Origin of the sequence: Ligilactobacillus equi DSM 15833 = JCM 10991, assembly GCF_001435735.1 — a bacterium.
Lineage (GTDB): Bacteria > Bacillota > Bacilli > Lactobacillales > Lactobacillaceae > Ligilactobacillus > Ligilactobacillus equi.
In genome coordinates this window covers 1-57,671 of record NZ_AZFH01000022.1, presented here as the reverse complement: position 1 = coordinate 57,671, position 57,671 = coordinate 1, and the positions used below count along the sequence as shown (strand labels likewise).

Below are 57,671 nucleotides of genomic sequence, written 5' to 3'. Positions count from 1 at the left end.
AGCATCATTTTTCAAATCTAATCTTGGTAAACCAACCGTCAAAATTGCAACTCCTTCTAGCTTACGTCCTTTCAAATCAATTCCTTCTGCAAAAATCCCCCCTAAGACTGCAAAAGCAACGAGCGAACTTGTTGGCTGATCCTTGAAAGCCGCTAAAAATTCCTGCCTTTCCTGAGATGACATGTCACTTGTTTGCACCAAAGTTTTAATCGTTGGATAAGCTTGATTGAAAGCTTGCACCACTTCATCTAACAATTTAAAGGATGGACAAAAAACAAGGTAATTGCCTGGATGACTTGCCTGCATAGCGCCGACCATCTTCACCACACGACTAAGATTTTGTTGACGATAACGATAAGTCATTTTTAAATTTGGCGCCACTAGCACCCTAAGATTCTCCGCCGGAAACGGTGAAGCTAAGCGATAAGCTAGACTATTTTCCTGACCACCTAAAAGTTCTTGATAGTATGGTAAAGGTGAAAGAGTGGCTGAAAAGAGAACCGCGCCACCACCCAGTGCCAAAGATTGGTCTAAGAGTGCACTCGGATTGAGGCAAAAAACTTCAACCTGACAACTCCCCTCTTGTAAAGCAAGCCGGGTTCGGAAGGTAGCATCATAGAAGTCAGAAATTTTTAAAAAAGTGTATGCCTGAAAAAAGGTCTCCATAATTTCGTCCTTGTGATTATAGCCTTGGTGCTTTTTCAGCCAAATCAACATATAATCGATAAACTTTTGTAAGCTTTTAGTCAAAGAAGGCAGTTTCTCATCCAACAATAATTCTTCTTGTTGATATTCTAACATCGGCTCCTTCACACTAGTAAACTGGCTAATTACTTTGTTTAATTGCTTTTTTAAGCCAGTAAAAGTAGTATCTTTCAACAAATCAACCAAGTTCTCAAAAACTTTTTCCGTGACCGTCGCTGTATACATCTCCCGCGCCCGATTGACCAGGTTGTGCGCTTCATCAATCAAAAAAAAGTTACCTTGATCTTGACTAGAAAAGAAACGTTGCAAGTAAACCCGTGGGTCAAAGAGATAATTATAATCACAAATCACCAAGTCGCAAAACAAGCTAATATCCAAAGAAAACTCAAAGGGATCGATGGTGTACTTTTGAGCATACTGGCGAATCACTTCCTTATCCATAAGGCTTTCATGTTCTAAAATATCCTTCAAGGCTGGCCGTAAACGATCATAATACCCTAACATATAAGGATTCTCGTCATCTTCTAAATCCTTTTCCTCGGGAAAAATCATTTGCTCCTTGGCATTCAAAACAACCGCCCGTATATCAACTTGTAAAATCTCCAGAGCTTGAACGGCCACTTGCCGGGTACTTTGCTTAGCCGTCAGATAGAATACACGTTGCGTCTTGGCTTCCCCCATGGCTTTCAAGGCCGGAAAAAGCGTCGACATGGTTTTACCGGTTCCAGTCGGGGCTTCCACAAAAAGACGTTTCTTTAAAGCAATGGCTTTGTAGACGGCTACTGCCAGTTCCCGTTGATTCTGACGATAGGCCGAAAAGGGAAATTTCAAGGCCTTCAAAGAACTCAACTTAGCTGCGGTTAATTCTTGCTTTAAGGTTACCCAAGCAGCAAATTCTTGCGTGACTTTCTCAAATAAAATCTCAGCTTCTGCTAACGTAAGAGTTTTAGTTACCTTTTCTATCGCTTCCGTCACAGTTGAGACATATAGTAACTCAATTTCCATTTGCACTAAGTCATACTCTCGCATCAAGAAATAAGCATACAATGTGGCCTGTCCAAAGTAGAGATCCAAGGTACTTTCTTTCAAGTCAGCATAATCTGCCGTTGAGGTTTTAATTTCGATAATCTTAACAGGTTCATCCTGGTCATTATAGGTAATTCCGTCGGCACGCCCTTGAATAATCCAGGTTTGTCCTCCTAGTTCTAGTTCGTACTTGAGACTAACTTCATTACGACTATTTGCTGGAAACTTACTTTGCAGTCGCTTGTGGATAACCACTCCATCTTGAGCTGCTAAAGGATTGGTGGCAGATTGACTACTACCTCCTAAATCCCCACGTTTTAAAATAAATTCTACTAACTGTCTGACCCCAATAACTTGTTTTAAAAACACCTTTTCACCCCCACTTATCCACCTGTGGATAACTTTCCTTCTCTATTATAGCTCACTTTTCCACAATAAATGCAAAAAAATACTCGCACTCAAACGAGTACGAGCATCCTTTTTGAAGTGGACAAGATTATTTAAGAGTAACCTTTGCGCCAACTTCTTCAAGCTTAGCTTGGATTTCTTCGGCTTCTTCCTTAGAAACGCCTTCCTTGATAACAGAAGGAGCGTTGTCAACAAGACCCTTAGCATCCTTCAAGCCAAGGCCAGTAATGTCCTTAACTACCTTGATAGCCTTAACCTTACCTGCACCGGCGTCAGTTAATTCTACATCAAATTCAGTCTTTTCAGCAGCGTCGCCACCAGCAGCACCTGCTACAGCAACTGGAGCAGCTGCAGAAACACCAAATTCTTCTTCGATTGCTTTAACTAAGTCGTTTAATTCAAGGATAGTTGCTTCTTTTAAATCAGCAACAATCTTTTCTGTATCTAATGCCATTATGATTTTCCTCCATTAGGTAATTTATTAATTGTTAATTAGTTTAGTGCAAGAAAGCCTTGCATTGACGCATTAAGCTGCGCCTTCTTCTTTGCTGTCAGCAACTGCGTTAACTGCATAAGCGAAGTTGCGAACAGGAGCTTGAAGTACGGAAAGAAGCATTGAAAGCATACCTTCCTTGTTTGGTAACTTGGAAAGAGCGTTGATTTCATCAACAGAAACAACTTCACCGTCAATCAAACCACCCTTAATTTCCAAAGCTTCGATGTCCTTAGCATAATTAGCCAAGATACGTGCTGGAGCAACAACATCTTCGTTTGAAAATGCAACGGCTGTAGGACCAACAAATACGTCTTCCAAACCTTCGTAGCCAAGCTTTTCAGCAGCGCGACGTAAGAATGAGTTCTTGATAACACGCATTTCAACGCCAGCTTCACGTAAGTCTTTACGTAAGTTAGTTACTTGTTCAACAGTTAAACCACGGTAGTCAACTACGACTGCAGAAGCAGCGTTTTGGAATTTTTCCACTGTTTCTTCAACAATCGCAGCTTTCTTTGCGATAATTTGTTCACTCACTTTTGATTCACCTCCTAGTCATTGTGTCAAAAGGTTTTGAAGTAATAAAAAAACCCTATGTTCACGAAGACATAGAGAGAGAATTAATTAAAAATCTCCTCGGCAGGATATTAAGGCTTACGCCACCTGAGTCTTCGGTAGAATCATATAAAATTGACCTTTATTAGAATAACATACCTAATATCGCAACGTCAACATTTTTTACAACTTTTTTTAAAAACCTGACACCCCTCGATTGTAGTAGACTACATGCTGATCTCCATTTTCAGGATCGACCAAAATTTTAGTTACGGAACAGTTATCTGGTTCAAGGATGGTTGTCCCGGATGACTTGGTTGCATTAATCGCAAAAGAACGGACTGTAAAGCCATGCGTTACCACGGCAATCTTGCCTTGTGGGTGCTTTTGGGTCACTGCTACTACAAAATCTGCCACCCGTTGTTCCACATCGGTAAAACTTTCACCTTTAGTAGCCACTTCAATATAACGTTCATTAACATCCTTAGTTAAATCCGAGAAATATTCGGGGTATTGATCCATTAATTCTTGGTTGTAGTGACCATCCCACTGCCCATAGGAAATTTCTAAAATACGTTCATCTTCATAAACTGGTATTTGAGCCTGCGTATTTAAAATGGCTGCTGTATCCCGTGTTCTTTGTAAAGGCGAAACATAAATAGCATCAAAACCTGTCAAATCAAAGTTAGCCGCTAAGTTTTGCGCTTGTTGTTTTCCCATATCATTTAAGTAAGTATTTTCTCCATTAATTTGCCCTTGCTTCAAACCAGCTTCATTTGCAAAGGTCCGACCGTGGCGAATAATGTATAATTCAGTCATTTCTAAACCCCCGTAAAAGTGTAATTTTTTTTATTATATCAGATAAATCAACTTTTAGGATTCGTGCAACTAACTTTTTAGTCCCTATTTTAAAAATCTCCTTGCTTTTTAATATAAGCGTGCTTATAATGTGGTTATGAACTAAATGAGGAGGAAAAAATATATGCTTAACTTAATCAAACACACAGCTACTTCCTCTTCTCGGTCTTCTCGTCTTTAGAAGGCCAACTTTGTCATGGCCTTCACCAATCAAAGTGAGGCCCTTAATAAAATTAGACTTTCAGCGGCACTCACTTTACCAAGTGAGTGCCTTTTCATTTAGAATTGGAGGAAAAATGCTATGCCTACATATAATTTTGCTGCCGGTCCCGCTACCTTACCACAGCCGGTCTTAGAGAAAGTCCAAGCCGAACTTTTGAATTTCGAAAATTCTCACATGAGTATCTTGGAAATTTCACACCGTTCCCCCCTCTACACTCATGTCTACCAAGCTGCTAAACAAAATCTTTTGAACTTAATGCACCTAGACGCTACAGTTTATGACGTTTTATTCCTCGGCGGAGGGGCCAGCCTACAATTTACCATGCTTCCCCTCAACTTAGCCCACAAACACCACCGAGTTGCCTATATTAATACTGGTCACTGGTCACAACGTGCCATCCAGGAAGCACAAAAGATCCCCGGCCTGACAGTGGATGTCCTAGCTTCTTCAGAAAATACGGATGGGACTTTCACCACAATTCCTGAAATTCCTGAAATCCCGACTGACACCTATGATTACCTACATATCACCACTAATAACACTATCATGGGGAATGCCTATTATGAACTGCCTGATACCAGTACACCTTTAGTTGCTGATATTTCTTCGAATTTTTTAGGACAAGAGTACCCCTTTGAAAAGTTCGACCTCATGTACGCCGGGGCCCAAAAGAATCTCGCACCTGCAGGTCTAACCATTGTGGTTTTAAAAAAATCCCTTTTAGACCAAGTTGCTAATCTACCTTCGATGCTTGACTACACGGCGCAAAGTCAAAAAGAGTCAGCTCTTAATACTCCACCAGTTTTCCAAGTCTACGTCGCCAATCTCGTTTTGGAATGGCTCAAGAACCTAGGTGGTATTGAAGCCATTGCACAAGAAAATCAACGTAAAGCGCAACTGCTCTATAACTGCTTAGATAATTCTCAACTTTTCCATAACAAAGTTGCAAAAGCTTACCGCTCCTTGATGAATATTCCTTTTGTCACAGATTCTAAGGAATTAGACGCAGAATTTATCCACGCTGCTAGCCAAGCTGGCCTCTTAAATCTTAAGGGGCACCGCTTAGTCGGCGGTATGCGCGCTAGTCTCTACAATGCCATGCCGTATGCCGGGGTCGAAGCCCTGTGTCACTTTATTGAAGAATTCGAACGTAACCATACCAACTAGGGAGGAAAAATAATATGTATCAAATTAAAACTTACAATGCTATCGCCAAGGAAGGTTTAGCCGAATTTGGTCGTAACTATGCCATCAATAAAACTGATAACCCAGATGCTTACCTGGTACGTTCAATCGACCTTCATGAACACGAATTTCCTTCATCCTTAAAGGCCATTGCTCGTTGTGGCGCAGGTTTCAACAACATTCCCTTGGATAGAGCCTTAGAAAACGGGACCATTGTCTTTAATACCCCAGGTGGGAATGCTAATGCCGTGAAGGAATTAATTGTAGCCTCCATGATTATGGCCAGTCGTAATATTATCGCCGCTGCAGAATGGTCCGCTAATGCGCAACCCGGAGCTGATATTACCTTGCGTACCGAAAAAGAAAAGACCAACTTTAATGGAACTGAATTGGCCGGCAAAACCTTAGCCGTCATCGGATTAGGCCACATCGGGTCTTTAGTTGCTAATATCGGGATTGACCTCGGTATGCAGGTTATTGGTTATGATCCTTACCTATCAGTTGAATCTGCTTGGAACCTTTCTGGCAATATTCAAAGAGCCGAAACGATTGAAGACGCTGTGCAAAACGCTGACTTTGTTACCGTCCACGTTCCTAAGGACCATGAAACCACCAATTTAATTTCTTATGAAGAATTTGCCTACTTCAAGCCAAACACTGTTCTCTTGAACTTCGCTCGCCTTGGTATTGTCGATAACCAAGCTGTCCTTTCTGCTATTGAAGATGGCACCGTGCGAAAGTACTATACCGACTTCTCCGACGAATTAATTTTGAACAATGACGATGTGGTAATTATGCCACATATCGGTGGTTCAACCATTGAAGCTGAAATCGGCTGTGCCAAAATTGCCGCCCAAGAAACTAAAGAATTCTTAGAAACCGGTAATATCCGCAACTCCGTTAACATGGCTAATGTCCACGCACCATTTAAGAGTGCTCACCGCATCACCGTCTTACACCAAAATATTCCTAACATGTTAGGGCAAATTTCTACTGTCATTGCCCAAGAAGGCATCAATATTGAAAATTTGGTCAACTCAGCCAAGGATAACTATGCCTACACCATGGTTGACATCGATGCTTTGGAAGGTCATGAAGCCCAAGAAATCGTCGCTCTTCTCGAAGCAATTCCAGCTGTCACCCGCGTGCGCCTCTTAAACAACCCATACAAGCGCTAATACCTTATAAAGTAATAAAAAATCGCTAGAAATTATCGTCTACCTAAAAACGATAAATTTTCTAGCGATTTTTTCTGAGCCTAAAATCTTGCTTCGTTTGGCACTTCTTTAAGGTTGATAATCATTAATTAACTTTTGTTTCTCATGCCACCAAAATACCCACACTGTCCCAAGAATCTTATCTCGTGGGACATAGCCATAGTAGCGGCTATCATTAGACACTTGACGATTATCCCCCAAAACAAAATATTTGTTTTTAGGCACCCTAAATTTCCTTCCGGTACCTAATGATACATCCTTGGCTTCCGGTTTAACCAAGTGAAATGTCCCTACTTTCTGCTGTGCTCTTGATATGTAGCTTTGACTTTGTTTTTTCCCATTTACAAATAAACTACCATCATTATGGTAAGAAATCACATCACCTGGTAAACCGATTACACGCTTAACATACAAAGTCTTAAGAGTAGCCCCTTTATCGACACCATGAGCTTTAAAAACAATAACCTTTCCTCTTTTTAGCTGTCCTTGCCTAACTAAGACAACCTTCTCACGATTATATAAATTAGGATCCATTGAATTTCCGCTAACAGAAACCAAAGAAAACAAAAAGGTTCTAATAATCAAGGCAATAGCCAACCCCACGACAACGGGAATTAGATATTCTAAACTTTTTTTCATTAATTTTTCTCCCTTTGAATGCAAGCTTTTCATAAAATCCTTCAGGCTACATTATTCTTAAAATTTTGAAAATTGATAATATCATCAAAAACGATGTTGATAATTGGAAAAAGCCACGGATTAACCTCTCCTTGGTAGTAAGTTGTCGTTTAGCCTGCAAGTTTTGTCTTCGTACAAAATTTAAAGGTAAAATCACAAAGAAAACATATACCAACAAGCTACTTGCATAACTCAAATATTCAAATAATTTTAAATCTTGCCACCACGTTATTCCAAGGATTGCGATTATCAAAATTAATATTTGACACACCATATATTGCAAGGTAATTTTAGCATGATACTTTAGTATTTTGTCCACTGATACTTTATCTGTTTTATGCATACCATAAATGACATACAATATTTTTTCCATAAAACTCACCCCTATTACTTTCATCCTTATCTTAACACACATCTCCTCGGTTTTAAAAAGAGCTTGTATTGAATTTTTAGTCATAATAGTCCGAAAGTAGAATGATATCATCCCAAAAATAATTACTTAATCCTAATAATTAGGTTACATTTATAGTAAAAAAGGCACCCTCAAATAAATGAGAGTGCCTTTTACAATAACTGTATTCTTTAGATTATAAAGAAGCTAAGTCAAGTGTAACACTTGGTCCGAAAGTTGAAGCAAGTGATACGTGCTTGATGTATTGACCCTTAACAGCGGCTGGACGAGCCTTAGCAACTACATCGTAGATAGTTTGGAAGTTGCCTGCAAGAGCAGCATCATCGAATGATACTTTACCCAATGGTACGTGCACGTTACCGTCACGATCAGTCCGGTAAGTAACCTTACCAGCTTTTGATTCTGAAACAGCCTTAGCTACGTCCATAGTAACTGTACCAGTCTTAGGGTTAGGCATTAAACCTTTAGGACCTAAAACACGACCTAAACGACCAACTTGGGCCATCATGTCTGGTGTTGCGATAGCAACATCAAAGTCCAACCAACCATCTTGGATTTGTGCAACTAAGTCATCGTCACCAACAACGTCTGCACCAGCTTCTTTAGCTTCGGCAGCCTTGGCACCCTTAGCAAACACAACAACCTTTTGGTCTTTACCAGTACCGTTTGGTAAAACAACGGCACCACGTAATTGTTGGTCAGCTTGCTTAGTGTCAACGTTCAAGTTGAAGGCAACTTCAACTGTTGCGTCGAACTTAGCAAAGTCCATTTCCTTAACTAATGCAATAGCTTCGTTAGCAGTGTATTCCTTACCTGCTTCAACAAGCTTTGCAGCTTCTAAATACTTTTTGCTCTTCTTTTTAGCCATTAGTGTAATTTCCTCCTTGCAATATGTGGTCTATCGGATATACCTCCCACTTGACGTCACTACTTTCATAGTGCGTCCGACTGAGAAGCATGGCCGTAGAAAGATTTAAATTAGCCTTCTACAACGAAGCCCATGCTACGTGCAGTACCTTCAATCATGCGCATTGCAGCTTCTACGTCTGCAGCGTTTAGATCTTGCATTTTTGTTTCAGCGATTTCTTGCACTTGTGCCTTTGTCACTGTAGCAACCTTGTTTGTGTTAGGTTCACCAGAACCCTTTTCAACACCAGCAGCCTTCTTCAATAATACGGCAGCAGGTGGTGTCTTAGTAACGAAGTCGAATGAACGGTCTTCGTAAACAGAAATCACAACAGGAATGATCATACCAGCTTGGTCAGCAGTACGAGCGTTGAATTCCTTTGTGAATCCCATGATATTGATACCAGCTTGACCCAAGGCAGGACCAACTGGAGGAGCAGGAGTTGCCTTCCCTGCAGGAATTTGTAATTTAACAACGTTAATAACGTTTTTTGCCACGGTAAAAACCTCCTTGTATTTGTGGTACGGATGGCCAATCAGTTTTCGGCCTCCCACGCGTATACCATAAGCATACTAGAATAATATAGCATTAAACTCGGCTATTTGCAAGCCTCACCAGCGAGTATTTTCAGCAAATTCTTAAAACCACATTTCTGAAATGTATCACTATGTTATTTTCCAATTAAGTTTGTAATAACTTTCCCTGATGATTGCTATTTAACCAATTTTTTGCTATACTTTGGTTGTCGCAAGCTTACCGTTTTTGGAAGCTTTTTTATTTTGAATTAATTTTTTAGGAGGAAATATCATGGCAGAATCATTTGCAAAACAATGGTATGTTCTACATACTTACGCTGGTTACGAAAACAAAGTTAAAGAAAACCTTGAATCTCGGGCAACATCCATGGGAATGGAAAATAACATCTTCCGCGTTGTTGTACCTGAACAAGAACACACTGAAATTACTAAGACAGGTAAGGAAAAAACTGTTAAAACTAACGACTTCCCTGGTTACGTTTTAGTAGAAATGGTAATGACCGACGAATCATGGTTCGTTGTGCGTAACACTCCCGGAGTTACTGGTTTCGTTGGTTCCCACGGTTCTGGTTCTAAACCAGCACCACTTTTAGACGAAGAAATCAACCACATCTTACATGGTTTAAATATGAGTTCACAGCACCCTGATATGGATCTTGAAGTTGGCGAAAACATTACCATCATTTCCGGACCATTCAAAGATCAAGTTGGTCGCATTACAGAAATTGACAAGGATAAGATGAAGTTGACTGTTGCCATCGATATGTTCGGACGTGAAACTTCAACAGAAATCGACTACGACCAAGTTAAAGAATTAGTTTAATATATTTAAAAAGCTCCATTCACAGATTTTGTGAACGGAGCTTTTTATTTGACTAGTTAATAAAGGTTGATAAACCTAATTGAACTAAGTAATCCACGACAGCAAAGAAAACAACAAAAGCAATCGACATTGCAATTACGGTTGTAGTGTCACGCCGGGTTTCTTTAGCATTTAACCAGGTTGTATCGCGCATTGTTTGAAAAACACTTTTAATAAACTTCATTGAGCTCACCTCGCTACTTAGTTTCACGGTGAAGGGTGTGTTGCCCGCAATACTTACAGAACTTCTTTACTTCTAAACGTTGTTGGCGTTGAGGGTTTTCTGTGATTGTGTAATTACGTGAACCACATTGTGCACACGCCAAGGCAATTTTTTTGTTAGCCATAGTTTCCTCCGTATCTTTTCTTCAACCTACTTTAGCATGAAATTTCAATAAGTGTCAATGGTTAACATTTTATCATACCGTGATACGACTAACACAAAATAACTACAAAAAGTCCGCGCCAGTATCTTACTTTTCTGGTTTCGGACTTTTATTTCCCAGCCTCTTACGCCCCTTTTTCATAAAAATTAGAGAACTATGCAACTATTTTCCCATTAATTCATCACGGAGCTTACCAAGTTTGTCTAATTGATCATCACCCCAAGGATTCTGACGCACAGAAGCTTGGTCTTGGTAGACCTTAGCAGCCACGGAGTTTTCCTTATTAGCACGCTTGATGTCTTGGTATAACTCCCAAGCTGGCTTTCTTAAGGCTCCTTGCGAGAAAATCACCCATTGTTCTGCTTGATCACTAGTCGCAACTGTGACTAGTGTTAAAGGATTCATCAATCGACCTGCTAAAGATTCAATATACGTATCTGCCGTTTGTCCTTCATCAGTCCAAACGACTTCTAAATTATATTGTTTGTAAGACCTGGTCATTCCCGGTACAAACATAGCATCAAAAACCACGATAATTTCATCGTAAGCTTGTTTGTGGTAGCGGGACAAAATTTGCAATAACTCATCTCGCGCTAAGGCTAATTCGTCTTTTTTCTTGAGCTTTTCTAATTCTGGCCAATGACCAATCATATTATAGGCATCAACAATTAATACCTGATGTTTCATTTTAGTTACCTCGTGAGGTAAAACCTTGGCAGATTAAGAGACTGGCTGCGACACTAGCATTGAGACTTTGAACATGCCCAACCATTGGAATAGTTAACATGTCATCACAGACTTTCTTGAGTAAAGGTGAAATCCCTTTACCCTCATTACCAATAACGACAGCAGTTGGACCTTTAGCTGACCATTTTCTAAAGTCAGTTCCCTGCATATCCGTTCCAAAAATCCACACGCCCCGCTTTTGAAGTTCTTTGGCGGTTTGCACCAAGTTAGTTACCCGCGCTACCGGTACGTATTCAATGGCTCCCGTAGAAGTCTTCGCTACCGTGGAAGTCAACTGTACGGCTCGACGCTTTGGAATAATAATTCCGTGTACTCCAAAAGCATCAGCAGTCCGCATAATAGAACCCAAATTGTGAGGATCTTCAATTCCATCCAAAATCATGATAAAGGGGTCTTCCCCCTTCACTTCTGCAGCCGCAAAGATGTCATCCACACTAGCATAGGCATACGCTGCCACTGCCAAGACCACCCCTTGGTGATTTTGGTTGTCCGATAACAAGTCCAGTTTTGACTTAGGGACTTGGGAAACAATGATATTTTTCTTTTGGGCTAATTTAACAATGTCATGAATCGCATCAGCTTTAAGGCCGGATTGCACAAAAACCTTGTTAATTTCTTGACCACTCTTTAAAGCCGCTTGGGCTGGATGACGCCCAATGATAAAGTCTTGGTCAGTATTCGGAGTATTTTTCTTATCCACGTGTTTTACCTTTACTTTCTACTGTTTTTATACACCAGTCCGCTAACCAGGCCACACGTTCGGCTTGACCACTTAAGTGTAGGTAGCCAAAGACTGCTTCAAAACCGGTTGAAATCCGATAAGTCACCACATTAGTATTTTTAGCCGAGGTATGACTCTTCGCATTGCGCCCCCGGCGGAAGAATTCTTCTTCTTCTGCGGTCAAAATACCTTGAGCTTGCCATTGTTCGACTAAAAAGGCTTGAGCCTTGGCAGAGACATAACGAGTCGCGATGTGGTGAAGCTTTGTGGGCTTGGTTAAACCATTTTCTAAAAGATGTTGGCGGACATATACTTCATAAATCGCATCGCCCATATAAGCGAGGGCAATCCCATTTAATTGACGATAATCTAATTTCATTTATTTTTCTCTTACTTTCGTTTCCAACGTGTCCCTTGGGGGGTGTCTTCCAAAATAATTCCCATTGCTTGGAGTTCATCACGTAAGGCATCACTGGTTTGGAAATCTTTATTTTTCCGGGCTAAGTCACGGTCTTTGACCATTTGGTCAATTTTCGCATCATCATCACCGGCTTGCGTTGTAAATTCTAAACCTAACACGGCTGTCATTTCTAAGAAGACTGTTTCTAAGAGCTGTAAATCCGCTAAACTCACTTGGGCTTGTTCGCTGTAAATGTTCATGAACTTAGCTAGTTCGTAAATCACCGCTAAACCATTTTGGACATTAATATCATCATCCATCGCTTCAATATAAGCTTGCTTAAAGTCAGTAACTTTTTGACTTACTTCAGCACTTAAAGCTTGTTCCAAAGCATCGACTTGGCGGAAGCGTAAGTTATCAATCGCATTACGTAACTTGTCGAGATTGGTCCGAGCTTCCGCTAAACTCATTTGACTGTAACGAATTGGTCGACGATATTGGGTCGTAGCCATCAAGAAACGAATTACTTGCGGGTCTTCTTGGCGTACTAAATCATGGACGGTAACAAAGTTCCCTAAAGACTTGCTCATTTTCTCATCTTGTTCGCCGACCGTCACAAAACCATTGTGCAGCCAGTAGTTAGCAAATTTCTTACCTGTCTTGGCTTCGCTTTGAGCGATTTCATTTTCGTGATGGGGAAATTCTAAGTCTTGGCCCCCAGCGTGAATATCAATCGTGTCACCCAGGTATTTAGTCGACATTACAGAACATTCAATGTGCCAACCAGGCCGCCCAGCCCCCCAAGGAGAATCCCAAGAAATTTCATTTTCCTTGGCCTTTTTCCACAAGGCAAAATCTAACGGATCTTCTTTTTTACCTTGGTCAAGGTTATCCACCCGTTGACTAGCACCTAATTCCAAGTCATCCACAGCTTGACCGGAAAGTTTACCATAATCCGTAAATTTACGGGCTCGGTAATAAACATCACCTTGAGCTTCATAGGCGTAGCCTTTTTCAATAAGCTCTCCAACAAAAGCAATAATATCAGCCATATTATCCATAACCCGGGGATTTAAGGTTGCTTTTTTAACATTTAAAGCTGTGATATCTTCGTAAAAGGCTGCGATATATTTATCCGTTACTGCTTGGACGCTTAGACCACTTTCTTGGCTAACTCGAATAATCTTGTCGTCTACGTCGGTAAAATTAGAGACATAATTAACTTCAAAACCCCGATATTCCAAATAGCGACGCACGGTATCAAAAGCCACCGCGGAACGAGCATTACCAATGTGGATATAATTATAGACGGTTGGTCCACAGACATACATCGTGACCCGACCTTCATTTAGTGGTTTAAAAACCTCTTTTTGGTTACTTAAGGTGTTATAAAATTGAAGCATCTTTTTTGGACCTTCCTTTCTAAAAAAAGCCCGGTTATCTGAAATAGCCGGACTTTTTGGCTTTTTCACATTAGTTTAAAAGCCCATTTCTGTCATTGTTTGTTCTAAATGGCTTAAGACCTTCTTACGTCCCAGTAATTCAATGGCTGGTCCTAACTCAGGGCCGTGCATTTCACGCGTAGTGGCAATTCGCACTGGCATGAATAACTTACGCCCCTTAATCTTAGTTTCCTTTTGGATTTCCTTGATAGCCGCCATGACAGAAACAGCATCAAAAATTTCCATATTCGCTACTTTCTTAGCAAATTCCGTTAAAACCGTCTTGGCACTTTCTTCAGCTAATTCAGCCTTAGCTTCGTCAGTTAGGGCAGGTGGTTCTTCGAAGAAGATTTCCGCCATATCAACGATTTGACCTGTGTAAGACATTCCTTGCTTGTAAACAGAAATTAACTTACGAGCCCATTCAATCTCTTGAGCAGATGGGTCTTGAGCGATTTTGCCAGCTTTGATTAATTGTAGTAAAGCAGAGTGTACGATTTGGTCATCGTTAGCAGACTTCACATATTGGTTGTTGATCCATTCTAATTTCTTACCATCAAAGGCAGCTGGTGACTTACTCAAGCGTTTTTCATCAAACATCTTGATAAATTCTTGGCGAGAGAAGATTTCATCTTCCCCAACTGGTGACCAACCAAGTAAGGCGATGAAGTTAAACATCGCTTCTGGTAAGTAACCTAAGGAACGATATTGTTCAATGAATTGTAAGACGGATTCATCCCGCTTGGATAACTTCTTACCTGTTTCTGTGTTGATAATTAAGGACATGTGGCCAAAGACTGGTATATCCCAACCGAAGGCTTGATAAACTGCCATTTGCTTAGGTGTGTTAGCTACGTGGTCATCCCCCCGTAAAACGTGAGTAATTTCCATTAAGTGATCATCAACTACCACGGCAAAGTTGTAAGTTGGCATACCATCACGCTTCTTAATGACGAAGTCGCCCCCGATTGTATCAGAATTGAAGCTAATCTTACCTTTAACCATGTCATCCCATTCGTAAACAACATTGTGAGGTACGCGAATCCGAACAACTGGCTTAATACCCTTAGCCTTAGCTGCTTCTTGGGAAGCTTTAATTTCTTCAGCAGACATTCCTTCGTATTCGTAGATGTAACGAGGTGGTTCCCCATTAGCCTTTTGTTCTTCACGTTGGGCCGCTAATTCTTCTTCGGTCATGTAAGATTCGTAAGCTAAATCCTTATCCAATAATTCTTGAATTAATGGTTCGTAGATATCTTTACGTTCTGATTGCCGATATGGGCCCACCTTACCTGGCTTATCAGGACCTTCATCCCAGTCAATTCCTAACCAAGTTAAGTTTTCTAATTGACTCTTTTCACCATCAGCAATATTTCTCTTTTGGTCGGTATCTTCAATCCGAATCACAAAAGTCCCTTTGTTCTTACGTGCAAACAAGTAGTTAAATAATGCTGTCCGCGCGTTACCAATGTGTAAGTGTCCCGTTGGACTTGGAGCGTAACGTACACGAATCTTTTTCTTTGCCAATTTTGACGCCTCTTTCTTGCTATTTATTTTTATTCAATTGCTTCTGCTTATGCAGATGTTCTCCCTAATTTTACACTTATTAGCCGGAAAAATAAACCTGCTACTTCAATTTTCTTTGAGAATGCGTTGGTTTCGCAAAAATCATGCGTCCAGCATCTGTTTGCAAGGCAGAAGTCACTTCGACTTCAATATTTTTATTCATGAAGTAGCGCCCATCTTCAACCACAATCATGGTCCCATCATCCAGGTAAGCAACCCCTTGTTGGCGTTCAGTTCCCTTCTTAATCACCATGACCGTCAGCTTCTCACCTGGAATAACCCGTGCTTTCAAAGCTTTAGCTAAAGCATTCACATTTAAGACCTGAACATTTTGAAACTCACTCACCTTATTGAGGTTGTAGTCATTAGTAACAATCACCGCATCCATAATTTTAGCCAACTTGATTAATTTACTATCAACTTCACTAATATCCTCAAAGTCACCCTCATACATTTCAATGGGAACAATCTTTTCAGAACGAAGCTTGTTCAAAATATCTAACCCGCGACGTCCCCGCACCCGTTTAATACTATCACCCGAATCGGCAATATATTGCAACTCATACAAGACAAAGTTAGGGATTACTAAAGTCCCTTCAATAAAGCCGGTCTTCACTAAATCGTAAATGCGACCATCAATTAAAATGTTGGTATCAAGTAACTTATACTTGTAAAAGTTATCGTCAGCCTTTCTCTCAAGCACTTCATGTTGGGCTTGCGGTTCTTCTTTAACCACTGGCTGGGCTTCTTGACGACGTTTAGCCCAGAGTTTAGGTAGATCAATAAAGCGCGTCCGCCCCACGACCCAGCCTAAATAAGCAAAGACAATCATCAAGACTACCGGCATTATGGTATTGAAAAAGAATAATTGCGAATGCGTAAATAAAGTAGAAATCAATACTGCTAAAACTAAACCAATAATCACTGAGAGTCCCTCAGTTAGTAAAACTTCCGGCTTTTGTTGAGTCAAACTCATTTCTAAGCGCTTAATGACCCTTTCCACCGGCCTTGCCAAAATAAAGGCCAGCATCAAAAAGAGGATAATCCCTAAAGCCAAGTTCATAACAGGGTTAACCCCCCACTCAACATTTGCAGCTTCCCAAATCATCGGGAAGAAAGAATAGCCGATTCCCGCCCCTAAGAGCGCTGCAACTAAAATAATCAATCGTCTCCGCATTAAATCTCCTACCTTTCACCAAATGCTAATTTTAAAGCCTGATTTAAGGTCTTTACGCCAACTACTTCGATATTGGTGGGAACTTGCCAGTCCCCTAAGTTATTTTGCGGCACAAAGACCCGCTTAAAACCAATCTTAGCCGCTTCCATGACTCGTTGTTCAATGTGGGTTACTGAACGCACTTCACCAGTCAGGCCAAGTTCACCGATGAAACAGTCACTTTGGCGAGTTTCCTGGTCACGGTAACTCGAAACCAAACTAACCGCTAACGCTAAATCAATTGCTGGTTCATCTAATTTTACGCCACCTGCTGCCTTGAGGTAGGCATCTTGATTTTGCAAAAGCAGACCTGCTCTTTTTTCCAAAACCGCCATAATCAATGAAACCCGGTTGTGGTCAAGCCCCGTGGTTGTCCGCTTAGCATTCCCGAAAGAAGTTGGCGTCACTAAAGCCTGTAATTCAACTAAAATAGGTCGTGTTCCTTCCAGCGAAACCACCACGGCTGAGCCGGTGGCACCTTGTAATCTTTCTTCCAAAAAAAGTTCCGAAGGATTAGTTACTTCCGTTAACCCACTAGTTCGCATTTCAAAAATCCCAATTTCGTTAGTGGAACCAAAACGATTCTTCACCGCCCGTAAAATGCGGTAGGTTCTTTGTTGATCTCCCTCAAAATAGAGCACCGTATCCACCATGTGTTCCAGGATTTTTGGTCCGGCAATAGCCCCACCCTTGGTCACATGACCAACCACAAAGACAGTGATACCGTTAGTTTTAGCAAGTTGCATTAAGTCTGCCGTTACTTCTCGAATTTGGGCCACCGATCCCACGGCTGAAGACATTTCCGGTTCTTGCATAGTTTGTACCGAATCAATAATGACATAATCCGGCTTTAATTGACTAATGTTTTCCTTAATGGCCGTCATGTCCGTTTCTGGATAAAGGTAAAATTCATCTCCACCGACGTCTAGCCGATCTGCCCGCATTTTAATTTGAGTAGCACTTTCTTCCCCTGAAACATAAAGAACTCGCCCATGCTTATGCGCTAATTGTCCTGAAACTTGCAATAATAAGGTAGACTTCCCAATTCCTGGATCTCCCCCGATTAAAACTAGCGAACCTGGTACAATACCACCACCCAAGACACGGTTCAGCTCTAAAAGCTCCGTCTTCACCCGGGGTGTTTCATGTACCGCTACCTTATCCAAAAGTTCTGGTTGAATCCGACTCCCTCCCAAAGTGATCCGAGGTTGGGTCGCCACTTTACTAGTAGACGTTTCTTTTTTTTGAATTTCTTCAACTAGAGTATTCCAGTTGCCACAATTAGGGCAACGTCCAAGATAACGAGGTGAGTTATAGCCACAGTTTTGACATACATATTGTGTTTTAACCTTTGCCACATCTTCACCTTCCTATTTTACGCCAGAGGAGCCAAAGCCCCCAGTTCTTTCTTTTTTCGGACCTAAATCATTGTCCGCCAAGAGATAAGGCATAAAAATCCCCTGACCTATGCGCTCACCCTTTTTAATGGTGATATCTTTAAGACCAAAATTAATCAGCTGGAAAAAGATTTCACCTTCATTACTTTCATTGTTGTAATAATCCGCATCTACAATTCCAACTCCGTTAGGTAAAATCAAATTACGCTTAAGCGGATTAGAGGAGCGATTTGCCAACATGAGAAACTCATTTTCAGCCATATAAGCTTTGATACCCGTAGGCACTAAATACGGCTTGAGGTCTTTTTGACCATTTAAATAATCAATTTCAGTGGGAGCCTTTTTATGGAAAAGCATCCACAAAATTCTAATAAAGTTGCGCTTCCAAATACTTGGTAACACAAAGTCTTCACGAGCACAAAAATCATAGCCCGCGGCTTTTTTGGTTGCCCGACCAGGTAAAGTTAAACCATCCTGGGCATACTTTGAAACAATTTCAAATCCTCTTTTCATTGGTCTCCCTCTTTTCTTTACAGCTAAACAAATTATAACATACCTAACTCCATTCGTTAAAAATCTCGTCTCAAATTTTACTTTCTAAAAGACAAAAACGCCCTGCCAGACTGACAGAGCGTTTTTAAACTAATTCTTATTTGTTAACTGGCTTTTTCCAAACAGACATAATCACTGCCGCTACAATTGAACCAACTAAAACAGCGATGATGTAACCTGGAATGTTAGTTGCTAATGGTGTCACCCAGAAACCACCGTGAGGGGCAGGCACACCAACTTTAAGCATCCCAACTAAAGCACCACCGATTGCAGAACCGATGATACATGAAGGAATAACCCGACCTGGGTCGGCTGTGGCAAATGGAATAGCACCTTCTGTGATAAAGGAGAAACCAAGCACCCAGTTAGAAACCCCGGCACGACGTTCGTCTTCCGTGTACTTGTTTTTGAAGAAAGCTGTCCCAATAGCCGTAGCAAATGGAGGAATCATTCCCCCCACCATTACAGACGCCATCAAAATTGCAGAAGTCTTAGAAGTTGGGTCGTTAGCAAAGGCCCCAGAAGCAAAGACGTAAGCTGCTTTGTTGAAAGGACCCCCCATATCAATGGACATCATCCCAGCTAAAATCATGGTAAGTACAACGATATTACCTGTCCCCATCCCGTTCAAGAAGTGGGTAATAGCTAAGTTAATGCCAGAGAAAATTGGGTTGATAATGTAGTACATAATCAAAGCAATGAAGAGCAAGCCAAAGATTGGGTAAATCAACATTGGCTTCATTCCTTCAACGGACTTAGGTAAGTGCGCAGCTACCTTCTTCATACCCAACATTAAGTAACCGGCAATAAAACCGGCGGCTAAACCACCCAAGAAACCAGCTGGTGAAGTTGAGTCCTTCATGAAGTTAACTGGGTATGTCCCGCCTAAGGAAGCATTCGCAATCGAAGCCATGAAACCACCGACAAAACCAGGCATTAAGGCTGGAGTGTCACCGATTGATTCAGCAATGTAGGCCGCTAAAACAGGAACCATGAAGGCAAAGGCTAAGTTACCAGCACCATTTAAGAAAATAAAGGCAGGGTTCTTAGCACCACCGGCCATGTATTGTTCTACGATGAAGGAAAGAGCCATTAAAATCCCACCACCGATAACAAATGGCAACATGTGGGAAATTCCGTTCATCAATTGCTTGTAGATGTTTCCCCAAACTGTACCATCTGATTCAGCCGAAGTAGATGCGTCTGCACCTGTAGAGTGGAAAGTTGGTGCATTACCGTCAAGAACCGTTTGAATCAAGTCTTCAGCATTCTTGATAGCAGCTGTAACTGGTTTGTTAACCAATGGCTTACCATCAAAACGAGGCATTTCCACCTTCTTATCAGCAGCCACGATAACCCCAGCGGCACGATTGATTTCATCCGGTGTTAAGCGGTGCTTAATACCTTCAGAACCATTAGTTTCAACTTTGATATCAACGCCCATCTTTTCAGCAGTCTTAATCAAGTTTTCTTCGGCCATGTAAGTGTGGGCAATCCCATTAGGACAAGCGGTAACAGCCACAATGTAAGGACGTTCTTCGTTAGAAGCAGCGGCAGCGGCTTCCTTAGCCTTTTGCGCTTCTTCACGTTGACGTTCTTCTTCTTCTTGAGCCGCAATTGCCTTAGCAAAGACGTCTTGTACGTCATCAGGGGTTTCAGCACCCTTTAATTCTTCTACCACTTCAGGGTTCATTAACACTTTGGATAAAGCTGCTAGAGCTTGTAAGTGAGTGTTGTCGCCACCTTCTGGCGCAGCAATCATGAAGAATAAGTGAGCTGGTTGACCATCGAATGATTCGTAATCAATCCCTGCCTTACTACGCGCGAATAACACCGCTGGCTTCACAACTGCTTCGTCATGAGCGTGAGGAATGGCAATTCCGCCCCCCATCCCAGTTGTGGATTGTTCTTCACGTTTGATAATATCTGCCTTGTATACTTCTTCATCATTAATGATGCCTTTTACGAAGTATTGGTGAACCATTTCGTCGATTACTTCAGATTTAGAAGTTGCCTTCAAATCCATAATCATGATATCTTTCATCAATAAATCACGAATGTCCATTGTTACACTTCCTTTTCTTATTATTTTAGTTTACTTTTTAATATTCAGTAATTTCAATTTGTGGTAAGATTTCGTCAATCTTAGCGCGGTTGGCTAGGTCTTCAGAGAAGGCAGTCGCAGAACCACAAGCTAAACCGTAACGGAAAGCTTCCATAGGATTTTTGGTCTTTGCGTAAGTTCCTACGAAACCACCAATCATGGAGTCACCGGCCCCTACAGAATTAACGACCGTACCCTTAGGTGCTAAGGAGCGGTAAACCTTGTCCTTCGTAATCATTAAACCACCGTCACCAGCCATAGAGATTAAGACATTTTGCGCCCCTAAATCTAATAACTTACGACCGTACTTTACGATATCGTCAATGCCATCAAACTTCACACCGAATAATTCGGCTAACTCGTGATTGTTGGGCTTTACAACTAGTGGTTGTTGTTCTAAAGTCTTCATCAAGCTTTCACCAGTTGTGTCAATCACAAATTGCGCTCCCTTAGAGCGAATTAACTTGATTAAGTCAAAGTAAAAACTTTCATCCAAGCTAGGCACTAAAGAACCCGCAAAAATTACAACGTCATCTTCAGTCAACTTATCAAATTGTGCAGTGAAAGCTGCCACTTCAGCTTCAGAAATCGTAGGCCCTTGACCGTTGATTTCAGTTTCTTCTTGGGCTTTAATTTTCACGTTAATCCGAGTATCCGCGGCAATTTTGGTAAAGTTTGTCTTCAAACCAACCTTTTGCAAAGCTTCATCCACGAATTGACCGGTGAAACCACCTAAAAATCCCCAGGCTTCGCTAGCGACACCAAGTTCACCCAAGATACGGGAAACATTAATTCCCTTTCCCCCAGGCAACATGTTGCTGTAGTCCATGCGATTAACTTCGCCTAAGGTTAATTCTTCTAATTGCACAATGTAGTCAATTGAAGGATTTACAGTAACTGTGTAAATCATTTAAAAACCTCCTGAATAGATGTTTGGTTGTTATATTGGCGCCGGATGTGAGCTGGTAATTTTCCCGTCACTATTTCCACTTGGTCAAGGTTTGCAATTTGCACAAAGGAAACCGCCGAAAACTTACTGGCATCTGCCAGAACAAAAGTTTGTTCACTTTGCTCAATGGCCAAGCGTTTTAAAGCTGCTTCATCAGGATCAGGCGTTGTCAGTCCGTATTGGGGATGAATCCCATTAATGCCAATAATTGCTTTATTAAAGCGATATGAACTTAAAGCTGCTAAAGCCTGACTGCCAACCACTGCCTTAGTGTTGTCTTTGAGACGACCACCTAGGACAATGGTTTGGATGCCCCGGTCAGCTAACTTTGAAGCGTGACTAACGCCATTAGTGACTACGGTAACCTTCATCCCAGGTCGCAAGTAATCAACCACATTCAAAGTAGTCGTCCCCGCATCGAGATAAAGAACATCATTCTCCTGAATCAAGGTCGCCACGTATTTGGCCAAGGCGGCCTTTTCACTTGTATTTTGGACGGATTTTCCAACCACATCAAGCTCTTGTTGCAATGAGTACTTGAGCTTTGCTCCCCCATGCACGCGTGTTAACAAGCCTTGTTCTTCCAAGAGTTGTAAATCACGACGAGCTGAAGATTCTGAGCAGGCAGTTTGATTGCAAATATCTTGAATCTTGACGATATTATCGTTCTTAAGCATTTTCAAGATAATCTCTTGTCTTTTTTCTGCAAGCACTTCCATCACTCCCTACAATATACTATCATCCTCAAACTAAAAAAGCAATCACAAATCATCAAAAACCGTCAGAAACTTCCATGAAAATAAAAGAAAGCGTCATTTTCATCCAGTATTGTGGACAATCAATTTTTCTATTCTTTTAAATTTCACCATTCAAGATGCATTGAAACATGCTATGATGTACTGAGAAAAGAAAGGAGTTTTTTATGCTTTATCAACAAATTTCAGCTAATAAACGTAACACCATCATCGTTCTCTTCTTATTTGCTGTTTTGATGGTATTACTTGCTAGTTTTCTAGGTTACATATTTGGAGTCAAATTTGCTTTGTGGTTCTTTACTGGTTCAGTAATTTACGCCACTATTTCCTACTTCTACGCTGCCAATGTGCTTATGCAAATTAACGATGCAAATGAACTTCACCCTGCCGATTATCCACAATTATTTTCTATGGTTGAAGAACTTTGTATCGCAGCTGCGCTCCCAATGCCACGTGTGTATCTAATTCAAACTGCTTGTCCTAACGCATTTGCTACTGGTCGTAACCCTCAGCACGCTAGCATTGCTGTAACGACGGGTCTACTTCAAATGATGGAAAATGATGAACTTCAAGCTGTCATTGGTCATGAACTAGCTCATATTAAAAATTACGATACACAAGTTACTACAATTATAAGTGTACTAGCTGGGCTTATTTCTTCACTGGGATTAGGCGCCCTTTACTTTGCGTTTAGTTTTTTTCGTACACGCTTCAACAATTTTTATTTTCAAATTATTTTCTACTTAATTGGTGCCGTAATTTTATTTATTGGCCTAGTTATAACTTGCATCGGGATCCCTATCAGTAAAATTCTCTATTTCATGTTGTCACGACAACGTGAATATCTGGCAGATGCTTCATCTGTAAACTTTACCAGAAATCCAGATGGTATGATTCGCGCTTTGCAAAAATTGCGGGGAGATAAACATGTTATGCCACGCGGTGGAGCTTTGGGTCACGAATTATATTTTAACGTTGGCCAAGTCGGCTCCTGGTTCTCTAATCTCTTCTCAACGCATCCGACATTAGATAGCCGTATTTCACGTTTACTAGACAGTTTCTCTGTTAAGCATTAATTTCTTATCTAACAGATTTAAATTCAATTTCGAAGTAATTAATCTTAACGATTGACTATGACGTCAAGAATTTGAAGCAAGGTTATCAAGGAGCTTTAGCCACAGATTACTATGGCCGGGCGTTACCCAAACATGACCACGGAAGCTATAATTTTGAACGCTATACCGACCTACAAAGTCGGTTATTCAAGGGTTTTAAAGAGATTTATCAGCGCCAAGTAAACCTGAAAATGCTAATCCAAAAAATTACCGTGGTGGCCAGCGATGTCATGCCGGCTAAGGAAGCTGATTGGGTGCAAGTCAGCCAACAGTTAGATTTATTTGCTGATTTTACCCAAGCCGAAACGTCCAAATCACGGGCTCACCCCGCCATGCCTCGCGCGGAATGTGCTGCCCAATTCATGCCTTTTGTAGCCTTGACAGGCTATGAGGAGTTATTGGCACAAAAGGCTGAGGTAAGGTCTTCCCAGCAGATTTTAGCCAGTGATGAACAAGAGGTTTTGGCCCAAGCCTTGGTGCAAGTTAAAGAGGACTTGCCAGTTAAAGTATGGGTGAATTACTATGATCAGAAGAAAGAAAAGGAAGTTGAATTGATTGGGACTGCCGAGAAGGTATTAGAGTTGGACAAAACCTTGCTAGTTTCCGAGCAGAAGTTAGATTTTGGTCAGCTTTATCGTGTGGAAATATTGAAATAAGTAGCAATTATCTCGCAATTACTTGCGGGATTTTTTTCTTTTATGTTATTGGCTTTGAGTGGCAAATCTCTGTTTTCCCAACACCTTTGGGCACTTTCTAATAAAATTGCTCAATTCATATCCGACATTTTCATTATATGCGTCCTCTAAAATCAAGATAAATAAAATTACCTCTTTGCACAAAAAACTCCCCGCCCAAACGGACGAGGAGTGCAATGATTTTGTGGGTAGATTCATTGTAACATATCATGCTACGGAATTGCGGTTTTTACCAGCATTGCGCATGGCCAACTCTAAATCTAAGTCCACCACATTTATTTGCCTAATCAGCTTCTAATAATCCCCAATACTTATCATGTGATACATGCCATCGAATCTTTCTTGGTAGCATCACTTTTTCATTCAAGATCAATTCATTTCCTTAATTTTTAAAGGAGTGAATTGGTGCTGGGATGGCACCACCACGGTTAATCATTGCTGCCGACGATTTGTGGTTGTATGACATCACCGGTGCGTGACCTAATAACCCCCCAAATTCTACCGCATCACCGACTTTAGCACCTGGCACTGGAATCACCCGCACCGCAGTGGTCTTATTATTAATCATCCCAATCGCGGCTTCATCCGCAATCATAGCTGAAATAGTTTCCGCTGGTACATCACCTGGAACAGCGATCATATCCAAACCAACAGAACATACTGCAGTCATAGCTTCAAGTTTTTCCAGATTTAAGGAACCAGCATTCACAGCGTCAATCATGCCGGCATCTTCTGAAACGGGAATGAAGGCACCAGACAAGCCTCCGACTCGGTTGCAGGCCATAATCCCACCTTTTTTGACGGCATCATTTAACATAGCCAAGGCTGCTGTCGTCCCATGAGTTCCAACTTGTTCAAGCCCAATTTCTTCAAGAACTTGAGCTACGGAGTCACCAACAGCTGGTGTTGGCGCTAAGGATAAATCAACAATCCCAAAAGGTACGCCTAAACGTTCAGAAGCAACCGTTCCGACTAATTGTCCCATTCGTGTCACCTTGAAGGCTGTTTCCTTAATAGTATTAGCTACCACATCAAAAGATTCGCCTTTTACCTTTTCTAGAGCTGACTTTACTACTCCCGGTCCAGAAACCCCAACATTAATGACGACATCGCGTTCACCAACCCCATGAAAAGCTCCAGCCATGAAAGGATTATCCTCCACAGCATTACAAAAGACCACCATCTTAGCATTGGTCATCACATCCAATTCAGCAGCTTCTTTAATCACGTGACCCATTTGATTAACGGCATCCATGTTAATTCCACTACGAGTAGATCCAACATTGACAGACGCACAAACTAAGTCAGTTTCGGCTAAAACTTGCGGTAAAGAAGCAATCAAAGTTTCGTCTCCCGTTTGGTAACCTTTTTGCACTAAAGCTGAAAAACCACCAATAAAGTTCACCCCCACAGCTTTAGCTGCTCGGTCAAGTGTTTGGGCATATTTCAGGTAATTTTTATCATGGGAAGCCGCCGCAATGATGGAAATTGGAGTGACAGAAATCCGCTTGTTAACAATCGGAATGTTGTATTCCGCTTCAATTTCTTCCCCTACCCGCACTAAATTCTTGGCTTGGGTAGTAATTTTATCGTAGATTTTTTGACAAGCTTTATCACTGTCAGAATCAATACAATCTAAAAGGGAAATCCCCATTGTAATAGTCCGAATGTCCAAATTTTGATCGGAAATCATCCGACTAGTTTCAAGAATATTTTCGATATCCATGGAATCTTCCTTTCTAATTTTAAAGTTTGTGCATAGCTTGATAGAGTTCGGCGTTACGCACGTTGATTTCCACACCTAGCTTTTGGCCTACTTCCTTGAGATCCGCACTAATTTGAGTAAATTCAGGTGCATCGGCTTGGACCTCGATCATCATCATCATAGTGAAAAAATCATCCATAATCGTCTGGGAAACATCTAAAATATTAATGTGGTTTTGCGCTAAATATTGACTGACTCCGGCAATAATTCCGACTTGGTCTTTACCGACGGTTGTTAAGATTGCTTTCATATTTTCACCTTCATTTTCATGTTTTCATTCAAATTATACTTGATTTTCCGCATTTAAGCAAAATTATTCAATTTTTTGTTCGTGATTTTTTCTGAAAATTATTTTACCACTGCTAACATATCCGTGTTAAACTAGATATTGCATTTATTTTGAAATAAGGAGGATTTATTTTTTGTCTGCAATCTATAAAAATATCAAACCTAAGACTCGCTTAATTGTAACTGTTTTATTACTTTTAGCCTGCTTTATTTCGCTCGCTAGTCAAACAATGATGTTAACGGCTTTGCCGGTCATTCAAAAAGCCATGCACGTCAGCTTGAATGCTGCCCAATGGCTCACTGCCGGCTACACCCTCTTAATTGGGGTCATCACACCACTTTCATCTAATTTATACGAAAAATTCCGTAATCGCACTGTTTTTTTAGGCATTATTACTACTTTTGTATTGGGAACCTTATTAGGCTGTCTGGCGCAAAATTTCTTAACCTTACTGCTAGCTCGACTTGTTCAAGCTTTGGCGGGGGGACTTTTAATGTCCTTTCAAATGACCACCATGGTCTCCATCTATCCTCCGCAAAAACGTGGAACTATCCTAGGCCTTTCCGGTTTGGTCGTAGCCTTTGGTCCTGCGATTGGCCCCACACTCTCTGGTTTTATTATGACTACCTTAGGCTGGCGTTACCTCTTTTACCTTGTCTTACCATTAATGTTAGCTATTTTGATTTTAGGGTACATTTTCTTCCCTAACTTTAAAGAACCACAAGACATTAAAATTGACTATCTCTCAGTTTTCATCTCCCTCTTAGGTTCTTCTTTGGCACTCGGTTCACTGACTGTCTTCCAAAATAATTTAGCTGTCGCCACTACCATGTTAATTGGCGGTTTGGTTATCTTGTATCTTTTTGTCCGCCGACAATTGAAACTCGAACAACCAATGTTAAAAGTAACCATCTTTAAAGTACGTTCCTTTAGATTAATGACCTTTGTCGGGATGTTAGCTTTCGTCGCTTTACTGGGAACAGAAGCCATGATTCCGATTTACACTCAAAATGTCTGGGGAGTTTCCAGTATGGTTTCCGGGCTAATCTTACTTCCCGGGGCCCTGTGTAATGCCTTAGCTGCCGCCATCGTGGGCCCACTTTACGATAAACATGGTCCTAAATACTTAATCATTTCTGGGGCAATTCTAATGTTAATTGCCTCCATTCCTTTAGTAACCATCAGTAAGGATACTTCGATTTGGGTCTTAACCATCTTTTATTCCTTCCGTATGATTGGCAATGCCATGGTCTTCTCACCTGCGATGTCCGAAGCCTTTAAAGCTCTCCAATTGCGTGAAATCAGTCATGCTACTGCTTTAAATAATACTTTACGCCAAACTTCCGGAGCGGTAGCTAATACCGTCGTAGTCGTGTTAGCGGGGATTCCAGCCTCCTTTACTGTCGGAACCCGGTTATCTATGTGGGTGATTGTTTTAGCAGTAGTCCTGATGTTAGGGATTTTCTTACAATACTTACGCAAACCAGCGTAAACTTAACGCCGCTTGTCTTAAGATGGACGGTTTTTACTTGGTAAAAGTAAGAAAAGAGGCTTGACAGATAATTTCAGCCGCATTACAATTTGGATGTTATCGCTTACAGGAGGTTTGTGAAATGAAAACATTAAATGTTAAAAAAGGTCCGCAAAATGTTTCTACTATTATTCAAGGATGTATGCGGATGCCAGAGTTATCTGTTGACCGCGCGGCCCAGGTCATTCAAAACGCCGTTGACCACGGAATTAATTACTTTGACAACGCTACTTGTTACACCCAAGGTGAAGCCGAAAAACGCTTCGGAGATGGATGGAAACAAACTGGTATTAGTCGCGACAAAATTATTGTGCAAACAAAGGTAGGGCTAGAATTTCCACGCGATGAATTCGACTGGACGAAAGAAAATATCTTGACGAACGTTGATGAATCTTTAGCACGGATGCACACCGACTACCTTGACGTCCTCCTATTGCATCGACCAGACTTAATCTTCGATCCAGAAGAAGTCGCAGCTGCCTTTGACGAACTGCACCAAAGCGGCAAGGTACGTCACTTTGGGGTCAGCAATGTGCCACCTATGCAATTCGAATTATTAAAGAAGTTTGTCAAACAGCCTTTGGTATTCAATCAATTACAATTATCTTTAGATCAATCACAATTAATTGACCAAGACCTCTATATTAACGACAAAACGACTGAGATGTCAATCAACCGTGATGGTGGCCTACTCAACTATAGTCGCTTAAATGACATCACCATCCAAGCCTGGTCACCATTACAATACGGTAAATTCGAAGGTAGCTTCATTGATAGCCCTAAGTTCCCTGAACTTAATGCTACTCTCGAAGAATTAGGTAATAAATATGGCGTCTCCAAGGCAGCCATTGCTATTGCCTGGATTTTACGTCACCCCGCCCACATGCAAGCCATTGTTGGTACCATGAATCCCGAACATCTAGCAGAGGTGGTCCCAGCTCAAAAAGTCAACTTGACTCATCACGAGTGGTACCAACTTTACTTAGCTGCAGGTAAATTCTTGCCATAAAGAAAAAAGTCCTCAATAAATTTGAGGGCTTTTTTAGGTTAGTGAGTAAATGCTTGGTACCAGGCCTGAGCCAGAACCTGACCACCTAAAAGATTGATATGCAGGCCATCACCAAAGCTATACTCTACCTTAGGTGCCTGGGTCTTAGGGTCTAGGAGTAATGCAGCTCCATCAATCACATTAGGCTGGGTTAGTAACCAAGTATTTAGTTCCTGGCGTAATTTTTCAATTTTTGTCATCTGTATCGCTGTTATTCCCGCTTGCTTTTCAACCTTGGGTAAAGTGGTGAACCAGACATTAGGCCCCTGTAATTGCCTGAAACCCGCTTGTAATTGTGCTAAACTCGGGATATCTTCCCCCGCTAGCGCCGGTAATAGTAAATCATTTTCACCAATTGAAATCAAGGTGATATCTGCTTGAAAATTCTTACCGGCTTCTCTTTGGAGAAGACTTTGACCATAAGTCCGGAAAAGCGGCGGATTTTCTGGTGCGCCCTTTAACAGCCGACTTCCTGAAATTGCAGTGTTGGCAAAAGAATAAGCTTGAGGTGCAGCCAATAATTTTTCAAATAAAGGTTCGGCTACCATTCCCATTTCAGCCAAAGAGTCGCCGGTAATTTCCACCACTTGCGCCTCTTCTTTAGTCCACACTAAGAACTGTTCCAAACAAAACCAAGCCTTGCGTTTTTGATAGTCTGACCGTAACTTAGGCAAGTAAGCCGCCCGACGTGCATAAGTACCATTAATTAATTTAGGTGCATAGGTCACTACATAATCGGCATAACTTTGCATTTGATTAGCTTGCATCCAAACATAAAAAGTTTCTCCAGGTGTTAAAGTTAACTGACAAGGATCCAAATATACCTTTTGGCCTTGAGGAATACGGATTTGTTCCTGATAACGTAAAGTTTGACGCTTACTTACTTGGAAATCCGCTTGTTTCGAGACCAGAATACAATCAAAAACTAAATCTGTGGTCCCATAAAGGTTACTCAAAACCAAGCGAAGCTTATTGCCCGCTAAAGGATTAGTGAATTTCACGACTTGAGATAACTGTTCTAACTTCGTGGGGAAGCTCGAAAAATCATCACATTGTTGTAACCAGCCATTTTGCCATTCAATCATGTCTTACCTTCTTTCATTAAAAAAGGACCAGGCATTACCCCGGTCCTTTTGTCTAAAGTTTAGTGCTGGTTCGCCAAAAGGTCAATCACATCTTTTGGATTTAAACCTGCAAAATACTTATCTAAATCTGCCTTCTCCAGAACTTCAGTAATGGCTTCTGGAGTGTAAAGTACCCCTTTAAGCTGGTCTTCTAACTCAGAAACATCACCCGTTCCGAAGAAATCCCCATAAAACTTGACATTATCAATCTTACCTTTCTTAACTAAAAAACGACCATCGATTGTCCCACCCGTGAAATGCTTGCGCTTTTGGATGGTAAATTCAGGTGATTTACCGTACACCCAATCCCAATTTTTGTAAAGTTTATCTTCGATAGCTCGAATTCCTGCGCGGTCTTCATCCGTTAAGTGGTATTCATATTCCTTGATTTCATCTAACGAATCTACTTGCCAAATTGATTTAATAATTTCATCGCGAAAACCTGCGGTATCTAAATCTTGGTATTCCGCCTTCATGTAAGGCTTCAAATTGGTTACCCGACTCCGCACAGACTTAATCCCTTTCGATTCAATCTTATCAGCGGGAACTCTCAAGGCGTTAGCTACTGTGTCGGTATTTACATTAAACATGAGCGTCCCGTGACTAAAGGTCTTACCGTTGCGCGTGTACATGGCATTACCTGAGAACTTCTTACCATCGACCACAATATCATTGCGCCCATTAACTTCAGCCCTAGTAACCCCTAACTTGTGGAGTGCATCCACGACGGGTTGCACTAAAGTTTTGAAGTCACCAAATTTTTGAGTCGCAGCGGGAACCACAAAGGAAAAACAAAGATTTCCCATATCTTGGTACATCGCACCACCACCAGATAAACGCCGTGTCACGGTCACATTATGGGCTTGGCAATACTCTTGGTTGATTTCTTCTAAAGTATTTTGGTTACGTCCGACAATAATACACGAGTCTTCAATATAAAATAGCATAAAAGGTGGTTTTATTTTATCGCTATTCATCAAGTATTGTTCGGTCGCCAAATTCTCCCGAATATCATTAGACTTCATAATTACATATTGCATTTTCTCGGACATAAGAGCACTTCCTTTATTTTTTAAATATTTGTTGGGAAACCTTCCGCTACATCAGCCACATCACCAACAGCTTCTGCAATTGATGGGTGTGGGTGGATGGTTAAGGCCACATCCTTCACCGTGCTACCGGATTCAATTGCTAAGGTTAATTCACTAATCAAGTCAGAAGAGTGAGGACCAACGATTTGAGCACCCACAATCACATCTGTATCCTTGATGTAAACCAAACGTACAAAACCACTAGTAGCGTCCATGGATACGGCCCGGCCGTTGGCAGCAAATGGGAATTGAGCTTTTCCAACATTTAAGCCTTGTTCCTTGGCTTCGGCAACAGTTAAACCAGTTGTGGCAATTGAAGTATCAGTGTAACATACCGCTGGCATTGCCCGGTAATCAACAATTGTTGACTTCCCGGCGATAGCTTCGGCTGCAACCTTACCTTCATAAGATGCTTTGTGGGCCAGGGCAAAGCCAGGAACCACATCACCGATAGCGTAAATGTTAGGGACGCTTGAACGACTTTGATTGTCAACTTCAATCAAGCCACGTTCGTTAACCTTCACACCAGCTTGTTCTAAGCCCATATTTTTGGTATTTGGACGCCGACCAACAGAAACAATTACGTAGTCAGCATCTAAGGTTTTTTCTTCTCCGTTAACTTCGAAGGTAACCTTAACGCCATCTTCGGTTTCTTCGGCATTCTTGGCCATAGCATTTGTGTAAATATCCACATTTTGTTCGTTGAAGTGTTGTTCGACCACTTTAACTAAGTCTTTTTCATAGTTAGCTAAAATTGAGTTAGAACCTTCAAGGATGGACACGTGAGCACCAAAGTTAGCGTAAGCAGACGCTAATTCAGAACCAATGTAACCCCCACCAACGACAACTAATTCCTTAGGAATTTCCTTCAAAGCTAAAGCGCCGGTTGAGTCTAAGACGCGCTTGCCAAACTTGAAGTTAGGAATTTCAATAGGGTGAGATCCTGTCGCAATAATTAAATTGTTGAATGTGTAAGTTTGCGCTTTGTCATTACTAATCACACGTAATGAGTTATCATCTTTCAAGAAAGCGTCCCCCCAGATAACATCAATGTGGTGCTTCTTGAATAAGAAACCAACCCCACCAGTCATCCGATCAACAACAGATTGTTTCCAATCTTGAGTTTTTTCAAAGTCTAACTTAGCTGCCGTCACGTTAAGCCCCATCTTTTGTGAGCTCATGGCGTGTTGATAGCGGTGAGCAGCTTCAATCAGAGCCTTAGATGGGATACAACCAACATTCAAACAAACACCACCTAGGTATTCACGTTCGATTACCGTTACCTTTTGTCCCATTTCAGCAGCACGAATAGCAGCCACATAACCACCAGGGCCCGCACCAATCACAACTGTATCTAAATCAATCGCAAAATCTCCTACAACCATTACCTATTCACTATCCTTCCATCAATAATAATTCAGGGTCGCTTAATAATTCTTTCAAGCGGTTCAATGCCTTTTGTGCAGTTGCCCCGTCAATTACACGGTGGTCGACAGCTAATGATAACTTGAGGACACGAGCAACACTAATTTCACCTTCAGCGTCAACAACTGGTTCTTGAGCAATCTTACCGATACCTAAGATAGCAACTTCTGGCCAGTTAATTAATGGGGTAAAGAAACCACCGCCAACGGAACCGATGTTTGTAATTGACATTCCCGTATGGTTCATATCTGCTGAAGATAATTTACCGTCTTTAGCTTTGGCTGTGTTAGCAGAAATTGCCCGCGCGATGTTAAAGAGGCTTAATTGGTCAGCATTCTTAATGTTAGGCATGAAGAGACCTTTAGGTGTATCGGTAGCAATCCCAATATTAATGTAGTCTTTAAAGACTGATTCTTGGTTATCCATATCAACCGTTGAATTGAAAATTGGGTATTCCTTCATCACTACGGATAAAGCCTTAACCACGTAAGCTAGGAAAGTTAACTTCACATCATGACTTGCAGCTAATTCCTTGTACTTCTTACGGTGATTCCACAGCTTATCAACCACTACTTCATCAAACAAGTGGATGTGTGGAATTTCTTGAACATTACGTACCACCGCTTTAGCAGTTGCCTTCCGGATACCGTTCATCTTTTCACGATGTTCTGGGAATTGGGCATCGGCAACGGCTGCAACAGCTGTTTCCTTTGCTGGAGCTGCTTCACGCACATCAACTTCAGGTACAACTTTGTTTTCAGGTGTTGCAGGACCATTAGTCAAGAACTTATCCACATCAACTTTTAAGATTTGACCGTGGTTACCCGTTCCTTTAACTTGAGCTAAATCAACACCTTTTTCACGCGCGTAAGCCCGTACTGAAGGCATAGCTAAGACAGGTAAACTATGGTCTTGAGGTTGACCTACAACAGGAACGTTAGCCGAGGTTACAGGAACAGCGACTGCGGTTGGTGTTGTTCCCGCAGATGCTGTCGCATTTCCTTGACCAGCAGCCACAGAGAATTCAACCAATGGTTGACCTACTTCAGCCGTTTCACCTTCGGAAACTAAGATGGCTGTCACCGTACCAGTAACTGGGGATGGGATTTCTTCAACTGATTTGTCATTTTCAATTTGAACTAAGTCATCATCTTCCTTCACTGTGTCACCGACTTTAACGTGCCATTCACCGACTGTTCCTTCAGCAATTCCTTCACCAATATCAGGTAAATTAAAGTGGTAAATATCACTACCACCGGCTGGAGTGGCAGCGGTAGCTGAAGTCGTGACTTCGTCCACGTTTCCTTCACCTTCAGCAACTTCTAATTCAACTAAGGGTTGACCTACTTCAGCTGTTTCCCCTTCGGAAACTAAGATAGCCGTAATTTTCCCAGCAATTGGGGAGGGAATTTCTTCAACTGATTTATCATTTTCGATTTGAACTAAGTCGTCATCTACCTTAACCGTGTCACCGACTTTAACGTGCCATTCACCGACTGTTCCTTCGGCGATTCCTTCACCGATATCTGGTAATTTAAATTGGTATTTGCTCATTTTCTTGCCCACCTCTTAAAAATTTACAGTTTCTCGTACTTGTGCAATGATATCTTGCTTATTTGGTAACCAGTCATCCTCAGCTTCACTGAATGGATATGGTGTGTCAGGCGCAGATACCCGACCAACTGGTGTATCTAAGTATAAAGCAGCTTTTTCGACAATTACCGAAGCTACGGCTGCGGCAACCCCAGCTTGACGTTGGGCTTCTTGCACGATAACAGCCTTACCAGTCTTCTTCACAGTTTCTACGATGGCTGCTTCATCCAGTGGTGACACTGTACGTAAATCTAAGACTTCAACGTCAATTCCTTCCTTAGCTAATTCTTCAGCTGCCTTCAAGCTTTCTTGTACCATGTAGCCATAGGTAATAATGGAAACATCCTTACCTTCGCGCTTCACAGCCGCCTTGTCCAATGGTAAAGTATATTCTTCTTCAGGAACTTCTTCCTTAATTGAACGGTATAGCTTCATATGTTCCAAGAAGACCACGGGGTCATCAGAACGAATTGAGGAAATCAATAAACCTTTAGCGTCATATGGACCAGAAGGGATTACCACACGAATCCCTGGAGTTTGTGCTACTAAACCTTCTAAACTATCTGAGTGTAATTCTGGTGTGTGTACCCCCCCACCAAATGGCGAACGAATCGTTACCGGCATCTTAACCGTACCACCCATACGATAGTGTGTCCGTGAGATTTGCGCAGCTACAGAATCCATCACTTCAAATAGAAAACCGAAAAATTGGATTTCTGGTACGGGACGGAAACCTTGGGTCGCTAAACCTAAAGTCAAACCACCAATTCCAGATTCAGCTAAAGGAGTATCGAAAACACGGTCTTCACCGTGGGTTGCTTGCAAGCCTTCAGTGGCCCGGAAAACCCCACCATTTTTACCAACGTCTTCACCAAAGATCAAGACCTTATCGTCACGTTTTAATTCTTGGTCCAAAGCTTGTGTAATAGCTTTGATCATTGTTGTTTTAGCCATATTAGTTTTCCTCCTTAGCTACAAATTTATCGATTTGTTCTTGGATTACAGCTGGTGTATCGATAAATGTATCCTTCAAGTATTCACTGACCTTTTGCTTTGGTGCAGATTCAACTTCTTGCATGGCTGCATCAATTTGAGCGTTAACTTCTTCTTCCCAGGCACTTTCTTGTTCTTCTGACCAAAGACCCTTATCAGTTAAGAAGAGACGCATCCGTGTCAACGGATCCTTTGCATGCCATTCTTCTTCTTCTTCCGCTGTCCGGTAACGTTTTGGATCGTCTCCTGAAAGAGTGTGTGGTCCGAAACGATATGTTAAAGTTTCGATAAAGACCGGCCCGTTGCCCGCAACAGCAAAATCACGCGCGGCTTTCGAAACAGCGTACACAGCTAACGCGTCCATCCCATCAACTTGAACTCCTGGAATTCCGACTGCCACAGCTTTTTGCGCCAAGGTAGGGGCTGCAGTTTGGACGTGACGTGGTACAGAAATAGCGTAACCATTGTTTTGTGAATAGAAGACCGCTGGCGCTTTAAAGGCCCCGGCAAAGTTCATTCCTTCGTAGAAGTCCCCTTGAGAAGTACCACCATCACCGGTGTAAGTGAAGGCCACATTCTTAGCGCCATTCTTCTTGAGCCCTAAAGCCACCCCAGCAGTTTGGACGTATTGAGCCCCGATGATAATTTGGGGTGGTAAAGCTTTCAAAGTTTCTGGATACTTGTTACCATCAATGTGCCCCCGTGACCATTGGAAAGCTTTCGCCAATGGTAAACCGTGTTGAACTAATTGTGGCACATCACGGTAGGCAGGTAATAAGAAATCTTCCTTTTCCATCGCAAAGTGGGAACCGATTTGGCTTGCTTCTTCCCCAGCTGTGGGTGCAAAGAAACCCAAACGTCCTTGACGGTTAAGCTTAGTTGAACGATCATTTAAAATTCGTGACCATAACATTTCTTTGAAAAGTTCAACTAATTGGTCATCACTTAAGTCAGGCATGAGATCTTTGTTAACCACTTTACCTTTTTCATCTAACACTTGCACAACATCGTGCTTTGGTGTGTCAAAATATTTATTTAAATCGATACCTTTTGACATATTGGAAATCCTCCTTAATCCTTTGGTAGTTCTATAACTATATACGAATAACCTAATAGTATATAATACCGCTTACATGAGTATTTTACTATCATGGAAAACCTTTGTAAACATTGTGATTTTTTTACTTTTATAATTTCAAGTTATTCCGCTATATCAATGTTTTTTGTTAATAAAAAAAAATAATTTTTCATCTTATGTGATTACAATCACATGTAAAACGCTTACAAATATTATCGAAATCTATATTTTCATAAGAAATAATTAATCTTGATTATGGTATAATCGAAAATAAAAACGAGGTTCTTGCCAATGAACAAATTGGTTAAAATTCTAATCATAGCTGCTATTATTTCCTGGATTGGTGGATCTTTGAGCTTAGCGTTTACTTTTTGGGTTTTAATGACCAAACTTGCCACTGCTTTCCTAATTATCTTTGTTCTACTTGATTTAATCTTTTTTACCGGAATCTTTGCCTCCATCACCGTTTTAGTAATTTTCCTCAAGAAAAAATATCAAACCCAAACAGACGAGCACAAAGAACAAAATTAATCAAAAGACACGTTTTCCTAAATTTGAAGAAAACGTGTCTTTAGTGTCTTATTGATTAACTTGTAGTCTTTATTTATCGAAGTTTACATCTGAACTTGGCTTATTTCGTTTTAACATCAAAGCTAAAATCAAACCGATAATTGTTAGAACCAAAGTAAAGTAAAAACCATAGTGCACCCCATTTGTAAAGGCAGCTTGTTTGTTGCCTCCATCATAGGCACTCTGACCCAAAACTAAACAACTAGTTGCTAAGGCCGTTGCAATCGCCCCGACAATTTGTTGTAAAGTATTCATAATTGTACTCCCATCAGCGCTTTGAGGCCCCCGCAAGGCATTCAAGGCGTGTGTCTGAGATGGTGACATCGCTAAAGGACAACCAATCATCAAGATAATATGAGCTGCAATTACATAAGCAATGGAAGAATCTGGCTGCACCATAATTAGCATCACGGCCCCAATAATGGCAATCACAAAACCAACCCTCGCTGGAATTTGGGCCCCAAAGTTATCATACATCCGTCCGGAAATGGCAGAGACAATAGCATTAACCACCCCACCAGGTAACATGATAATCCCAGTCATAGCAACAGGCAAACCCATCCCATTTTGAATGTATTGAGGGAAAAGGTACATAGCTGACAAGATAACCCCAAAGTCAACCATCACAATTAAAGCACCGATTCTAAAGGAAGGGTTAGCAAAAACTTTCAGGTTCAAAATTGGATGTTCCAGGTGTAATTGACGGTGAACGTAGAATACCAAGACCACCAGTCCTAAAATTAATAAACCTAAAACTAATGGTGAACCCCAACCATTTTCACTGGCAAAACTAGCACCCATCACTAAGGCCCCGAAACCAACTGCAGAAGAGACTAAAGATAAAAAGTCAACTTTCGGCCGAGTAAGTTCAGCAATGTTCTTTAAGTGTAGAACGGCGAAAACTAAAGCAACTACTAAAATAATCGCAAAGGCCCAGAAAATCCAACGCCAAGATAATTTAGCTAATAAAAGTCCGGTTAAAGTAGGTCCAATTGCTGGCGCAAACATGATTACCAAGGCATTAACCCCCATGGCCGCCCCTAATTTATGTGGTGGAAAAATTTGCATCGCCACCGTAAACATTAGCGGTAAAATTAACCCAGTTCCAATTCCTTGAATCATACGCCCCGTTAGAACAATGGCAAAATTTGGTGCCAAGGCAGAGATAACTGCCCCTAAAATAAAGGCACATAAAGCGAAGATAATTGTTTGACGGGTAGTAAACCATTTTGAAATTAAGCTTGAAAATGGTAAAACAATTCCAATCACTAACATATAACCAGTTACTAGCCATTGAAGGGTAGACGTTCCAACCCCTAAGGCCACTTCTAATTTAGGTAAGGCAATATTAAGTGATGTTTCTGAAAGCATCCCTACAAAAGCCCCCATCAACATCCCAGCCATAGCAAGCCAAGGATGTTTCACAGGTACGCGTGCTTTTGTAAAAGTCGCTTTACTTGAGTTTTCCAAAATAAAATCCTCTTTTCTCTAAATTTAACTCTCTTTGAGCTGTTGCTTATCTTAGCAAATTTTTTCCAAACTTCGTAAGTCTTTTTTCTGAAAATGTGTAAATTTTAATTTTGGTTTAAGCTTTTTTTCTTATATTTTCGCTTTTTTCTCTTTTGAAAGGCTTACAAAAAAGCACTTCTCCCCTGAGAAGTGCTTTCATATTTTAATTTATTCGACCGGTACCGTCCAATTATGTGTATCTGGTAAATCACCATTTTGAATCCCAGTTAAAGTTTCATATAACTTGGTTGTAATAGGTCCGGCTTCTGTTTCGGAGTAGAAGACGTGTTTTTCATCATTGTAAGTTAAAGAGCCCACTGGTGAAATAACAGCAGCTGTCCCCATCGCTCCGGCTTCTACTAAGTCATCTATTTCATCAAATGGAATACGCACTTCTTGAGGATTCAACCCCAAGTCTTGCGCTACTACCAAGAGAGATTTCTTAGTGATTGATGGTAAAACTGAAACTGATTTAGGAGTGACAAAGTTACCTTCCTTGGTAATTCCAAAGAAGTTGGCACCCCCAAATTCATCCACATATTTGTGTTCGCGTGGATCTAAGTATAAGGCATCTGCATAACCTAATTTCTTAGCTAATTCGTGAGGGTAAAGACTAGCAGCGTAGTTTCCTGAAGTCTTAGCTCGACCAGTCCCGGCATGAGCTGCACGGTCATAGGCTGAAACCATATAAGCCGCTGGGTGTAAACCATTAATGTAGGCCCCTACAGGGGTAGCGTAAATTCTAAAAATATATTCCTGAGCGGCATCCACCCCTACAATGGGTTCAGAACCAATCAAAAATGGACGGAGATATAACGTCCCGCCTGATCCATATGGCGGAACAAAATCAGCATTAGCTTTCACAACTTCTTTACATGCTTCAACAAATTTGTCTTCAGGATAAGGTGCCATTGACATCCGTTCAGCAGAACGACGTAAGCGCGCTGCATTTTCTTCAGGACGGAATAGGTGCAAACTTCCATCTTTCCAGCGGTAAGCCTTCAAGCCCTCGAAGACTTCTTGTCCATAATGAAGCACTTGCGCAGCTTCAGATAAAACAATCGTGGAATCTTCAGTCAGACCACCTTCTTGCCAAGCACCATCCTTATACACGGCTTGAAAACTATATGGTAAGTCACGATATTTAAACCCTAAATTAGTCCATTCTAAATCTTCTAATTTTTCTTTAGCCATACGCTTTTTCCTCCTAAATCTATGTACGTTCAAGTTAATCCCAAATAACTTGGGAAGATTTAATGCCTTTATCATAAGAAAAAAGTCGCTATTTGTCAATATTTTTTAAGAGTTTTACAATTATTTTTTAATAAAATTCCATAAAAAAAGAAGTCCAGAGACTTCCCAATTCTTATTCTACGCTACTGTCTTTTGCAATTAAAACATCACAACGGGCGGCACGAGTAACATATGAAGCTACAGAACCGACAATAATCCTTTGTAAGAAATTCTTACCTGTTGCTCCCACCACGATTAAATCATTTTCGTATTCTGGTTGGAAGTCATTGACGATTACAGATTTAGGATTTCCGAAACGTAAGTGCACACTTACTTGTTCCGGTGCTAAGTGGTATTTGTCAAGAATATTTTGACGTTTTTGAAGGAGGTATTCTTCGTTGTCTTGTTCTATTTGGTAAATTTTTTCACCATCTAAAGCAATGCCGGCACCACCATATTCCAAAGAATTTAAATCTAAAACACTTAAGATGTCTAAATGTCCATCCTTGGAACGTTCTAAAATATCAAGGGCTGTTTGTAAGGCAATTTCTGATCCTTTGGAACCATCGATTGTAACTAAAATTTTCTTGTAATCTTGACTCATGTTCTTCCCCTACCTTCTTTATCTTTCACCTTTATCATAATCTTTTTAACTGTTCTTTGCAAGCGTTTTATTTATTTTTTTAAATATTATTCAATGATTCCACAATAGTATAGAAACAATAAGCTAGGTATATCACGGCTGGTGGATTCCATAAACTTACCACTAGTTTATCTTTTAATTTTTGTGATTGAACTTTTATTTTAAAAAACTTAACTCCTAAGTAAATAATCACCGCAATTCCTACCAAACCCGCAAAGTTGTCAACCATTAACCACGTTTTATCCGTTACCTGATTCATTATTTCGCTAAAGAGATTATTCCCAAGGTGAAAAATGATAGCCCAAACCAAACCATATTCAAGCGCTAAATAGCCTAAAATAAGCCCAATCGCAAAGGCAAAAGGTGTTTGAATAGCATTCATATGATATAGTCCAAACATAAATGCTGATAATCCTAGGGCTACAGACCTACCATATTGCTTCAAATTACCAAGGATATACCCCCGAAAAACTAATTCCTCTGTTAAGGGGGCTAAAATCACTGAATAAAGCCACATCCCCCAAGTCGTAGAATTAGCACTTGAAGCTTCAACCTGGGCTTGGATTCCATAGTTAAAACGATGTAAAAGTGTCGCTAAAACATGACTATAAAGGGTAGTTAGAGTTTGAATCCCTAAAATCACTAAAATCATGGCAACAAGTACTAACCAATCTGGACTTTTGTGGCTGGTTGGATGACACAAAAGTTGATTTAAATTAGTTTGTCTTAGGCCTAGCATCGCCAGAAAAATCCCGAGAAAATAGGGTAACCCACTAGCTTGTACCTGAGTTTGGCTTTGACCGAGATATTCATTCATTACTATCCGGGTCATTAAGACTCCGAGCGTAAATAGAAGAGAATATTGCAATAAGCGCCACCACAGCACTGATACGTCACCTTTAAATTTTTTCATGTTTCACCTCCATCACAGCCATTATACAACAAAAAAGAGCCCGTAGGCTCTCTTCTTATATAATTAGTTTTTTGTGTTGTGCTTGTAATTCTAAAGCTTGTTCTTGAGTTAAATTCCCCAAGTCGACTAAACGGTTTTCAATCGTTTCTAAAACTTCGACACGATCATTAACATCCGATACAAAATCATACTTATCACCATCAATAATTAATAATGGCGAAGCATCATATTCGGCCATCCATTGATCGTATTGCTTCAACAAACGTTGGTAGTAATCAACCAATGATGGATCTTGGTCAACTTGCTCATATTCCCGTCCCCGCTTTTGGATACGTTTCAACATCGTTTCATAAGAAACTTTAATGGTAATCATCAAGTCGGGAGACTTCTTGTGGGAAGCAAATGGCAATTCTTCCATCATATTGTTAAGTAAGCTCTTGTAAATATCATATTCGACTTCCGTCGCATTACCCATTTCTGTATTCATCTTCATAAAGATTTCGTCTTCATAAATAGAGCGGTCTAAGATATTGTTATCTTCCACCATCGCAGCCTTAATCATTTGGAAACGACGGTTTAAGAAGAAAGTTTGTAACAAGTACGCATAAGGGTTGGTAGCATCCTTATCTCCTTGAGCTCGCTTTTTAGCAGCAATTTCATTTCCCTTATAGAAAATTGGCAAGACAGGGTTGTCCTTTACAGGTTCGTAATACGCTTTGGTTCCTAATTCGTTGGCCAAAATTTCCGTAAGGCTAGATTTCCCAGAACCGATAATACCAGATAAAGTAATCAAAATGATTGAAGCATCCTTTCTTATTAAGCTGGTTTTACGCCAGCCACTTTTTTCCAGGCCCAAAACGTTAGCCTGCCCTATCTATAATACCCGTTCTGTGCTAAAAAATAAAGCAGAAATTTACAAGATGTGGTATGATTTTTCTATAAATACTACCATATCTTGTCTCAAGATTAGGATTTTAAAGGAGAGAATTATGACTAAAAACGTTTACTTAGCTGCCCCATTTTTTAGCCCTCAACAAAAAGAACGTATCCAAGTAGTTAGAGAAGCTTTAGAAGCTAATCCTACTATTGGGCGTATTTTTGAACCAGAGGCACACCCTTATCAAGAGGCCGAATTCGGTTCCCTTGAATGGCAAAAAGCTGCCTTCATGTTAGACACTAACCAAATTTATCAAAATGATGTTATGGTTGCCATCGTTGATTACAAGATGGAAGAAAGTGACAATGAAGCTGATTCTGGAACAATGTTTGAGGTCGGACTAGCTTATGGAACCCACACACCGGTTGTTATCGTACAATTCGACCCTCAAAAAGAACTTAACTTAATGATTCGTCAAGCTATGACCGCTTACTTTGATGCCAGTCAAAATGGATTGACTGACTTGAAGACTTATGATTTTGATGTTATGATGCCTCACTTTAACAACAATCGGGATGTAATCTAAGGACACCAAAATAGCAAGAGCTCATCACTCTTGCTATTTTTTGTCCAAACCACTTTTTAATTCCACTTGAATTTGACTTTGAATATCTGATAATTGCGTACTAATATCACCATTCTTCAACGCACGATTAATTAGATAATCAACTTTTCCCAATGCTGCGTTATACTCTTTGAATTTGGGAACATCTTGTGACTTAGCCATAATACTAGTAAATTTTTGTGCCGTTAGAGCTTGGTCACCCTTACCACTTCCCGCTAAATTAGCTTCAACATTCTTGCTTTGCATAACTTTTTTTAAAACCGCTGCCCCTTGCGAATCATCAAAGAGTTTAGTTTGAATCTGGCTATCATAACTCAACATCCTCATAAATTTCCAGGCTAAATAAGGATGGTGACTATGAGCTGCCATAGCGACCATCGAAGTATCGACAACCGTCGCATTAACCCGATTATTCACCGCTGGCATCCGGATACAAGCCCAAGAGAAGGTCGAATACCGCGAGATTCGATACGGGTAAGACTCATAAGTTCGATATTGTGCTAAGGTCATGGGTAAAAAGGCCACTTTACCTTGGTCAAAATCATCTGCGGAAACTTTATAACCTTTTTGGAGGTTATAAATTTTTTCCGTCATCACCAGTGACTTTCGGAATTTTTCAGAATTGAGATAACTTTCTGTCCCACTATCGTTAAAAAGTTTCGCCCCATAAGCTTGAGCGGTATCTTGCCAAGTATAGTCGGCATAGCCATATTGGTCAATAACCCCGTCATGATTGGTATCCTTGGTTACTCGCCGACAAATATCATAAAATTCTTGTACGGTCCAACCCGAATGAGGAATCTCAATCCCCTCCTTGGATAATAAATCCGTATTGACACACATCAAAGTTGGATTATTTTCTAAAGGGATAGCGTATTGATTGCCTTGATAATTCCCCGCCACCCAACTAGCTGGATAATAGTTCTGGGGAGATATTTTATCAATATTGATAAAATTATCTAATTTTTTCATAGCTTTTAAAGAAGCCAAAAATCCCAGTTGGCGTGGAGGCACAACAAAAACATCGGGCATTTGATTTTTGATAATTTTATTAGATAACCAAGCTAAGTAATCATTTTTGCTAATACCACTTTCATACTTAACTTTGACGTGCGGATTTTCTTTTTCAAACTTCTTAATGGCGTAATCAATAAACTTATATTCCTGGTCGTTTGGCACTTCCCAGCTACTGTCGCTATAATAACCGATGGTAATAACCTTTGGTGATTTTTGATAGAAATACCAACCACCCCCCAGAAATAATAACAATAGTAAGACGCCTAGTAGACTGCTTAACTTTTTCATCCTAGCCTTCATCCGTTATGCCCACCATTTTGAACCGCCCAAATTGCTAATTGCGTGCGGTCACGTAAGTCCAACTTAGCTAAAATGTGCGATAGGTGGTTGCGCACCGTCCCTTCTGATAGGAAGAGTTTTTGCGAAATTTCTTTATTTGATAACCCCCGGCCGACTTGTTGAATTTCTTCTTCGATATTACGTTGCTCATTAGTAATGTAAACCACATAAGTAAAAAGGGCAGCTGCAAAAATTACAATATTTATCGTTGTCAAAAAATTACGAATGAACGTCACTAAAATTCCCAATCTTAAAGGTAACATACCAATATAAGTATCCAAACTAGGCAGTGTAATTATCGAATCTAAAAGACGATCATTTGATAGGAGTAAAATCATACCCGCAACAATGATGAAAATTCCCCAATAATATTTATTTTTTAGTGTTCATTGCTCATATTATGGACAGTCGCGCCGAACAAGCCGATATCAACGGTATTCAAGTGTGGCACTTCATCGGGATGTGTCTCCAAGGTTTGCGGGTAGCCGTACCTGCCTTACTTTTAATGCTAATCCCCGTTAGCTTAGTGCGCCAAGGACTTGAGTCTATGCCTGAATGGTTAACTGCCGGGATGACTATCGGTGGGGGCATGGTTGTGGCCGTAGGTTACGCCATGGTTATCAACATGATGTCCAGCCGTGAAGTTTGGCCTTTCTTCTTCCTTGGTTTCGCTTTAGCAGCCATCCAACAATTAACTTTGATTTCCTTAGGGATTATCGGGGTCTGCTTGGCTGTCTTATTCTTAGCCTTAGAAGGCGGTAACAGTAATAACTCCAACGGTTCATCTAACGGTGGTAACGGTTCTGGTGACCCATTGGGTGAAATTTTAGAAGATTTCTAAGAGGAGGACAAAAACATGGCTGATAAGAAAATTACTTTAACAAAAGCAGACCGTTTTAAGATGTTCGGTCGTTCCTACTTCCTATTAAGTTCTTTTAACTACGAACGGATGCAAAACGGTGGGGTCGCTTACACTTTGATCCCTGCCATTAAAAAACTTTACAGTAAAAAAGAAGACCGCGCTGCTGCTTTGAAGCGCCACTTGGAATTTTTTAACACCCACCCCTTCATGGCAAACCCAATTTTCGGGGTAACCATGGCCTTAGAAGAAGAACGTGCCAACGGAGCAAATGTTGATGACGCGGCAATTTCTGGGGTTAAAATTGGGATGATGGGACCTTTGGCCGGGGCCGGTGACCCCCTCTTTTGGTTCACCTTACGTCCTATTCTCCTTTCTCTAGGAGCTTCCCTTGCTGTTTCTGGTAACTTAGCTGGTCCATTAGTTTTCTTCATTTTATGGAACATTATGGCCGCCGTTGTTAAATGGTACACCCAAGAATTTGGTTACAAGGCCGGGACGGCCATCACTGATGACCTATCTGGTGGCTTATTACAAAAGGTTACCCGCGGAGCTTCTATGATGGGGATGTTCGTGATTGGTTCCTTGATTCAACGTTGGGTTTCCATCACTTTCACACCTGTCGTTTCTGAAGTTAAGCAACAAAAAGGGGCTTACATCGACTGGGACAAGTTACCTGCTGGTGCTAAAGGTTTGAAGGAAGCTTTCAGCCAATACGCAGCTGGACGTTCCATTGATGCTACTAAGACCACCACTTTACAAGATAACTTAGACCAATTAGTTCCTGGTTTAGCGGCACTTGGTTTAACCTTCCTTTGCATGTGGTTATTGAAGAAGAAAGTTTCTCCAATCGTTATCATCTTAGGAATCTTCGTTTTAGCTATCGTCTTACACGTGATCGGTTTACTGTAATTTAAGAAAGGTTGAGATAAAATGGTACAATCACTAAACACTACAAGAGAGCTGACAGATAAGGGCACCTGGTACAAAAACGGCCCCTTCTATGGCCATGTCATGGTTGGAGATTGTGCCTTTGAATTCTACAACGACACCAAATTACAAGATTACATTCAAATTCCTTGGGATGAAATTGCTTATGTTGTCGCTGATGTTTACTTCGGTGGTAAATATATTCCTCGCTTTGAAATTCGCACCAAGAATAATGGTACCTTCAGATTTTCAACACGTAATAGTCGTGCGACCCTGAAAGCCATTCAGGCCCATATTCCTCGCGAAAGCTTACGCAAAGCGCCAAGTGCCTTTTACCTCCTCAAGCTACGCTTCAGCAACTTAGGTAGTCTCTTCTCACATAAAGTCTAACAACACATAAAAACAGCCCGTCACGATGACGGGCTGTTTTTAACGCACTGTTTTTTCAATTTTTTCTGATTTCTCAACTTCCCCACCTTCACCCGAATCTACAAAAGCACGCGCTTTCACGCGTAACTTATTAAGCTTCGTAATTAAAACCGAGCGACCAGCATGAGATAAGGCAATAGAGTCATTAAACAAAGTTTCCACCTCTTCTAACTCCGCCTTAAACTCTTGATATGCCGTTTGACTGAATTCCATATCATCACCTCATATTCATTATAGCCTTAGCCGATTTAGGTTGCAAAAAATCCCCGCCACTCCAATAGCGACGAGGATTAACTTAGGTTATTTAGCACCTAAAGCAGCCATCGTGATGTAGTTGTATGGTTGGTTGAAGTGTGGCAAGAAGAAAATATCTAAGAGACTCAATTTGTCAATAGTTACATGTTCTTGGATAGCTAAGGAGAACATGTGGATTGCCATAGAAACATCTGCCTTAGATGCTAATTGCGCTCCTACAACCCGACGAGATGATTTTTCATAAACAATACGAATTTTTACTTTGTCATTAACCTTCATGAAAGCAGGTTTTTGTAAATCTTCAAAGTCGGTGTAAGCTACATCAACTCCAAACTTGGCAGCTGATTCAACAGAAAGTCCAGTTGAAACTAGGTTCAAGCCAAAGATAGAAATCCCGTTGGAACCTTGTACCCCGATAGCTTCCAGAGCTGTACCACCAATATTGTGACCAGCCACAATCCCGGAACGAACGGCATTGGAAGCTAAGGCGATGTAAGTATCACCGTCAAGTGCATTAGAGTAAATCGTCGCACAGTCACCAGCAGCATAAACAGCTGGATCACTAGTTACTTGATGGCGGTCAACCTTGTATGCCCCATTAGCAAATAAGTCTAGGTGATCTTTCCCTAAGTCGTTATTAGGACGGAAACCAATGGCGTTAATTACTAAGTCAACGTCGTATGTTTCGCCTTCCTTTGTCACCACTTGGTTAACACGACCATTTACATCACCCTTGTATTCAGAAACTAACTTACCAAAATGTAACTCTAAGTCGTGTTCCTTCAAGTTTTCTTCCATCATGCTGGAGAATTCTGGGTCATAGTAGTTAGCCAGACACGTAGGCGCCGCATCAAAGACCAAAACCTTCTTACCACGACGCTTAGCAGCCTCAGCCACTTCCACCCCGATGTAACCAGCCCCGATTACAGCCACAGTTTGAACCTCTGGCTTTGACATTTCCTTATCTACATCTTGACCATCTTGGAAAAGCTTCAAGAAGTGAATGCCATCCAAATCACGGCCAGGTACGTTTGGTGAAATTGGCGTCGAACCCGTAGTTAGTAACAGGTGGTCATATTCAAGAGTAAAATCATCTCCGCCTGTCAAGGGATGACAATGAACCTTTTTACCAGCATAGTCAATATCATTAACACTGGTTTCCATGTAAATTTTTGCTCCCTTAGCTTCAAAGTCTTCTTTTTTAGTATAGAATAGTCCATGATAGTCTTCAATTTGACGTCCAACCCACAAAGCAGTCCCACAACCTAGGTAACTCAAATTAGTATTACGATCGACTAAGACCACTTCTTGGTCAGGATAGTTGTCCAACAAGGTGTTAGCAGCAGCGATACCCGCGTGGTTAGCTCCAATAATTACAGTTCTTGACATAATAAAATATCCCCTCTCATCATCGCTTTATATTGAAACGCTTTCTTTTTCTTTACAAATACATTGTACACCGCATGTGCAGTATTTTACAAGAAAAAAATGTTTTGCGAAATGAATTTTCTCTTATTTTAGCTAAATTTAAGTTATTTTCTATTGAAAATCGTAAAAAAACACCCGTATAACAGCATTTTAAAATTAGAAAATTCACATAAAAAAACATCTCACGACGAGATGTTTTGATGTACCTTCTTCACTTGTGGTAGGGCGAGCCCGCATTAATCATGTAACAACGATAAATTTGTTCCGTTAAAACCAAGCGCATTAATTGATGTGGTAAGGTTAACTTCCCAAAGGAAATCTGAGCATCAGATCGCTGCATAACTTCAGGGCTTAAACCTAAAGATCCTCCGATGACAAAAGTGATGTCACTCTTACCATAGGTCGCTAAACGATCTAATTCCTCAGCAAATTCCTCTGAAGCTCTTTGCTTCCCTTCAATCGCTAAAGCATAAACATATTCGCGCTCCTTAATTCTGGCAAGAATCCGTTCACCTTCTTTTTGCTTAACGCTCGCCATCTCAGAAGGGCTTAATTTTTCAGGGGCTTTTTCGTCAGGAACCTCAACTACTTCAAACTTACAGAACTTACTCAAACGCTTGGCATATTCTGCAATCCCTTGCTTGAGATACTTTTCTTTTATCTTTCCAACTCCAATAATCTTAATATTCACACTCTAAGCCTCCAAAAATTTGCCTAAATCAGACCACCGTTTAATCGCATAGGTTGGCTTGGCCTCACTATGATTTGGTTGCCATTTTGGATTAAACCAAACAGAATCAATTCCTGCATTGTTGGCACCTAAAATATCTGACGATAAAGTATCACCTAGAACCAAACTTTCTTCTCGCTTAGCCTCACTGTGTGCAAAAACATAATCAAAAAAAGCCAAAGCCGGCTTTTGGGCACCAATTTCCTCAGAAATAAAGACCTTTTCAAAGTATTGGTTTAAGCCTGAATCTTTTAATCTTTGTTTTTGGGTTGAAGCTACCCCATTAGTTACCACATAAAGATGGTAACCTTGGGTCTTCAAAGTTTGTAAGGTTTCTAGGGCTCCAGGAATTAGGCGATGTTCTTGACTTAGCCAAGTTTGATACTTATCATCCAAAGTTTGCGGATTATCTACTTGAATATCGTAAATTTTGTCTAAAAAACTAGCAAAGCGCTTCAAAAAAAGGTACTCCCGACTAATATAGCCCTTTTCCAACGAAGACCACATCGCTCGGTTATAACGGTGGTAACGGGCACGAACTTCTGGGCTATCTTCAAGTCCCACATAAGTAAACATCTTCCCTAATGCTATGTCTTCACTAGCTTGAAAGTCCAATAAATTATCATCAATATCAAACAATAGATACTTATACTTGCTCAAAATTTTCCACCTCTTAACTTTTAGCTATAAACTATACTTGATTATATCAAAAAATCCAACCGTCTTCAGTGATGGTTGGATTTTTCTTTTAATAGGAGTCGCCGTAACTTTCTTCTGATTGTGCTTGGCTTTCACTAGTGGTTGTATTCGAGCTATTAGCCTTCAAAGTTAGCTTAATATTTTCTTTTTTCAACTTACCATTATGATAGTACTGAATTTCGACCGTATCATTTAACTTATTAGCATATAGTGCGGAGCGTAAACTAGTCAAATCCGTAACTTTCTTACCACCTAAAGAAACAATGGTATCGTATTTGGAAATTATCCCTTTAACTGGAGAGTCATCTTGAACCGTCATAACAACTACCCCATTTTCAACACTTGAAGGTAGCTTAAGAATGGAAGTTTTAGAATCGTCAGAAACATCTGTTACATTCACCGTGCCGACCCCAAGAGCAGGTCTGGTGATTTTACCGTTCTTGACCAATTCATTAATAACCTTAACTACTTCATTACTTGGAATAGCAAAGCCCATTCCTTCAACACTAGCGTTTTCAGAGGAAGACGAACCGGATAACTTCATGGAATTAATCCCAATTACTTGACCAGCTAAGTTAACCAAAGCCCCACCTGAATTTCCTGAATTAATGGCTGCATCAGTTTGAATAACAGTAGTTGAGCCTGTTGAACCAGTCACGGTGCGGTTCTTCGCAGAAATAATTCCTTGAGTTAAAGTTGAAGCATAAGCAGAGCCCATTGGTGATCCAATTGCTAAAGCTGTTTCTCCGACCTTAATATCATTAGAATCCCCGAAACTTGCCACTTGACTGACATTTTGGGCATTGATTTTCAAAACTGCTAAGTCGGTGACGGCATCTTTCCCCACTAATTTGGCCGTTACTGTTTTACCATTGTAAAGAATAATTTTATACGAAGATGCATCTGAAATCACGTGATTATTTGTCACAATAAAGGCAGTATTTCCTGATTTCTTATAGATTACACCTGAACCCTCAGAGGTGGCAGTTGATTGCGAATCCGAATCAGATTCATAACCAAATAATTCAGCCAAGGTTGAAGCAGAAGAATCTTTACTATAAGCTTCAACGGTAACCACCGCTTTTTTTATCTTATCATAGGCCTTCGTTGCTTGCGTGCTGACATTTACATTAATATCACTTGTTTTGGTCGTTCCCAAACTATTAGATCCAGGTTCAGAACTATTAGAGAGATGATTCCAAATTCCAAATGCTAATAGTCCGCCAACTAGACCTGCAAACAAAGATATGACAACAATTTTCCAGAGTTCCATCTGACCCTTAGGACGCGTATTTTTTTGCTCTTGTTCCATCTTTTTATCCCCCATCTTACTTTTTCTTTAAGTATATTCACTATTCATGAATTTTTCTTGAAAAAACAGCTTAAATTTAGTTAATTTTTGACATTTTGTAAGGGCGTAGCCTGATTTTGATAGGTATCATACAAGGTAAAGTCCTCACCTACCGCAAAATCTTGGGCTAAAAGTTCATCACTCACCGTTAAATGCGCTAAATCCCGCGTATTATTCTCTTGACTTCGGTGGCCTAAGAAAACCTTCTTCGTCGTATCACCGATAATCTCACTTAGGACTTGTGCGCCATCATCATTTGAAAGGTGACCTTCGTCGCCTAAAATTCTTTGCTTCAAAGGCCAAGGATAACGCCCATAACGCAACATATTTGTGTCATGGTTACACTCTAAAAGATAGGCATTGGCATTTTCAATCATCCCAATCATCCTTTCAGAAACATATCCCGTATCCGTCAATGCTACAAAAGATGAACCATCATAATGAAAGCCATAAAATTGCGGGTCAGCGGCATCATGCGAGACGCGAAAACTTTCAATATCTAAATCTCCTAAAGCTAGATAGCTATCAGGAGCAAAAATATGCTTTTTTTCTATCGCAATCTTACCAACTTTGGCATCCATGGCCTGCCAAGTTTTTTCATTGGCGTAAACATTTAGGTCATAACGTCGGGCCAAAACCCCGACACCTTGAATGTGATCACTGTGCTCGTGAGTTACTAAAAGACTATCAACTTCCGTTAAAGAACGATTAATCGACTGCATCAGTTCTTCAAGTTTCTTGCCCGATAAACCAGCATCAATCAGTAACTTTTGACGTGGTGTTTCGATATAGGTTGCATTTCCTTTACTACCACTCGCTAGAATACTAACTTTCAATCCATTCTCTTTTTCCATTATTTGCCTCTTTTATTACTCAATTACTGCCCCAGTAAATGCATTAATTATTCTTGATGTGTAACTACCAGAAGTAGTGTTCTTTAAGTAAAACTCCCAACCAGGTTGGTAAATAGTATTACCATTAACCGAAAGTAACTTAATGTAACCTAATTCATCCCAAACTAACTTAGTATTACTGGTAACCTTATTATACTGATATAACCAAGCAAAAGCCCGTAATTCACTAATTGTCGTTTTCTTTTGCCGTAAAATTTGTACCTTGCTTAGATAACCTTGACTATAGCCCTGGACATAGCCATTTTTTATAGTAAAAATTAACTGGCCATTCCGGCTATGAACTGGCATTCCGTATACCATTTGCGTATAGACAATCTTTTTAGCACTCGAAAGTTTCGCGTCATAGTGATAGTTTTTTCCAGCAATTACAAAAGTTTTATCTTTAACAAGAGTATCTAAGGTTTTTTGTGGCTGTTCTTTGGATTTCAACTTAATTGCGGTTGCAAAAGAAACTTCTAATCGGCGGGTATTATCATTATAGCTCCAATTACTATACTCTAGCTGATTAACATTTTCCCGTAAATAATCATCATTAGCAGCTGCAATATAGTACCCCGTCCCCGTTTTATGTGAGAGATTCTTCATCTGAATCTGGTCATTACGCATACTCTTAACCAAAGAATTCAAGCTATTCCCCTCAGTGGTGGTCGTTGCTTGACTGAATTGACCCGCTTCCTTGAAAAAAGAAGTAATCAAGAAGAGATCTAAAATAATAAAAGCAATAAAGAAAATCCGGATAACTTTTCTAAAGTCCATAATTCCCTCCCTACTCTGACTGTGTTAAGGCTTGATAAGACTGCCATTTATTATCAACTAAAAAGAAATATGTCGGTGTTAGATCAACTACCTGACTGGCAGAAGTATTCTCACGGCTATTGTAACCAACTTGGATATCATTAACCTTGTAACCTAACTTAACTACCTGGTCTAAAGCCTCCTGGGTAGGGGGCAAAGTCACCGCATCATTGGCTGCAGGAATTGGTACCTGCAAAGAAAGCAAGGAAAATTCCATTTTCTCTTGTCCATTTTTGCGATAACGAAAGTTTAAGGAACCGATATTATCAGCTCCTAACAGCGGATAAGTCGTAATGTAAGTCCGATAAGTTATACTATTTTTTTGATATCCTGCATAGCGTAAATCGTCTACACCCAAGCCTAAATCCAGCATTTCCCGAAAACTCATTTTTGCCAAATTACTAAAATCGAAACTCAGATTTTTCTCTTTCGTGTTGTAATTACTATAAGTTACCTGCCCCGTTTTCTTGACAATTTTCAAGCGTCGATTTTGACCATCGGTATACAAATTTTGACCATCTTGCTCCTTAGTAGTGATATTAGTGATACTCCCTAAAAGCTTGTTAACATACAGACCACTTGCTTGGCGCTCTGTTAGATAACTATATTGGGCGACCTCAATACCTTGCGGATAAATACTTACCCACTTATCGCCTAAAGGATGTAGCGAAACGAGGGTCTTGGTAATATCTTTATCTGTTAGCAGCTGACCTAAGTGCGGACGACTTTTCTTTAAGGTTTGATAATGATAGACTACCTGATCTTGGTCGTTTAAAAGATAAAGTTCACGGCTATTATCTCTTGGAATCAAAATTCGATTAACCATTTGTTTCTCATAGCGATTAGTTTTACTTCCTAGCCAAGCCAACGCTTGCTTGACCGTCACAGGACTAGCATAGGTTAGTAAAAGCATTTGTGATTTACCCAGAATTTTTTGATAGGCTTGTACACTAGGATAACTTTGCCGACTTTTGAGTGTAAAATCGCGATTAGCTAAATTTTTTTGAATAGCTTCCACTAAATCAACCTTGCTCGAAGAAATTTGATATGCTTCACTTTCACTGATATTTTCGATGACATTTACCGGTTGATAAATATCCGTTAAAACTTTATCACTGTTGGCTGTCAGTTTGCCTTCCTTTTTGGAAACCGTATTTTCTTGAGTAACACCTACCCGGGCGGGATTAGCCCAAATTAAGTAAGAAAAAACAAAACTAACTATTACCGCTAGAGTTAAGCCTACATATAAAAGTATCTCCCAACGAAATTTAGAATTCATCCCATTCATCTCCTTGACTATAATCTTGGTAAGGTAGAGAAATGTAGAAGGTGGATCCTTTACCTTCAATACTATCAGCCCAAATCTTACCTTGGTGCATCTCAATAACTTCTTTGGAAATAGCAAGACCTAACCCGGTCCCACCTTGGGCACGTGAACGCGCCTTATCTACTCTAAAGAAGCGGTCAAAGACATGATTTAAATCTTTACGCGGAATACCTAGACCTTGGTCACTGATACTTAAAATTACTTGATTATTGCTTTCTAACATCCGACAAGTAATTACTCCTCCATCTGGTGAGTACTTAATCGCATTATTCATGATATTATCAATTACCTGGATAAAACGATCGGTGTCCAATTCAACCCATAAATCCTTAGCAGTAAATTCGCGCTTAATTGTATAGTTTTTTTGTGGTTTTTGCTCATCATTCCCGTCTAAAATCATGTCAAAGCGGTTCAAGATATAGTTAAAAAGTTCATTGAGATTTACTAATTCTAAATTGAGCTTAACACGTCCCGAATCCATCCGTGATAAATTCAAAAGGTCATTAATCATTCGAATCATCCGATCCGTTTCTTTTTGCGCCACGTTGAAGAAGTGGGCTTCTGTTTGGGCATCATCAATCCCCTCGCTTAAAGCTTCAATATAGGAACGTACACTAGTTAATGGGGTTCGTAATTCATGGGAAACATTAGACACAAATTCACGCCGTTCCCGGTCGATTCTCTGCTGTTCTGTAACATCATGCAAAACACAGACAATCCCGTAAATAAAACCTGTCTCCTTTTGAATTAAGGAAAAAGAAGCATTCCAAATTTGTTCTCTTTCGGGCGTTGAGAAATCTAATAACATATCCGATTGATCTTCGATTAAATCCCGAATAGTGGTTTTCTTCCGGATATCTAATATATCTAAAATCGACTTATTCAAAGCTTCTTCTTCCGAGAGATTCAGGGCTTCTTGAGCCATTTCATTAATCAAAGTAATATTACCCCGCCGGTCCGTTCCCAAAACCCCATCAGACATATGAGTAAGTACCATATTCAAGCGTCGCCGTTCAGAATCAATTGTTTCCTGGGAATCTTCAACACGCACTGCCAAGTCATTAATGTTACGAGCAAAATCCCCTAATTCATCTTCACTATAAACACGAACATGACCGGAGTAATCCCCACGAGCCACTTTTTGAGTTTGCCGTCGCATTTCTTCAATTGGAGTAGTAATCGCCCGAGCAATCATTACTGCTAAGGCCATTCCAATGCCAGTTGCAATCAAAGATGCTGTCGCAAAAATCAAAACCACACTATTAGTTGAATTATAGACGGGTTCCATATTAGCTCTGACGTAGACTGCCCCAATCACCGTATTAGTATTACCACTCGCGGAAAATAGCGGGGTGATAGAAATATAATAACGATTTCCTTCACGATTATAAGTTGTTTTTGTCAAAGAACGCCCTTTATAAATCACTTGCTTCACATCGCCATTAGTTGTTTTTTGGCCAACCAAGGAGCGATTATTCACATTACTATCCCCGCGAATAGTCCCTTTACTATCCACTACTTGAATCTGCGTGATATTTTCATTATTCACATTTTCCAAAAGACGGATAATACTTTTGTTAGCCGCCTCTGTGTCAGTCTTTTGAAGACTGGCAATTAAGGAGTTATCGACATAAGTTGACAATTCCACCCTTTGCTTAAAGCTTTTAATGTTTTCCGTCCGTAGGTTTTGTACAAAAATCGCTCCAACTATTTGAAAGGTAACCAATAGTAGGAGCGCAAAAACTAGGGGAAACTTAAAATGAATGGACTGCCAAAATTTAAAGCCTCGGTGTTTTTTCTTGTTCACTTTTTTCCCTTCATTTCTTTTTATTCAGCTTCAGGATTGCGGAGATAATAACCAACACCACGCCGGGTAACTAACCAAGTTGGGCGACTAGCATTATCCTCGATTTTTTCTCTCAAACGCCGCACGGTCACATCAACCGTCCGCACATCACCGAAATAATCATAACCCCAAACAGTCTGTAAGAGGTGTTCACGGGTCATTACTTGGCCTAAGTGCTTGGCTAAATAGTGAAGTAACTCAAATTCCCGATGAGTTAATTCGATTTTTTCATCCTTTTTAGATACTGTGTAAGAATCGGGATGAATCACTAACTCCCCAATAGTAATATCGGTCGTGACTTGTTCTTCCGCAGCTGCATTGGCCGCTGCTGTCGATTGCCGCCGTAAGTTAGCCTTCACTCGGGCAACTAATTCCCGATTAGAAAACGGCTTGGTTACATAGTCATCGGCCCCCATTTCCAGACCTAAAACCTTATCGATTTCAGAATCTTTGGCAGTTACCATAATAATTGGTAAGTCATGTGTCTTACGCACTTCACGCGCGACTTCTAACCCATCCATTTTCGGTAACATCAAATCTAAAATCATTAAATCAGGATTTACTGCTTCTACTTGCTTTAAAGCTTCTTCACCATCATAAGCCGTTTCAACTTCATACCCTTCTTTAGTAAGGTTAAACTTGATAATGTCCGAAATCGGTTTTTCGTCATCAACAACTAAAATTTTCTTCATAATTTTTACCTGCTTTCCGATTCAATTTGGCGAATTTTTTACTTTTTCAGTAAGTCAAAATTACTTCTTTGACCTTTTTTGCACACTACTCTCCTATTATACCGCATGTTTTCCTCCCTTTCAAAAAAGCCAATCGCAACTTTTTTCAAATTTATCCTTATTTATCCTTAAATATCAGCATTTCCATGCTATAATGAAACAAGGCTCTGTGATTTGAGTCTGATTATTAAATTTTGTCATTTGAAAAAGGTGATTTCATGCCCAATGTTTTAGTTAGCCAAGATTTATCTTGTTATGGTCAAGTCTCAATGACAAGCGCCTTACCCTTACTTTACGCAAGTCAATTAAAGCCGACGATCCTACCTACCGCCCTTTTGTCGACACATACAGGTGGGTTTGGAGAGAACACTTATCATGACTTAGCCCAGGAAATGCGAGCTATTATCCAACATTGGCAAAAACTAAACTTGCAGTTCGACTATGTCTATCTGGGATATTTAGGACTACGCCCTCTGCAAGTTTTGCAAGCTCAGCTTAACACCTTACTTTCAAAACAAGCTGTCGTTTTACTCGATCCTGTAATGGGTGACCATAATCATCTCTACAAGGGATTTGATGACACTTATGTCCAGGCAATGCGCCAACTTGCTAAGCAAGCAACAATTATTACACCAAACTACACCGAGGCTAAATTCCTTTTAGGTGAAACCTTGGCTGAAACTACATCTTCCGTAACAATTGCTGATGCTAAACAAGTTTTAACCCGGTTATGCGACCGTTTTGGTCTGCAATCTGCGTTAATCACCGGGTTACCCTTGCCAGACAACCAAATTGGCATCGTTGGGCTTAGTCCTGACCAAGCCCAAGGTTTTGAAATCATCCAACCAAAGTTAGCTGGGAATTTCTTTGGTACCGGTGATACCTTTACCACGGCTTTACTTGCTGGTTTAACTCATCAGAAGTCACTGCGTGTGGCTGCGACAATGGCTGCCGAGCTAGTTTCTCTAGCCATTGCACACCGGCCTTCTGAAACTGATGCCCGTCTCGGGATTGATTATGCGCCCGTAATGACAGATTTTTTAATGAGATTAGATAATTAACTTAATCAACAAGCTTTAATTTAAGACTTTTAATCGTGGCAAATCATAACTATTAAGTGGTTAAAGAATTCCGGAAATTTTACCTCTTATAGTTAATGAGAGATTTAGCGGTTGTCGCCGGCATGTTTTATGTACTACAACTGCTGGAGTTTCTAAATTATATTCCTTTTAGGAGCTTGCTTAAGACGCTTTATCGCCTTACAATTCTGTAATTTCAAATTAACAGAGATATTAACACAACTAAATCCTTGCAAGAAATATCGTTCGTGTGGTGTGAACGATATTTTTTCTTGTTTTTTTCGGTAAATCCTGCTACAATAAGTATATATTGTTGGTTTGGGTGGTTAGCTCAGCTGGCAGAGCAACGGACTCTTAATCCGTGGGTCCAGGGTTCGATCCCCTGACCACCCATCAGAGATTTACACCGTCAAGGTTATAACTTTGACGGTTTTTCTTATCGTCAACTACCCCTCTCTAAAGAGAGGGACTTGTAAGGTTGAACCTTACGTTCTCTGTCACAAGTTGCATAGATACAGACTGCAT

At 40.5% G+C, this 57,671-nt stretch carries 57 protein-coding genes, 1 tRNA gene, 2 pseudogenes and 1 other annotated feature (1 of these 61 running past the window's edge); of the genes and pseudogenes, 14 read left to right on the top strand and 46 right to left on the bottom strand.

Annotation, left to right across the window (positions count from 1 at the left end; all coding sequences use genetic code 11):
- The 4 genes from FC36_RS03490 to FC36_RS03475 form a co-directional block, all read right to left on the bottom strand.
- On the bottom strand, nt 1-2,100 hold the 5' portion of the coding sequence (locus FC36_RS03490; protein WP_056986712.1) for a helicase C-terminal domain-containing protein. 267 nt of this gene lie to the left of the window's left edge; the window shows 2,100 of its 2,367 coding nt (coding positions 1-2,100); the start codon lies at nt 2,098-2,100; its stop codon lies off the left edge, out of view.
- A 127-nt stretch (nt 2,101-2,227) separates the two neighbouring features.
- Complete coding sequence (gene rplL, locus FC36_RS03485) at nt 2,228-2,593, bottom strand: 50S ribosomal protein L7/L12 (RefSeq protein ID WP_023859080.1); 366 nt, start codon at nt 2,591-2,593, stop codon at nt 2,228-2,230.
- A gap of 72 nt (nt 2,594-2,665) precedes the next feature.
- Nucleotides 2,666-3,169: a 50S ribosomal protein L10 gene (gene rplJ, locus FC36_RS03480; RefSeq protein ID WP_025021001.1), complete on the bottom strand. Its 504-nt coding sequence runs from the start codon at nt 3,167-3,169 to the stop codon at nt 2,666-2,668.
- Between the two features lie 37 nt (nt 3,170-3,206).
- Nucleotides 3,207-3,325, bottom strand: a sequence feature (ribosomal protein L10 leader region).
- A gap of 57 nt (nt 3,326-3,382) precedes the next feature.
- Nucleotides 3,383-4,006, bottom strand: coding sequence for a histidine phosphatase family protein (locus FC36_RS03475; protein WP_023859078.1), 624 nt, complete (start codon nt 4,004-4,006; stop codon nt 3,383-3,385).
- Nucleotides 4,007-4,346: 340 nt separating this feature from the next.
- Here FC36_RS03475 and serC point away from each other — a divergent pair, with 340 nt between their 5' ends.
- Entirely contained in the window at nt 4,347-5,435 is a 1,089-nt protein-coding gene (serC, locus tag FC36_RS03470; protein ID WP_023859077.1) for a 3-phosphoserine/phosphohydroxythreonine transaminase, read from the top strand.
- Between the two features lie 14 nt (nt 5,436-5,449).
- Complete coding sequence (locus FC36_RS03465) at nt 5,450-6,631, top strand: phosphoglycerate dehydrogenase (protein ID WP_025021000.1); 1,182 nt, start codon at nt 5,450-5,452, stop codon at nt 6,629-6,631.
- A 108-nt stretch (nt 6,632-6,739) separates the two neighbouring features.
- Here FC36_RS03465 and lepB read toward each other — a convergent pair whose 3' ends face one another.
- From lepB to rplK, 4 genes are all read right to left on the bottom strand, one after another.
- Nucleotides 6,740-7,309 (bottom strand): signal peptidase I, encoded by a 570-nt coding sequence (gene lepB, locus FC36_RS03460; protein ID WP_025020999.1) that lies wholly within the window; start codon nt 7,307-7,309, stop codon nt 6,740-6,742.
- Nucleotides 7,310-7,355: 46 nt separating this feature from the next.
- Complete coding sequence (locus FC36_RS03455) at nt 7,356-7,721, bottom strand: hypothetical protein (RefSeq protein WP_035188361.1); 366 nt, start codon at nt 7,719-7,721, stop codon at nt 7,356-7,358.
- A 214-nt stretch (nt 7,722-7,935) separates the two neighbouring features.
- Nucleotides 7,936-8,628 (bottom strand): 50S ribosomal protein L1, encoded by a 693-nt coding sequence (rplA, locus tag FC36_RS03450; RefSeq protein WP_023859074.1) that lies wholly within the window; start codon nt 8,626-8,628, stop codon nt 7,936-7,938.
- 110 nt (nt 8,629-8,738) lie between these two features.
- Complete coding sequence (gene rplK / locus FC36_RS03445) at nt 8,739-9,164, bottom strand: 50S ribosomal protein L11 (RefSeq protein WP_035189927.1); 426 nt, start codon at nt 9,162-9,164, stop codon at nt 8,739-8,741.
- 310 nt (nt 9,165-9,474) lie between these two features.
- Here rplK and nusG point away from each other — a divergent pair, with 310 nt between their 5' ends.
- Nucleotides 9,475-10,026, top strand: coding sequence for a transcription termination/antitermination protein NusG (nusG, locus tag FC36_RS03440; protein ID WP_023859072.1), 552 nt, complete (start codon nt 9,475-9,477; stop codon nt 10,024-10,026).
- Between the two features lie 52 nt (nt 10,027-10,078).
- On the opposite strand, the gene secE is transcribed toward nusG, so the two are convergent.
- The 13 genes from secE to FC36_RS03375 all read right to left on the bottom strand — a co-directional run bounded on the left by secE (nt 10,079) and on the right by FC36_RS03375 (nt 22,258).
- The gene (gene secE, locus FC36_RS03435) at nt 10,079-10,249 is read right to left on the bottom strand and encodes a preprotein translocase subunit SecE (RefSeq protein WP_023859071.1); all 171 of its coding nucleotides are present in this window, start codon (nt 10,247-10,249) and stop codon (nt 10,079-10,081) included.
- A gap of 13 nt (nt 10,250-10,262) precedes the next feature.
- On the bottom strand, nt 10,263-10,412 hold the full coding sequence (rpmG, locus tag FC36_RS03430; RefSeq protein WP_025020996.1) for a 50S ribosomal protein L33: 150 nt from the start codon (nt 10,410-10,412) through the stop codon (nt 10,263-10,265).
- A gap of 201 nt (nt 10,413-10,613) precedes the next feature.
- Nucleotides 10,614-11,138, bottom strand: a complete 525-nt coding sequence (locus tag FC36_RS03425; RefSeq protein ID WP_025020995.1) for an NYN domain-containing protein — start codon at nt 11,136-11,138, stop codon at nt 10,614-10,616.
- A gap of 1 nt (nt 11,139) precedes the next feature.
- The gene (gene rlmB, locus FC36_RS03420) at nt 11,140-11,898 is read right to left on the bottom strand and encodes a 23S rRNA (guanosine(2251)-2'-O)-methyltransferase RlmB (protein WP_025020994.1); all 759 of its coding nucleotides are present in this window, start codon (nt 11,896-11,898) and stop codon (nt 11,140-11,142) included.
- Entirely contained in the window at nt 11,891-12,298 is a 408-nt protein-coding gene (locus FC36_RS03415) for a Mini-ribonuclease 3 (RefSeq protein ID WP_023859068.1), read from the bottom strand. Before FC36_RS03415 ends, rlmB begins: the two co-directional genes overlap by 8 nt.
- Before the next feature lie 11 nt (nt 12,299-12,309).
- Nucleotides 12,310-13,722, bottom strand: coding sequence for a cysteine--tRNA ligase (gene cysS / locus FC36_RS03410; protein WP_025020993.1), 1,413 nt, complete (start codon nt 13,720-13,722; stop codon nt 12,310-12,312).
- A 75-nt stretch (nt 13,723-13,797) separates the two neighbouring features.
- The gene (gene gltX, locus FC36_RS03405) at nt 13,798-15,288 is read right to left on the bottom strand and encodes a glutamate--tRNA ligase (protein WP_056986711.1); all 1,491 of its coding nucleotides are present in this window, start codon (nt 15,286-15,288) and stop codon (nt 13,798-13,800) included.
- A 100-nt stretch (nt 15,289-15,388) separates the two neighbouring features.
- Nucleotides 15,389-16,504, bottom strand: coding sequence for a PIN/TRAM domain-containing protein (locus FC36_RS03400; protein WP_035188356.1), 1,116 nt, complete (start codon nt 16,502-16,504; stop codon nt 15,389-15,391).
- An 8-nt stretch (nt 16,505-16,512) separates the two neighbouring features.
- The gene (gene radA / locus FC36_RS03395) at nt 16,513-17,901 is read right to left on the bottom strand and encodes a DNA repair protein RadA (protein WP_025020992.1); all 1,389 of its coding nucleotides are present in this window, start codon (nt 17,899-17,901) and stop codon (nt 16,513-16,515) included.
- Nucleotides 17,902-17,913: 12 nt separating this feature from the next.
- Nucleotides 17,914-18,453: a dCTP deaminase/dUTPase family protein gene (locus FC36_RS03390; RefSeq protein WP_023859063.1), complete on the bottom strand. Its 540-nt coding sequence runs from the start codon at nt 18,451-18,453 to the stop codon at nt 17,914-17,916.
- 136 nt (nt 18,454-18,589) lie between these two features.
- The gene (locus FC36_RS03385; protein ID WP_025020991.1) at nt 18,590-20,557 is read right to left on the bottom strand and encodes a PTS fructose transporter subunit IIABC; all 1,968 of its coding nucleotides are present in this window, start codon (nt 20,555-20,557) and stop codon (nt 18,590-18,592) included.
- A gap of 37 nt (nt 20,558-20,594) precedes the next feature.
- Complete coding sequence (gene pfkB, locus FC36_RS03380) at nt 20,595-21,506, bottom strand: 1-phosphofructokinase (protein WP_023859061.1); 912 nt, start codon at nt 21,504-21,506, stop codon at nt 20,595-20,597.
- Nucleotides 21,503-22,258 (bottom strand): DeoR/GlpR family DNA-binding transcription regulator, encoded by a 756-nt coding sequence (locus FC36_RS03375; RefSeq protein ID WP_025020990.1) that lies wholly within the window; start codon nt 22,256-22,258, stop codon nt 21,503-21,505. Before FC36_RS03375 ends, pfkB begins: the two co-directional genes overlap by 4 nt.
- Before the next feature lie 209 nt (nt 22,259-22,467).
- Here FC36_RS03375 and FC36_RS03370 point away from each other — a divergent pair, with 209 nt between their 5' ends.
- Entirely contained in the window at nt 22,468-23,376 is a 909-nt protein-coding gene (locus tag FC36_RS03370; protein WP_056986710.1) for a M48 family metallopeptidase, read from the top strand.
- Between the two features lie 71 nt (nt 23,377-23,447).
- Nucleotides 23,448-24,071, top strand: coding sequence for a hypothetical protein (locus FC36_RS03365; RefSeq protein WP_056986709.1), 624 nt, complete (start codon nt 23,448-23,450; stop codon nt 24,069-24,071).
- Nucleotides 24,072-24,492: 421 nt separating this feature from the next.
- Here FC36_RS03365 and FC36_RS03360 read toward each other — a convergent pair whose 3' ends face one another.
- Together FC36_RS03360 and FC36_RS03355 are read right to left on the bottom strand one after the other, a co-directional pair.
- The gene (locus FC36_RS03360; RefSeq protein ID WP_023859057.1) at nt 24,493-25,836 is read right to left on the bottom strand and encodes a PFL family protein; all 1,344 of its coding nucleotides are present in this window, start codon (nt 25,834-25,836) and stop codon (nt 24,493-24,495) included.
- Nucleotides 25,837-25,855: 19 nt separating this feature from the next.
- Nucleotides 25,856-26,125 carry an ACT domain-containing protein gene (locus FC36_RS03355; RefSeq protein WP_023859056.1) on the bottom strand — a complete coding sequence of 90 codons (270 nt, stop codon included), beginning with the start codon at nt 26,123-26,125 and terminating at the stop codon, nt 25,856-25,858.
- A gap of 172 nt (nt 26,126-26,297) precedes the next feature.
- On the opposite strand from FC36_RS03355, the gene FC36_RS03350 reads away from it, so the two are divergent.
- Both FC36_RS03350 and FC36_RS03345 read left to right on the top strand, forming a co-directional pair.
- Complete coding sequence (locus tag FC36_RS03350; RefSeq protein ID WP_035188169.1) at nt 26,298-27,656, top strand: DHA2 family efflux MFS transporter permease subunit; 1,359 nt, start codon at nt 26,298-26,300, stop codon at nt 27,654-27,656.
- Nucleotides 27,657-27,777: 121 nt separating this feature from the next.
- The gene (locus FC36_RS03345) at nt 27,778-28,704 is read left to right on the top strand and encodes an aldo/keto reductase (protein WP_025020817.1); all 927 of its coding nucleotides are present in this window, start codon (nt 27,778-27,780) and stop codon (nt 28,702-28,704) included.
- Between the two features lie 38 nt (nt 28,705-28,742).
- On the opposite strand, the gene FC36_RS03340 is transcribed toward FC36_RS03345, so the two are convergent.
- Genes FC36_RS03340 through pdhA form a run of 6 tightly spaced genes read right to left on the bottom strand, consistent with a single transcriptional unit; the run spans nt 28,743 to nt 36,035 of the window.
- Nucleotides 28,743-29,828, bottom strand: a complete 1,086-nt coding sequence (locus FC36_RS03340; RefSeq protein WP_025020816.1) for an SGNH/GDSL hydrolase family protein — start codon at nt 29,826-29,828, stop codon at nt 28,743-28,745.
- 59 nt (nt 29,829-29,887) lie between these two features.
- A complete protein-coding gene (lplA, locus tag FC36_RS03335; protein ID WP_025020815.1) occupies nt 29,888-30,907 on the bottom strand; it encodes a lipoate--protein ligase in 1,020 nt (339 codons plus the stop codon).
- 32 nt (nt 30,908-30,939) lie between these two features.
- Nucleotides 30,940-32,343 carry a dihydrolipoyl dehydrogenase gene (gene lpdA / locus FC36_RS03330; protein ID WP_025020814.1) on the bottom strand — a complete coding sequence of 468 codons (1,404 nt, stop codon included), beginning with the start codon at nt 32,341-32,343 and terminating at the stop codon, nt 30,940-30,942.
- A gap of 10 nt (nt 32,344-32,353) precedes the next feature.
- The gene (locus FC36_RS03325) at nt 32,354-33,937 is read right to left on the bottom strand and encodes a 2-oxo acid dehydrogenase subunit E2 (RefSeq protein ID WP_025020813.1); all 1,584 of its coding nucleotides are present in this window, start codon (nt 33,935-33,937) and stop codon (nt 32,354-32,356) included.
- 15 nt (nt 33,938-33,952) lie between these two features.
- Entirely contained in the window at nt 33,953-34,930 is a 978-nt protein-coding gene (locus tag FC36_RS03320) for an alpha-ketoacid dehydrogenase subunit beta (protein WP_023859049.1), read from the bottom strand.
- A 1-nt stretch (nt 34,931) separates the two neighbouring features.
- The gene (pdhA, locus tag FC36_RS03315; protein ID WP_413927784.1) at nt 34,932-36,035 is read right to left on the bottom strand and encodes a pyruvate dehydrogenase (acetyl-transferring) E1 component subunit alpha; all 1,104 of its coding nucleotides are present in this window, start codon (nt 36,033-36,035) and stop codon (nt 34,932-34,934) included.
- 303 nt (nt 36,036-36,338) lie between these two features.
- Here pdhA and FC36_RS03310 point away from each other — a divergent pair, with 303 nt between their 5' ends.
- Nucleotides 36,339-36,578, top strand: coding sequence for a hypothetical protein (locus tag FC36_RS03310; protein ID WP_025020812.1), 240 nt, complete (start codon nt 36,339-36,341; stop codon nt 36,576-36,578).
- 69 nt (nt 36,579-36,647) lie between these two features.
- Here the strand turns inward: FC36_RS03310 and FC36_RS03305 are convergent, their stop codons facing one another.
- The 5 genes from FC36_RS03305 to FC36_RS03285 all read right to left on the bottom strand — a co-directional run bounded on the left by FC36_RS03305 (nt 36,648) and on the right by FC36_RS03285 (nt 41,708).
- Nucleotides 36,648-38,087, bottom strand: a complete 1,440-nt coding sequence (locus tag FC36_RS03305) for a DHA2 family efflux MFS transporter permease subunit (RefSeq protein WP_025020811.1) — start codon at nt 38,085-38,087, stop codon at nt 36,648-36,650.
- Nucleotides 38,088-38,294: 207 nt separating this feature from the next.
- Complete coding sequence (locus FC36_RS03300; protein ID WP_025020810.1) at nt 38,295-39,320, bottom strand: branched-chain amino acid aminotransferase; 1,026 nt, start codon at nt 39,318-39,320, stop codon at nt 38,295-38,297.
- 172 nt (nt 39,321-39,492) lie between these two features.
- Nucleotides 39,493-39,963: a universal stress protein gene (locus tag FC36_RS03295; RefSeq protein ID WP_023859044.1), complete on the bottom strand. Its 471-nt coding sequence runs from the start codon at nt 39,961-39,963 to the stop codon at nt 39,493-39,495.
- Nucleotides 39,964-40,042: 79 nt separating this feature from the next.
- On the bottom strand, nt 40,043-40,915 hold the full coding sequence (locus tag FC36_RS03290; RefSeq protein WP_056986708.1) for a CPBP family intramembrane glutamic endopeptidase: 873 nt from the start codon (nt 40,913-40,915) through the stop codon (nt 40,043-40,045).
- Nucleotides 40,916-40,970: 55 nt separating this feature from the next.
- Entirely contained in the window at nt 40,971-41,708 is a 738-nt protein-coding gene (locus FC36_RS03285) for a deoxynucleoside kinase (RefSeq protein ID WP_025020808.1), read from the bottom strand.
- 196 nt (nt 41,709-41,904) lie between these two features.
- Between FC36_RS03285 and FC36_RS03280 the strand changes: the two genes are divergently transcribed.
- On the top strand, nt 41,905-42,378 hold the full coding sequence (locus FC36_RS03280) for a nucleoside 2-deoxyribosyltransferase (protein WP_023859041.1): 474 nt from the start codon (nt 41,905-41,907) through the stop codon (nt 42,376-42,378).
- A 33-nt stretch (nt 42,379-42,411) separates the two neighbouring features.
- Here the strand turns inward: FC36_RS03280 and FC36_RS03275 are convergent, their stop codons facing one another.
- Nucleotides 42,412-43,722 carry an ABC transporter substrate-binding protein gene (locus FC36_RS03275; protein WP_035188173.1) on the bottom strand — a complete coding sequence of 437 codons (1,311 nt, stop codon included), beginning with the start codon at nt 43,720-43,722 and terminating at the stop codon, nt 42,412-42,414.
- A gap of 8 nt (nt 43,723-43,730) precedes the next feature.
- Nucleotides 43,731-43,898 (bottom strand): annotated as a pseudogene (locus FC36_RS11570) (response regulator transcription factor); the annotation flags it as partial.
- A gap of 260 nt (nt 43,899-44,158) precedes the next feature.
- Here FC36_RS11570 and FC36_RS03265 point away from each other — a divergent pair.
- The 3 genes and pseudogenes from FC36_RS03265 to FC36_RS03255 form a co-directional block, all read left to right on the top strand.
- Nucleotides 44,159-44,614: pseudogene (locus FC36_RS03265) on the top strand (PTS sugar transporter subunit IIC); the annotation flags it as partial.
- 15 nt (nt 44,615-44,629) lie between these two features.
- Nucleotides 44,630-45,544 carry a PTS system mannose/fructose/sorbose family transporter subunit IID gene (locus FC36_RS03260; protein ID WP_023859034.1) on the top strand — a complete coding sequence of 305 codons (915 nt, stop codon included), beginning with the start codon at nt 44,630-44,632 and terminating at the stop codon, nt 45,542-45,544.
- A gap of 21 nt (nt 45,545-45,565) precedes the next feature.
- A complete protein-coding gene (locus FC36_RS03255; RefSeq protein ID WP_023859033.1) occupies nt 45,566-45,952 on the top strand; it encodes a DUF956 family protein in 387 nt (128 codons plus the stop codon).
- A 39-nt stretch (nt 45,953-45,991) separates the two neighbouring features.
- Here the strand turns inward: FC36_RS03255 and FC36_RS03250 are convergent, their stop codons facing one another.
- From FC36_RS03250 to yycF, 10 genes are all read right to left on the bottom strand, one after another.
- The gene (locus tag FC36_RS03250) at nt 45,992-46,204 is read right to left on the bottom strand and encodes a hypothetical protein (RefSeq protein ID WP_025020804.1); all 213 of its coding nucleotides are present in this window, start codon (nt 46,202-46,204) and stop codon (nt 45,992-45,994) included.
- An 87-nt stretch (nt 46,205-46,291) separates the two neighbouring features.
- Nucleotides 46,292-47,635 (bottom strand): H2O-forming NADH oxidase, encoded by a 1,344-nt coding sequence (gene nox, locus FC36_RS03245; protein ID WP_025020803.1) that lies wholly within the window; start codon nt 47,633-47,635, stop codon nt 46,292-46,294.
- A 250-nt stretch (nt 47,636-47,885) separates the two neighbouring features.
- A complete protein-coding gene (rlmH, locus tag FC36_RS03240) occupies nt 47,886-48,365 on the bottom strand; it encodes a 23S rRNA (pseudouridine(1915)-N(3))-methyltransferase RlmH (RefSeq protein ID WP_035189911.1) in 480 nt (159 codons plus the stop codon).
- Nucleotides 48,366-48,368: 3 nt separating this feature from the next.
- Nucleotides 48,369-49,064, bottom strand: a complete 696-nt coding sequence (locus FC36_RS03235) for a YjjG family noncanonical pyrimidine nucleotidase (protein ID WP_025020802.1) — start codon at nt 49,062-49,064, stop codon at nt 48,369-48,371.
- Between the two features lie 88 nt (nt 49,065-49,152).
- Nucleotides 49,153-50,415: a S1C family serine protease gene (locus FC36_RS03230; RefSeq protein ID WP_225349924.1), complete on the bottom strand. Its 1,263-nt coding sequence runs from the start codon at nt 50,413-50,415 to the stop codon at nt 49,153-49,155.
- Between the two features lie 80 nt (nt 50,416-50,495).
- On the bottom strand, nt 50,496-51,308 hold the full coding sequence (locus FC36_RS03225; protein ID WP_025020800.1) for an MBL fold metallo-hydrolase: 813 nt from the start codon (nt 51,306-51,308) through the stop codon (nt 50,496-50,498).
- Nucleotides 51,309-51,323: 15 nt separating this feature from the next.
- Complete coding sequence (locus tag FC36_RS03220; RefSeq protein WP_025020799.1) at nt 51,324-52,124, bottom strand: two-component system regulatory protein YycI; 801 nt, start codon at nt 52,122-52,124, stop codon at nt 51,324-51,326.
- A gap of 10 nt (nt 52,125-52,134) precedes the next feature.
- A complete protein-coding gene (gene yycH / locus FC36_RS03215) occupies nt 52,135-53,442 on the bottom strand; it encodes a two-component system activity regulator YycH (RefSeq protein WP_056986707.1) in 1,308 nt (435 codons plus the stop codon).
- Complete coding sequence (walK, locus tag FC36_RS03210) at nt 53,432-55,297, bottom strand: cell wall metabolism sensor histidine kinase WalK (RefSeq protein ID WP_035189908.1); 1,866 nt, start codon at nt 55,295-55,297, stop codon at nt 53,432-53,434. Before walK ends, yycH begins: the two co-directional genes overlap by 11 nt.
- Nucleotides 55,298-55,317: 20 nt before the next feature.
- Nucleotides 55,318-56,028 carry a response regulator YycF gene (gene yycF, locus FC36_RS03205; protein WP_023859023.1) on the bottom strand — a complete coding sequence of 237 codons (711 nt, stop codon included), beginning with the start codon at nt 56,026-56,028 and terminating at the stop codon, nt 55,318-55,320.
- A 257-nt stretch (nt 56,029-56,285) separates the two neighbouring features.
- Between yycF and FC36_RS03200 the strand changes: the two genes are divergently transcribed.
- Both FC36_RS03200 and FC36_RS03195 read left to right on the top strand, forming a co-directional pair.
- Entirely contained in the window at nt 56,286-57,128 is an 843-nt protein-coding gene (locus tag FC36_RS03200) for a PfkB family carbohydrate kinase (protein WP_023859022.1), read from the top strand.
- 338 nt (nt 57,129-57,466) lie between these two features.
- A tRNA-Lys gene (locus tag FC36_RS03195) sits at nt 57,467-57,539 on the top strand.
- The last annotated feature ends 132 nt before the right edge of the window (nt 57,540-57,671 follow it).

Bases quoted from the DNA above. Each gene is read 5' to 3' on its own strand.
- rplL (WP_023859080.1), bottom strand. From the start codon at position 2,593: ATGGCATTAGATACAGAAAAGATTGTTGCTGATTTAAAAGAAGCAACT.
- FC36_RS03475 (WP_023859078.1), bottom strand. From the start codon at position 4,006: ATGACTGAATTATACATTATTCGCCACGGTCGGACCTTTGCAAATGAA.
- serC (WP_023859077.1), top strand. From the start codon at position 4,347: ATGCCTACATATAATTTTGCTGCCGGTCCCGCTACCTTACCACAGCCG.
- FC36_RS03465 (WP_025021000.1), top strand. From the start codon at position 5,450: ATGTATCAAATTAAAACTTACAATGCTATCGCCAAGGAAGGTTTAGCC.
- lepB (WP_025020999.1), bottom strand. From the start codon at position 7,309: ATGAAAAAAAGTTTAGAATATCTAATTCCCGTTGTCGTGGGGTTGGCT.
- FC36_RS03455 (WP_035188361.1), bottom strand. From the start codon at position 7,721: ATGGAAAAAATATTGTATGTCATTTATGGTATGCATAAAACAGATAAA.
- rplA (WP_023859074.1), bottom strand. From the start codon at position 8,628: ATGGCTAAAAAGAAGAGCAAAAAGTATTTAGAAGCTGCAAAGCTTGTT.
- nusG (WP_023859072.1), top strand. From the start codon at position 9,475: ATGGCAGAATCATTTGCAAAACAATGGTATGTTCTACATACTTACGCT.
- secE (WP_023859071.1), bottom strand. From the start codon at position 10,249: ATGAAGTTTATTAAAAGTGTTTTTCAAACAATGCGCGATACAACCTGG.
- rpmG (WP_025020996.1), bottom strand. From the start codon at position 10,412: ATGGCTAACAAAAAAATTGCCTTGGCGTGTGCACAATGTGGTTCACGT.
- FC36_RS03425 (WP_025020995.1), bottom strand. From the start codon at position 11,138: ATGAAACATCAGGTATTAATTGTTGATGCCTATAATATGATTGGTCAT.
- FC36_RS03415 (WP_023859068.1), bottom strand. From the start codon at position 12,298: ATGAAATTAGATTATCGTCAATTAAATGGGATTGCCCTCGCTTATATG.
- cysS (WP_025020993.1), bottom strand. From the start codon at position 13,722: ATGCTTCAATTTTATAACACCTTAAGTAACCAAAAAGAGGTTTTTAAA.
- FC36_RS03400 (WP_035188356.1), bottom strand. From the start codon at position 16,504: ATGCGGAGACGATTGATTATTTTAGTTGCAGCGCTCTTAGGGGCGGGA.
- FC36_RS03390 (WP_023859063.1), bottom strand. From the start codon at position 18,453: ATGAAAAGAGGATTTGAAATTGTTTCAAAGTATGCCCAGGATGGTTTA.
- FC36_RS03385 (WP_025020991.1), bottom strand. From the start codon at position 20,557: ATGGACATTCGTGATTTATTGATGAAAGATATCATGATTATGGATTTG.
- pfkB (WP_023859061.1), bottom strand. From the start codon at position 21,506: ATGATTTACACAGTTACTGTAAATCCTTCAATTGACTACATTGTGCAA.
- FC36_RS03370 (WP_056986710.1), top strand. From the start codon at position 22,468: ATGCTTTATCAACAAATTTCAGCTAATAAACGTAACACCATCATCGTT.
- FC36_RS03360 (WP_023859057.1), bottom strand. From the start codon at position 25,836: ATGGATATCGAAAATATTCTTGAAACTAGTCGGATGATTTCCGATCAA.
- FC36_RS03355 (WP_023859056.1), bottom strand. From the start codon at position 26,125: ATGAAAGCAATCTTAACAACCGTCGGTAAAGACCAAGTCGGAATTATT.
- FC36_RS03345 (WP_025020817.1), top strand. From the start codon at position 27,778: ATGAAAACATTAAATGTTAAAAAAGGTCCGCAAAATGTTTCTACTATT.
- FC36_RS03340 (WP_025020816.1), bottom strand. From the start codon at position 29,828: ATGATTGAATGGCAAAATGGCTGGTTACAACAATGTGATGATTTTTCG.
- lplA (WP_025020815.1), bottom strand. From the start codon at position 30,907: ATGCAATATGTAATTATGAAGTCTAATGATATTCGGGAGAATTTGGCG.
- lpdA (WP_025020814.1), bottom strand. From the start codon at position 32,343: ATGGTTGTAGGAGATTTTGCGATTGATTTAGATACAGTTGTGATTGGT.
- FC36_RS03325 (WP_025020813.1), bottom strand. From the start codon at position 33,937: ATGAGCAAATACCAATTTAAATTACCAGATATCGGTGAAGGAATCGCC.
- FC36_RS03320 (WP_023859049.1), bottom strand. From the start codon at position 34,930: ATGGCTAAAACAACAATGATCAAAGCTATTACACAAGCTTTGGACCAA.
- FC36_RS03310 (WP_025020812.1), top strand. From the start codon at position 36,339: ATGAACAAATTGGTTAAAATTCTAATCATAGCTGCTATTATTTCCTGG.
- FC36_RS03300 (WP_025020810.1), bottom strand. From the start codon at position 39,320: ATGGCTAAAGAAAAATTAGAAGATTTAGAATGGACTAATTTAGGGTTT.
- FC36_RS03295 (WP_023859044.1), bottom strand. From the start codon at position 39,963: ATGAGTCAAGATTACAAGAAAATTTTAGTTACAATCGATGGTTCCAAA.
- FC36_RS03290 (WP_056986708.1), bottom strand. From the start codon at position 40,915: ATGAAAAAATTTAAAGGTGACGTATCAGTGCTGTGGTGGCGCTTATTG.
- FC36_RS03280 (WP_023859041.1), top strand. From the start codon at position 41,905: ATGACTAAAAACGTTTACTTAGCTGCCCCATTTTTTAGCCCTCAACAA.
- FC36_RS03275 (WP_035188173.1), bottom strand. From the start codon at position 43,722: ATGAAAAAGTTAAGCAGTCTACTAGGCGTCTTACTATTGTTATTATTT.
- FC36_RS03260 (WP_023859034.1), top strand. From the start codon at position 44,630: ATGGCTGATAAGAAAATTACTTTAACAAAAGCAGACCGTTTTAAGATG.
- FC36_RS03255 (WP_023859033.1), top strand. From the start codon at position 45,566: ATGGTACAATCACTAAACACTACAAGAGAGCTGACAGATAAGGGCACC.
- FC36_RS03250 (WP_025020804.1), bottom strand. From the start codon at position 46,204: ATGGAATTCAGTCAAACGGCATATCAAGAGTTTAAGGCGGAGTTAGAA.
- nox (WP_025020803.1), bottom strand. From the start codon at position 47,635: ATGTCAAGAACTGTAATTATTGGAGCTAACCACGCGGGTATCGCTGCT.
- FC36_RS03230 (WP_225349924.1), bottom strand. From the start codon at position 50,415: ATGGAACAAGAGCAAAAAAATACGCGTCCTAAGGGTCAGATGGAACTC.
- FC36_RS03225 (WP_025020800.1), bottom strand. From the start codon at position 51,308: ATGGAAAAAGAGAATGGATTGAAAGTTAGTATTCTAGCGAGTGGTAGT.
- FC36_RS03220 (WP_025020799.1), bottom strand. From the start codon at position 52,124: ATGGACTTTAGAAAAGTTATCCGGATTTTCTTTATTGCTTTTATTATT.
- yycH (WP_056986707.1), bottom strand. From the start codon at position 53,442: ATGAATTCTAAATTTCGTTGGGAGATACTTTTATATGTAGGCTTAACT.
- yycF (WP_023859023.1), bottom strand. From the start codon at position 56,028: ATGAAGAAAATTTTAGTTGTTGATGACGAAAAACCGATTTCGGACATT.
- FC36_RS03200 (WP_023859022.1), top strand. From the start codon at position 56,286: ATGCCCAATGTTTTAGTTAGCCAAGATTTATCTTGTTATGGTCAAGTC.